The following is a 57,671-nucleotide window of genomic DNA, read 5'->3' on the forward strand; positions in this document are numbered from 1 at the left end:
GGGAAGGTCCCGCTACGCGCTAGCCTCACGTTCCTTCCTGGGTGCCAGCGTGGACCTGGAGGAAACTTACGCATGGGGCGTGGAAGAGCTGGACCGCCTGATCGCCGAGCAGGAACGGGTGGCCCACAGCATCAAAGCCGGCGCCACCATCGACGAAGCCAAGGAAATCCTCAACAACGATCCCGCCCGCCAGCTGAAGGGCAAGGAGGCCCTGCGGGAGTGGATGCAGGAACTCTCCGACAAGGCCGTGGCAGAGCTCGCCGGCGTCCACTTCGACATCCCGGACGTGATGAAGAAACTCGAGTGCCTCATCGCCCCCACCGATGAGGGCGGGATCTACTACACCGGCCCGTCGGACGACTTCAGCCGCCCCGGCCGGATGTGGTGGTCCGTCCCCGCAGGCGAGGATACCTTCACCACCTGGGCCGAAACCACCACCGTTTTCCACGAAGGCGTCCCCGGCCACCACCTCCAGGTGGCCACTGCAACCTACCGCCGGGAACTGCTGAACAAATGGCGCCGGAACGTCTGCTGGACCTCCGGCCATGGCGAAGGCTGGGCACTTTACGCCGAGAAACTGATGCAGGAGCTTGGCTACCTCAATGATCCCGGCGACCACATGGGCATGCTGGACATGCAGCGCATGCGGGCCGCCCGCGTGGTGTTCGACATCGGCGTCCACCTCGAACTTCCGGTCCCTGAACGCTGGGGCACCGGCACCTGGACACCCGAGAAGGGCTACGACTTCCTGAAGCAGAACCTGCCCATCAGCGAAGGCCAGCTCAACTTCGAGTTCACCCGCTACCTCGGCTGGCCAGGGCAGGCACCGTCCTACAAAGTGGGCCAGCGCCTCTGGGAACAGATCCGCGCCGAACTCGAAGCACGCCCGGGATTCGACCTCAAAGAGTTCCACACCCGCGCCCTCAACATCGGCTCTGTAGGACTGGACACGCTTCGGCGGGCCCTGCTCTGAGTTTCACTGATTGTGCCCACGCCGCCAAGGTTCCCTGGCCGTGGGCCCACGCCGGCGAGGGCCCCGGCTTAAGCCGGCCGGCCAACGATGTCTACATCTGTTGCGGCAGCTGGTTTACCTGCTCGCGGAGAAAGTCCGTGGCTGTCTTCGGGTGGATACCCCGCTGGCGCAGCGGGGTATCATCCCAGGTGGCTTCGTAAAGGTCCTGGTGCAGCCCGGCGCCAAAGGCGGAGGCCAGCGCGTCGTTCCGGCGCTTGAGCAAGCGCACCAGAATACGGGCTACGGGACGGGGCATCCGCTGCACCTTCATCCTGTGGTGAGTGAGGTCTTGAGCGATCGCGACGGCCTCGTTCTTTGTCAAAGGCTCCGGGCCGCCGAACTCAATCAGTGCAGGCGGGGCCGGCTCTAGTGCCACCGCGCAAAGCAGGGCGGCGACATCCTCCGTGGCCACCCAGCGCCTCTTTGAGTTGCCTTTGCCGATGATGGCCGCCTTTCCGCCGGCAATGTCAAAGCGTCCCATCGGGCCCAGGTGGACTTCCTGGAAGGCGTCTGATCGGACGATCACGGACTGCATGGAGGAGGTGCCGAGGCGTTTCTCGACTGCAAGCTTGGCGTGTTCCAGCGGTGTACCAATGGGAGCCTCAACACCGGTGAAGGAAAGATAGACGAAGCGATGCACGCCGGCCGTCTCGGCGCCCTCGACCAGTGAGAGCATGCCCTTCTCGTCTATCTCCCCGAGGGTTAAGGAGTTGGCCCCGGCCAGGCGCCGACCGATCGCCGTCGCGGTCGCGATCACGGTATCGATGCCCTCGCATGCGGCCCGGAGGCTGGCAGGTGCCGTAAGGTCGCCCCGTACGGCCTCCGCCCCGATCTGTCGCAACCAGGCGTCATTCGTGCCGGACCTCACCAGGCAGCGGACCGGCAGTCCCTGCACACGCAGCCGACCCGTCACACGACTGCCGAGGTCACCTGTGGCACCGACAACGAGAATCATGACCGCTCCAGTTTCAAATAGCGCCGGCAGGTTGGAGTTGATGTATTGACCGGAGCTTAGGACCGGACAACGCAGGCGTCAACGCTTCGACTCAAGTGACAGAAAGCCCCCATGGGCCTTTCGCCGCCGGCAGGAGATGTTAAGCACACCCGGGCCGGGAATAAGTAACATAGCGCCTCGACACGCTTGATTTCACGCGGTTCTTAAAGCGGCTATGCAATTCGGTGCGCGTAATATTTCTCAATGTTGGTTCGTCGTGATATGGAACCTGGCCTTAACGTGTTCGGGTGAGCACTCAAACCCGCCCCTCAGAATCCGCCAAGACCGGCTTCCAGCTCCCCAAGTGGGCTGGCTCGTTCGGCTTCCAGATCATTGCCGCCCTCATCGTCGGCCTTGGCCTCGGCCTGCTGGCCAAGTACACCGGCAGCACCAAAACCAATCCCAACGCCCTAGGCGCCACGCTGCAGACCATCGGCTCCAGCTACGTGTCGCTGCTGCAGACAGCCGTGGTTCCCCTCATTTTCACCGCCGTCGTCAGCTCCATCTCCAACCTCCGCCAGGTATCCAATGCGGCCAAGCTCGCCTGGAACACCCTGCTGTGGTTCGCCATCACCTCCCTGATTGCGGTGCTTATCGGCATCGGCCTGGGCGTGCTGCTGCAGCCCGGCGCCAACACCGGCATCACCGAGGAAGCCAAGTACTCCGGCAAGTCCGGTGACTGGTGGTCCTTCCTTGTCGGCCTGTTCCCCAAGAACTTCCTTGGCCTGGGCGCCAGCTCCACCGTTGCCGAATCCGGCGCCGTCACCACCTCCGTGAGCTTCAACGTGCTCCAGATCCTGGTGATCGCGATCGCCGTCGGCGTTGCCGCCCTCAAAGTGGGTAAGGCTGCCGAACCGTTCCTGAACCTGAACGCCTCCGCACTGGCTGTCATCCAGAAGGTCCTGTGGTGGATCATCCGCATCGCACCGCTGGGCACCGTTGGCCTCATCGGCAACGCAGTCGCAGTCTACGGCTGGGACACCATCGGCTCCCTGGGCAAGTTCACCTTCGCCATCTATGTGGGCCTGGCCCTGGTCATCTTCGCGGTCTACCCCATTCTGGTTCGCAGCCATGGCCTGTCCGTCAAGCAGTACTTCTCCGGCGTATGGCCGGCCGTCCAGCTGGCCTTTGTGTCCCGCTCCTCGGTGGGAACCCTGCCGCTGACCCAGCGTGTCACTGAGCGCAGCCTGGGCGTCCCCCGCGCATACGCCTCCTTCGCCGTGCCGCTGGGCGCCACCACTAAGATGGACGGCTGCGCTGCCATCTACCCCGCCATCTCGGCGATCTTCGTGGCCCAGTTCTTCGGCATCCAGCTGGACTTCAGCCAGTACCTGCTGATCGCCCTGGTGTCCGTCCTGGGCTCCGCGGCAACCGCCGGAACCACCGGCGCCGTGGTGATGCTGACGCTGACCCTCTCCACGCTGGGACTGCCGCTGGCCGGCGTCGGCCTCCTGCTGGCCATCGATCCCATCCTGGACATGGGCCGAACCGCGGTGAACGTCGCCGGCCAGGCGCTGGTGCCCACCATCGTGGCCAAGCGCCAGGGCATCCTGGACGAGCAGCTGTACAACGCACCCCGCAACGGCACGCCTTTTGTTGACGACTCTGTTGACACCGCAGCCGCCCCGTCCGACGGAACCTCCACCGACACCACGTCGCGGGAGCTGGCGGACGCGAAGGCCTAAAGGGGCCCCTGCTCACCACTGGCGGTAACAACTGGCAGTAAGAAGAAGTCCCCGGGAGATTTCCCGGGGACTTCTTCTGTATTTAACCGCCGGTCAGTGGCCGCCGCCGATGACACCGTTTTGCACGGCCTTCGTGACGGCGTCGGCTTCGGCCTGCGTCAGCTTTCCATCCGTGACGGCCTGGTCAAGCCTCGACTTCAGTGCCGCGGCCCGCTCCGCCTGCTTCTCCGTGCGGAGTTCCTCCAGCGCAGCGGTCACCTTGGATTCCTCGATGCCGAGGGACTCTGACAAGGCCTTGGCCAAGGCAGCATCACGGGTGGCCTGGTCAGGCCTCTCGCCATCGGCGGGCGGGGAGGAGGGCTTGTTGGCCTCACGGAAGGCCTGGAGCGCCTCCGTTACCTTGGCCTCCTCCACGCCGAGCTTCTCTGCGAGCGCCGACGCCTGGGCCATGCCCCGCTCCCCGCCGCGTCCGCCGTGCTTGCCCATGCCGCCGGGCGCCGTGCTGGTGGCTCCGTCGGCTGAGGCGCTGGAGCTGACGCTGGGAGTGGGGGTTGGCGTGGTGGTGGCGGAGGCCATGCCGGCAACGCCGATTCCGGCACCGAGGGCCAGCGCCGCGGCTGACAAGCCAAGGGTCATTTTCTTGGTGCGTGACATTCTTCGTCTCCTGGATCTGCCGTCAGTAACGGCTGCTGATAATTTCATCCCTCCCGGGACACTCCAAGCATCGCCAGGCCAGTTCTGGAACAGCTGTTCGGAACCTTTCATCTTCCTGTGAATCCGGTGCCGCAAAAACTTGCTCAGGGTGCAAAGTTGCACGTAGTGTAATCCGCATGGGAACCAGCACAGGCAGCATTTCGCCGGCAGCAGCCACCCCATCGCGGCGCGAGCTGAACAAGGCCGCCACCCGGCAGGCCATCATCGACGCCGCCCTGTCACTGCTGCGCAGCCGCGGGCCGGGAAGCTTCACGGTTGAGGACATCGCGGAAACCGCCGGCATTTCACGGCGCACCTTCTTCAACTACTTCAGCAGCACCGACGCCGCCCTCGCGGCCGTCACCCACGGTTTCCTGGACAACGCCATCCAGCAGTTCCGGCTGCGGCCGGCTGACGAACCGATCCTGGAGTCGGCACAAGCAGCCCTGATGGCACTGGCTGACCCCATGACCGTGGCACCGCTCGCGGAACTGTTTACGCTCACCCAGCAAAGCCAGCTGATGTCGCACTCGGAGCTCCAGGCCTGGGAGCACTGCACCGAACAAATCATCGCCGTTGCCCGCGAACGGGTAGTGGGGGCGGCAGAAGGCGTTGATGAACTCTATGTCCGCGCACTGGCCGGTGCGGTGATCTCCTGCGGCAAGGCCGCCCTGGAGGTATGGTTCACGGGCCGCGGCGCCGACCTCTCCGCCACTTCCCTGGCAGAGCTCCGGCAGCTGCTCATTGACGCGATGGCGCTGCTGGGGTCCGGTTTTACCGCAGGCAGCAGTCCTGCACCCCGTTCCACCCCTTCCGCATCCGTTTCTTCCTGATCAGATCGGTTTCCACTTATGGCACTGTTCCTATACCGCCTGGGCAAGTTCTCCTACCGCCGGCGCCGGCTGGTCATCTCACTGTGGCTGGCCGTTTTGGTTGCTGTTGGCGGTTCAGCTGCCGCCTTCCACGGCACACTGTCCAACAACTTCCAGATCCCCGGCACCGAAACGCAACGGATCGCGGACAAGCTGAAGCAAGAGCTTCCGGCCGCTTCCGGAGGCACGGCAACAATCGTTTTTGAAGCTCCCGACGGCGGTTTTACCGCCGAGAGCCGCGCCGCCGTCACCGATGCACTGAAAAAGCTTGAGTCCGTGCCCAGCGTCCGCGGGACCGTGGACCCCTTCGCCACGCAGGCGCAGGTGGACCAGGCGGGCCAGGCCATCACCGACGGCGGGCAGCAGCTGGCCGCCGGCCAGGCCCAGCTGGACGCCTCCCGCGCCCAGCTCGAGGCAGGGGCGGCACAGCTCGCGGAAGCAGAACAGCAACTTGCCGCCGCCGGCGCGCCCTCTGCACTCATTGAGGCACAGCTTGGCCAGCAGAAGGCGGCCCTGGCAGAGGGGCAGGCAAAGCTCGACACCGGAACCCGTGAACTGGAAGCCGGCAAGGCCAAGCTGGAACTGGGCAAGCGCCAGGCAGAAGCGTCCTCCGCCATCCGCTTTGTCTCCGAAGACGGACGCGCGGCCGTGGCACAGGTGCAGTTCAACACCTCCATCAACGGCCTTAGCCCGGAGGTCCGCCAGCAGGTCCAGGACATCGCGCACGAAACGTCCGCTGCCGGTGTCACCGCCTATGCCAGCAAGGAGATCACCGAGGACATCTCCGAACTCTTCGGCGCAGCCGAAATCATCGGCATCGCTGTGGCTGCCCTGGTCCTGATCATCATGCTGGGCACGCTGATTGCCGCCGGGCTGCCGCTGCTGATGGCCGTCATGGGTGTTGGCGTCGGCGTCGGCATCACCTTCGCGCTCTCCGGCCTGTTCGACATGAGCTCCATCTCCCCCATGCTGGCCCTCATGCTGGGCCTCGCCGTCGGGATCGATTACTCCCTGTTCATCGTCAACCGGCACCGCACGCAGCTCCTGGCCGGCATGGCCCAGGAGGAATCCGTGGCCCGCGCCACCGGAACCTCCGGCAACGCCGTGGTCTTCGCCGGCCTCACGGTCATCATCGCCCTCGCCGCCCTGGTGGTGCCGGGCCTGCCCTTCCTTGCCGTGATGGGCCTGGCCGCGGCCGGAACCGTGGCGGTAGCGGTGCTGGTGGCCATCACCCTGACCCCGGCCATGCTGTCCCTGATCGGCCGCCGTATCATCTCAAAGCGTGCTTGGGCCAAGGCCGAGGTGCACAACGCCGAACCCGGGCACGAGGCAGCCGACGAAGCCGAAGACCGCGAGCGCAGCACCCGCGGCTGGGGCGGCCTGGTCACCCGCCACCCGGTGCTGGCCCTCCTGGCCGGTGTGGTCCTGCTGGGCACGCTCGCGCTCCCTGCCACCCAGCTGCAGCTGGCACTGCCCGACGGCGGCTCCGAACCGGTGGAGTCGGAGGCCTACCAGGCGTACGACCTCACCGCCCGGAGCTTTGGCGAAGGCGTCACCGGCCCGATCGTTGCCGTGGGCGGGTTCCCGGCAAACCTGGACGAAGCCCAGGCGCAGGCCCTGCAGTACAACGTCGCGGACAAGCTCCGCGCCGTGGACAACGTGGTGGCCGCCGTACCCGTCGCCCTCAGCGAGGACCGGCGCACCGCCGTCTTCCAGGTCATCCCCAAAGAGGGTCCGGCCAGCGCCAGCACCGTCCAGGTGGTGGCCGAACTCCGCGGCCTGAACGGGGACATCCAGTCCGAGTACGGCGTGGCCATGGGCCTCACGGGGCAGACCGCCGGCAACGTGGACGTTTCCACGAAGCTCGGCGACGCCCTCCCGCCCTACCTGGCCATCGTCGTCGGACTCTCCCTGGTCCTGCTGCTGCTGGTCTTCCGATCCATCGTGGTGCCGCTGCTCGCCACCGGCGGCTTCCTGCTCTCCCTCGCCGCGGCGTTCGGCGCCGTGGTGGCGGTGTACCAGTGGGGCTGGCTGGGCAACGTGTTCGACGTCGCCAACCCCGGCGCGGTCCTGAGTTTCCTGCCGATCATCCTGATCGGCGTGCTGTTCGGGCTGGCCATGGACTACCAGGTGTTCATCGCCTCCGGAATGCGCGAAGCCTACATGCACGGCTCCACCGCCAAGCAGGCGGTCCGGGTGGGCTTCCGCCACGCTGCGGCCGTGGTGACGGCCGCAGCGATCATCATGGTCAGCGTCTTCGCCGGCTTCATCTTCAGCCATCTCACCATGGTGCGGCCGCTGGGCTTCGCGATGGCGTTCGGTGTGCTGCTTGATGCGTTTGTGGTCCGCATGACCATCGTTCCTGCCGTGATGTACCTGCTGGGTGAGAAGTCCTGGTGGCTGCCGCGCTGGCTGGACCGGGTCCTCCCGGACGTCGACGTGGAAGGCGCCCAGCTGAACCGGCCCGCAGCCGCCAAGGCGTCCGAAGAACTGGTCCACTAGGCTGAAATCGTGGTCCGCCTGATTCTTGCCTCCCAGTCCCCCGCCCGCACCAAGCTCCTCACCGAGGCCGGCATCCGGCATACGGTCCTCGTGTCGGACGTGGACGAGGACGCCGTCCAGGCCCGGTACGGCGTCACCGATCCGCATGACACGGCCCTGCTGCTGGCACGCGCCAAGGCCGAGGCTGTGGCGGCCCTCCCCGAAGCGGAGGGGGCGCTGGTGCTTGGTTGCGACTCCGTTTTTGAGTTCGACGGCGAGGCGCACGGCAAGCCGTACACCGCCGCAGTCGCCCGGGAACGCATGCTGCGCATGAGTGGCAACACCGGCGTGCTGCACACCGGGCATTGGCTCGTGGATTGCCGCGATACGGAGCCCGACGGCGGGTCGGCACCGGGTACCGGGGCCACCTTGGGGACGGTGGCCTCGGCAGAGGTTTCCTTCCTGGAGATGGACGCGGCGGAGATTGACGCGTACATCGCCACGGGCGAGCCGCTGCACTGCGCGGGCTCCTTCACCATCGACGGCTTGGGCGGCGCCTTCATCCGGAAGGTCGACGGCGATCCGCACACCGTCGTCGGACTTTCCGTCTCCACGCTCCGTGGCCTGCTGGCCAGTGCGCAGGTCCGGATCACGGACCTCTGGCCGGCGTCCTAAAGGAAGCGATTTCGGCGACTCTTGTAGCTTCCCTACAAAGGCTTGGCGCTTTACACGCGGAATCCGCAAGTAATATCGGCGGAACCCTCAAAACCGCGCTAGGCTCCCTGAAGGAAAGAAGGAGACGCCTTGTCAGCAAATTTGGAGCAGTCCGCATATCCCACGCAGTCGACCCTCACAAAGGTGCTGATCGCGAACCGCGGTGAAATTGCGGTGCGCATCATCCGCGCCGCCCGTGACGAAGGCATCGCCTCCGTTGCTGTGTATGCGGACGCGGACCGGGATGCCCTGCACGTCCGCCTTGCTGACGAGGCCTACGCGCTGGGCGGGAACACCGCCGCCGAGTCCTATCTGGTGATGGACAAAATCATCGACGCCGCCCTCCAGTCCGGAGCCGACGCCATCCACCCCGGTTACGGGTTCCTGGCCGAGAACGCCCAGTTCGCGGCCCGCGTCATTGAGGCCGGCATTACCTGGATCGGCCCGTCGCCTGAGGCTATCTCGGCCCTTGGCGACAAGGTCCAGGCCCGGCACATCGCCGAAAAAGTCGGCGCACCCCTCGTTCCCGGCACCGCCGATCCGGTGGAATCAGCCGAGGAAATCCTCGACTTCGTAGACCGGCACGGGCTGCCCGTGGCCATCAAGGCAGCTTTCGGCGGCGGCGGCCGCGGCATCAAGGTTGCCCGCACCCGGGACGAGATTCCCGAACTGTACGAATCCGCCGTCCGCGAAGCCACCGCCGCCTTTGGCCGCGGCGAATGCTTCATCGAACGGTTCCTGGACGCACCCCGCCACGTGGAGACCCAGTGCCTGGCGGACGCCCACGGCAACGTTGTGGTGGTCTCCACCCGCGACTGTTCCCTGCAGCGCCGCAACCAGAAACTGGTGGAAGAAGCCCCGGCACCCTTCCTCACCGAAGACCAGAACCGCCGCCTTTACGAATCCTCCAAGGCCATCCTGAAAGAGGCCGGCTACCTTGGCGCCGGAACCTGCGAATTCCTCGTGGGCCAGGATGGAACCATCTCCTTCCTCGAGGTCAACACCCGCCTCCAGGTGGAGCACTGCGTTTCCGAGGAAGTCACCGGTATAGACCTGGTGCGCGAACAGTTCCGGCTGGCCCGGGGCGAGGAACTCGGCTACGACGACCCCGAAGTACGCGGGCACTCCTTCGAATTCCGGATCACCGGCGAAGACCCGGGCCGGAACTTCCTGCCCGCCCCCGGCACCCTCCGGGTCCTGAAAAACCCCACAGGGCCCGGCGTCCGCGTCGACTCGGGCGTGGAGCAGGGCGATGTCATCAGCGGCAACTTCGACTCCATGCTCTCCAAGCTCATCGTCACAGGCGCCAGCCGTCCGCAGGCGCTGCAGCGCGCCCGCCGCGCCCTCGAGGAAATGGTGGTCGAGGGCATTCCCACAGTGATCCCGTTCGACCTCGCTGTGGTCTCCGACCCCGCATTCGCACCCGCCGAGGGCCCATTCCGGGTCCACACCCGCTGGATCGAGACCGAGTTCGTCAATAACCTGCCCGCCTGGACCCCCGATGGCGGCAGCACCGAAACCCCGGCCGAAGACCGGCAGCGCGTGGTGGTTGAGGTTGGCGGCAAACGGCTCGAGGTTGTACTCCCCGCCTCACTCGGTTCCGTGGCTGCCGGCACCGCCGGCGCCACTGCCAAGCCAGGCAAGTCGAAGAAGCGCCTGCGTTCCGGCGGCACCGCTGCTGCCACGGGCAACGCCCTGACTTCGCCCATGCAGGGCACCATCGTCAAGGTTGCCGTTGCCAACGGCGAAACTGTGGCTGAGGGTGACCTGGTGGTGGTCCTGGAAGCAATGAAGATGGAACAGCCGCTGACCGCGCACCGCTCCGGAACCATCACCGGCCTCACCGCAGCTGCCGGCGAAACGGTGTCAGCAGGCGCCGTCATCGCCACCATCGAAGACTAGCGCCGGAGGCCACTCGTGCTCGCACCCAGTTTTGAAGAAGAAGTGGACCGCTACCACCTCGCCGTCCCGGAAATCACCCGGGGCAACCCGGAACCGGTCAAGGAGCTGTACTCCCGGCTCGACGACGTGACCCTCGCCAACCCGTTCGGCGGCATTGCCCGCGGGTGGGCGCAGGTGGAAGCCCGGCTGGACCAGGCGGCGCGCCAGTTCCAGGACGGCGAGATGCTGGGGTTTGACACTGTCAGCTCCTACACCGCCCGGGACACCGCCTTCCTGGTGGAAACGGAACATTTCCGTGCCCGCCTGGACGGTGCCGGCGCCGCGGAGGAATTCGCGCTGCGCGTGACCAGCGTCTTCCGGCGCGAGGAAGGGTATTGGAAGCTGGTGCACCGGCACGCTGACCCGGCTGCCCGTCCCCAGTCCCGCCGGTCGCTGAGCCAGCCCGCCGTCAGCTGACTGGGCTGCCCGCTGAACACGCTGCACCGCTGACAGGCTGCCCAGCTGGACGGCGATGCAGGCCGTGAGGCTGACAGGCTGCGGCGTAGAAGGCACACTTAGCACATGTTGCCTTTCCTGCTCCTGGCATCACGTGCCGAGGATGCCGCAGCCGAGGACGAATATGCCGCCTATCTGCGGTACGGGGGCCTGGAGCCCTCCGGGCTGCGGCGCGTCAGGCTGGAGGCCGCTCCCCTGCCCAAAATCGACCTGTCCGCCTATTCAGGGGTGATTGTGGGCGGCAGCCCGTTCACCTCCAGCGATCCGCCGGAGCACAAAACTCCTACCCAGCAGCGGGTGGAACGTGAACTGGCCGGGCTCCTGGACGAGCTGGTGGCCAAGGACTTCCCGTTCCTGGGCGCCTGCTACGGGGTGGGGACGCTGGGCAGGCACCAGGGGGCCGTCATCGACAGGACCTACGGCGAGCCGCTCGGCGCGGCGGAGATCGAACTCACGGACGCCGGACTGGAGGACCCCGTGCTCAGCGGGATGCCGCGGCGGTTCACAGCCTTTACCGGCCACAAGGAAGCCTGCACCGTCCTGCCCCCGCACGCCGTGCTCCTGGCGAGGTCGGCGGCCTGCCCGGTGCAGATGTTCCGCCTCCGGCAGAACCTGTACGCCACCCAGTTCCACCCCGAGCTCGATGCCGAAGGCCTCTGTACCCGCATCGACATCTACCGGCACGCGGGTTACTTCCCGCCGGAATCCGCCGAAGACCTGATGGAGAGCGCCCGGCGGTTCACAGTTACGGAGCCGATGAACATCCTCAAGAACTTCGTGGCCCGCTACGCCCGCTGAACGCCACACACCCTGGCCGCGGCAGCCCGGTGTCGTGCGTTCCCGCCCGGTTACTCCTCCATAGGCAGAAAAGTGCCCGGCACAATCCCCGCAGTTACGGGAATTGTGCCGGGCACCTCAGCTGCCAACCGGGCTGGAAGGAACAGGCCTGGGACTTAGGCCACGTTGTTCTCGTAGTCCAGGTCCCGGGTTTCCTTGCTGACGAACAGCGCGATGAGGGTCAGCACGGCCATGGCGGTCAGGTACACACCCACCAGCACCGGGCTGCCGTCCGCCAGTTCCCACAGCGCCACGGCAATGAACGGTGCCACCGCGGCACCGAGAATGCTGGAGAAGTTGTAGCTCACGGCAGAGCCGGTGTAGCGGACGTTCGTGGGGAACAGCTCAGGCAACAGGGCGCCCATCGGACCGAAGGTGAGGCCCATGAGGGAGAATCCGATGATGAGCAGGGCCATGGTGCCGATGAATCCGCCGCTGAACAGCGGGACGAACAGCAGGCCGAAGACGAAGATGCCCGCCGTGACGGCGATGAGCATCTTGCGCCGGCCGTACTTCTCGGCCAGCGGTCCGGACACCAGTGTGAAGATGCCGAAGAAGACGACGCCGGCAATCAGCATCCAGAGGAAGTCGTTGCGGGTGAAGCCCAGGCCGGGGACGAACGCCGCGGCTGCCGCATCGGACATCGGCTTGCCGGCCTTCTCCGCCGCGGCCCTGGCGGCCTCGAGGCTTGAGGGACGGGTGCCGAACGTCAAGGTGAACGTGGTCATCAGGTAGAAGAGCACGTACGTGGCCAGCATGATGAACGTGCCCAGGATCAGCTGGCGCCAGCTGGTCTTGAATACCCGGCCCAGGGGCAGCTTGGCCACCTCGTTGGACTCGAGCACCTTCGTGAAAGCGGGGGTTTCAATCAGCTTGAGGCGGACGTAGAGGCCAATGATCACCATGACTGCGCTGAGCAGGAACGGCACCCGCCAACCCCAGGCCTGGAAATCAGCCGGGCTCAAGGCATAGCTGAAGACCAGGAAAATGACGTTGGCGATGATGAAGCCGATGGGTGCGCCCAACTGCGGGAAGGTGCCGTAAATTGCGCGCTTGTTGGCCGGTGCGTTTTCGGTGGCCAGCAGCGCGGCACCGCTCCATTCACCACCGAGGGCGAGCCCCTGGGCGAAGCGCATCACCACGAGCAGGGCCGGAGCCAGGAATTCCCAGCCGGGCACCAGCGCCGTGGGCAGGCAGCCGATCAGGAAGGTGGCGATGCCCATGGTCAGCAGCGAGGCCACGAGGGTGCCCTTGCGGCCGAACTTGTCGCCGAAGTGGCCGAAGATGATGGATCCCAGCGGGCGGGCCACGAAGGCCACACCGAAAACTGCAAACGAGCTCAGCAGCTGGGTTGTTTCGTTCTGGTTGGGGAAGAACAACTGGGGGAACACCAGCACCGCAGCGGTGGCATAAACGTAGAAGTCGTAGAACTCAACCGTGGTGCCGATCAGGCTGGCAACGATTACTCGGCCGCGTGAGTTCACCGGCTGCGAACCGGGCACCGTGGACGTATCGGTGGATGACATAAGGTAAACGCTTTCGCTTGAACCGGCCGGACGCTGGCATTGCCTCCGGCTCGAAATAGTTAGAGTTCAATATTAGTTCCGGTCGTCCAGTCAATGGACGAAAGGTCCACTATCCGGACTTGTGCGGTGCGTCTCATTTTTGACGGCTTCCGCAAGCCTAACGGCCCCCAAAAAGCTCCGATAGGCAAATGTCACAGCCCGTTAACACACCGCGTCGGTCTGTGAAACGCGCCTTACCTACCTTGGAGGAACAACATCCCCCCGAAGGAGGTACCCCGTGACTGTTGACCGCACCGCTGATGCCGGCCCCGGCAATTCCCTTGATCTTGACGAGACCGCAAGGCCCGAAGACGCATCCGCCAGCGCACAGCCCGGCTCTACCCGCACTACCGTTGCCCCCGCCCTTGAATTCCGCCCCGGCCGCTGGATCGCCAACTGGGATGCCGAGAACAAGGAACAGTGGGAATCCGGCGGCCGCACCATCGCCCGCCGCAACCTCAACTGGTCAATCTTCGCCGAATTCCTCGGTTTCGTTGTGTGGCAGCTCTGGTCCATCGTGGTGGTCCAGCTCCCCGCCGCAGGCTTCACCTTCTCCACTTCGGAAATCTTCTGGCTGATCTCCATGCCCAGCCTGGTGGGTGCCACCCTGCGCATCCCCTACACCTTTATGGTCCCCCGCTTCGGCGGCCGGAACTGGACCATCGTGTCCGCGCTGCTGCTCCTGATCCCCACTACGGGCCTGGCGCTGTGCGTCTCCAACCCGGAAACGCCGTTCGGCGTGATGCTCCTGGTGGCAGCCCTGGCCGGATTCGGCGGCGGCAACTTCGCCAGCTCCATGGCCAACATCACCTTCTTCTACCCCGCCCGTGAAAAGGGCTGGGCCCTGGGCCTGAACGCCGCCGGCGGAAACATGGGAGCCGCCGTCGCACAGCTCGCCGTGCCGATTGCCATCACCCTGCTCGCGGCGGGCACCGTCAACCTGCCGCTGGCCGGCTTGATGTGGGTGCCGTTCATCCTGGTGGCAGCCTTTGGCGCCTTCAAGTACATGGACAACCTCACCAGCGCCAAGGGTGACCTCGCCGGGTCCGTGGCAGCACTGAAGGAACCGCACCTGTGGATCATGGCCCTGCTGTACATCGGCACCTTCGGTTCGTTCATCGGCTTCGCCGGTGTGTTCCCGAAGCTGATCAAGGACTACTTCCCCGCGTTCTCCTCCATCGGAGTGGGCACCGTGGCACTGTCGCTGGCCTTCCTCGGCCCGCTGGTGGGCTCCCTGGCCCGGCCGTACGGCGGACGCATGGCCGACCGCATGGGCGGCGCCCGGATGACAGTGGCCGCTTTCGCTTCCATGGCAGTCATCACCCTCACCATGATCTGGACCCTGCCGCTGAAGAACTTCTGGCTCTTCCTGGTCCTCTTCCTGATGCTCTTCACCGCCAGCGGCTTCGGAAACGGCGCCACCTACCGGATGATCCCGGTCATCTTCGCCACCTCCAGCCGCGCAGCCCGCAAGGGGGCAAGCTCGGTGGCCACCCAGCGCCTCGCGTCCTCGGCGCTCGGCCTGATCTCGGCCATCGGCGCCTACGGCGGGTTCGTTATTCCGCAGGTACTGAACGCCTCCAACACCGCCAGCGGCTCCTACACCCCGGCCTTCTACGGCTTCGTCGGAGCGTACGTCCTGATGCTGGCCGTCTGCTGGTTCTGCTACATCCGCAACGCCAACCGAAATGCGATGGGACACGTCTAACATGACCAAAAGCGCCGACACGCACTGCCCTTACTGCGCCTTGCAGTGCGCCATGACGCTCACGTCTCCAGCGGAACTGACCCCGGCCGTCCAGCCGGGGTCAGTCCCCGTGTCCGCACCGGCCGCCGGGGAACGGCCCGCCCCCAAGGCACCCCTTGAGGTCAGCGGACGCGACTTCCCCACCAACCGCGGCGGCCTGTGCCGCAAGGGCTGGACTTCGGCCACGCTGTTGAACCACCCGGGCCGGATCACCGAGCCCCTGCTGAAGGGGCCCGACGGCGTCCACCGCCCCATCGGCTGGGACCAGGCCCTGGACCTCGCGGCCGGCGCAGTGAAAGACGCGCAGGCCCGCTACGGACGTGACGCCGTGGGCGTTTTCGGCGGCGGCGGCCTCACCAACGAAAAGGCCTACATGCTGGGCAAGTTCGCCCGGCTCGCCCTGCGAACCTCCCGCATCGACTACAACGGACGCTTCTGCATGTCCTCCGCCGCGGCAGCCGGAATGCGCGCCTTCGGCGTGGACCGCGGCCTGCCGTTCCCGCTCGAAGCCCTGGACACTGCCAGCACCATCCTCATGCTGGGCTCCAATGTTGCCGAAACCATGCCGCCCTTCGTCCAGCACCTGAAGGGAACGCGGGACGCCGGCGGGCTGATTGTGGTGGATCCGCGCCGTTCCGCCACGGCGGCTTTTACTGCCGACGGCGGCGGTCTCCACCTCCAGCCCCTGCCGGGTACCGACCTCGCCCTCCTCCTGGGCATCTCCCACGTGGTCATCCACGAGAACCTGGTGGACATTGCCTACATCGAAGAACGCACATCGGGCTACAGCGCCGTGGTCCGCAGCGTGAACTCCTTTTGGCCCGAACGCGTCCAGTCCATCACCGGCGTGCCTGCCGAGCTCATCCGCGAAACCGCCCGCCGTCTCGCCTCCGGGGCACGTGCCGGAGGCAGCTACATCCTCACCGGCCGCGGCGTAGAACAACACGTGGACGGCACCGATACCGCCACCGCTGCCATCAACCTCAGCCTCCTTCTGGGCCTGCCAGGTTCGGCCCGCAGCGGCTACGGCACCCTCACCGGCCAGGGCAACGGCCAGGGCAGCCGCGAGCACGGACAGAAAGCCGACCAGCTCCCCGGCTACCGCAAAATCACCGACCCCGCCGCCCGTGAGCACGTGGCCAAGGTGTGGGGTGTCCCGGAGCAGCAGATCCCCGGGCCGGGGCTACCGGCCGTCCAGCTGCTCAAGTCGTTGGGACAGCCCGACGGCGTCCGGTGCCTTTTCGTCCACGCCTCCAACATCGCCGTGGCCGCCCCCGACGCCAACGCCGTGATTCAAGGACTGCGCAGCCTGGACTTCCTGGTGGTCTGCGACTTCTTTATGTCCGAGACCGCCGCCGAGGCAGACCTCATTCTTCCCGTGCTCCAGTGGGCCGAGGAGGAGGGCACACTCACCAACCTTGAAGGCCGGGTCCTGCGCCGCCGCCGGGCCCTGACTCCGCCCGCAGGCGCCCGCAGTGAACTCTGGATCATGGCACGGCTGGCCGAGGCCCTCGATGCGCCGTCCACCTACAGCGAAGACCCGGAAACGGTGTTCGAGGAACTCCGGCTGGCCTCTGCCGGCGGGCTGGCCGACTACTCCGGCATTGACTACGCCATGCTGGACCGCGGCGAAGCCGCCTACTGGCCTTACCCGAAAGGCAGCACCGGAACTCCCCGGCTGTTCCGGGACACCTTCGCGCACGCCGACGGCAAAGCCGTAATGGTCCCGGTGACGCCCCGCCGCCGTCGTACGCCCGCCGCAAATCCTGACCCCGGCGCCACAACCATGACGCTCATCACCGGCCGCCTCCTGGAGCACTATCAGTCCGGCGCCCAGACCCGCCGGGTGGCCGAGCTGCTGGAAACCCGGCCGGAGGCGAAGCTGCAGGTCCACCCGGCAGCCGCGGCGTCGATGGGCATCACCGAAGGTGCACTCGTCTCTGTGGCGAACGAGCGCGGCGAGGTGCTGTGCCGGGCCGAGCTGAGCACGGCGATCCGCACGGACACAGTGTTCCTGCCCTTCCATTTTCCTGAGCTCGAGAGCGCCAACCGCCTCACGGAGGCGGCCACGGACCCCACGTCCGGAATGCCCGAGTTCAAGTTCAACAAGGTGTGGGTGCGGCCTGCCGCCACCCCCCTCTCAACCAACGTGCTGCAAACGACGGAGGCCTCATGAGCGAGCAGATTGTCATTGTGGGATTCGGCCCGGTGGCCGCCCGGCTGGTTGATGAGCTCCTGCCCGCCGTCCGGGACGGCCATGTGAGCCTGACGGTAGTCGGGGCCGAAGCGGAAGCAGCCTACAACCGGGTGCTGGTGGCCGATCTGGGCGTGGGCAGGACCACTCCTGAAGCTTTGGCGCTTTCCGACGCCGATGCCCTGGCCGCCGACGGTGTGGATGTCCGGCTGGGCATCCGCGTCCGCCGCGTGGACCGCGCCCGGAAGCAGGTCCTGCTGACCGACGGCTCCGTGGCGCACTACGACCGGCTGGTATTCGCCACGGGATCGCGTCCGGTGATTCCCAACCTGACCGGCATCAACCCGGATCCCACCTCGCCGGTCCTGCCGGCCGGCGTGACAGCCCTTCGCGACCTGCGCGACGCAGAGGTGCTGCGCCAGGCTGTGGACGGCGGCAAGCGCGTGGTGGTCCTCGGCGGCGGTGTCCTGGGCCTGGAGACGGCGCTGGCCGCGGCTGAAGAAGGCGCTACCGTCACCGTGGTCCACAATGGACCGCATCCGCTGGGCCGCAACATCGACCGCGGCGGCGGCGCCGTCCTTGCCGCCAGCCTGCGCCGCTGCGGCGTCCGGATGGCCGGCAACGCGCGCTCCACGGGCGTGGAGCACAACGCGGCCGACGGCGGGTTCTCAGCATTGCTGCTCGACGACGGGTCAGCGATTGATGGCGACCTCCTGGTCATCTCGTGCGGTGTCCGCCCCCGCACCGAACTGGCCGAAGGCTGCGGGCTTTCCACTTCCAGCGGGATCCTGGTGGACCACCGGCTGCGGGCACACCACGAACCGCACATCTTTGCCATCGGCGACTGCGCCGAGGTGCGCTGCCCTGAACCGGACTGCGCCCGGTGCCGCAACGCCAAGGGCCCGTCCGGCCTGGTGGGGCCGGGCTGGCGGCAGGCCGAATGGCTGGCCGAATACCTGACCCTGCTGGCGTCAGGGGCTTCCGAAGAAGCCAGACTGCTTCCGGAGCTGCCGGCCGAGCAGGCAGGCGTTGTTGTCCTCAAGGCCCGGGGCATGAACATGGCCGTGGCCGGGGACAACGCAGCCGAGCCGTGGGATGAGGAAGTCCTCACCGCCGGCGCAGGGAACGGCCGCGCCCGGCTGCAGATTGCCCAGTGGGCGGACCCGGAGCACGGCCGTTACGTCAAGATGACCACCCGCGGCGGAGTCCTGGAGGGACTGGTGGCCGTTGGTATGCCACGCACGGCAGCCGAACTGGTGGGACTCTTCGAACGCGGCGCCGAGCTGCCCGCGGACAGGTCGCTGCTGCTGCGCCTGGACGGGCCGGACCAGCTGCCCGGTGCGGCCGCCGATCCGGAAGGCACCGTGTGCCGCTGCGCCGGCGTCAGCGGGGCAACCATCCAGGGCGCCGTGGAAGAAGGCTGCTCCACCGTGGCCGAAGTTTCCAAAACCACCCGGGCGGGTACAGGCTGCGGCGGCTGCCACGAGGACATCAAGGGGCTCATCGAAAAACACTTCTCCCCAGCCGTCCCCTAACCTCGCAAGCTCGGTCAGGGAACCCGGCGGCCGTGGCCCCAGGGGCAAGCATTCAGTGGTTGAGCCTGTCGAAACCCGGGCTCTTACGCGGGCGCCTTCGGGATGATGATCCACAGCGCGATGTAAACCAGCTCGCCGATCCCCACCAGGCCAAAGACCACGAAGCCCAGCCGAACCAGGAACGTCGGAAGCCCGAACCGTGCCGCCAGGGCCGCGCAGACGCCGCCGATCATTTTGCCGCGCCGGGGGCGCTCGAGTGCCATTGACATGTCCGACCTCCAGTTCCTTCGATGAGTCTATGCGGATGGTACCGGGAGGGTCCAGAGTTGCCTGCCGCCTCCTCCATGCCGACGTACGTACGCCGGAAGGCTTCGGCGTGTAGGGACACCTGACCTTCGAACGTCGATGAACAACTGCAGCCTCAAAGGCTGAAGAGTCCTTTTGCCAGCCCGTATATCCCATAGAGTCCAAGCGCGAGCAGGATCCCCAAATAGGCCAGCACGAGCCTCGTGTCACGCAGGAAGCACTGCGATCTCCTCAGTCCTTGCCGCCGGGCCTTCCAGTAGCCAACGACTCCGACAGCTGCAAACACGCTCAAGGCCAGCGGACCTGCCACCCAACCCAATAGGGCAATAGTGGCGAAGATGCACAGGCGCAGAGGATCGAACGGTACCTTCGCCTGGCCCTCTGGACCGGACCCGCCACCGGACTGGTTTCCGGCATGCGTGCCAAGCACGAATTCCGACGGCAGTGATCCGGCTGCGATGCGTCGCGCATCCGAAGCAGAACTCATCATTCCTCCCTGTCGCTGAGTCAAACCTGCCGGACTGGGAGGAGCTCCCGGCCCGTGGCTGTGCTTATTCGTTGCCGGGCCAAGGCCGGCCATGCCTGGACAGCACAGAACGGAGCGCACTGGTGATCACCGGCGTCGCTCTTTGTGCCCACGTGGACGCAGCATTGCGTGAGCCGTTCTTCAATCATGGTGGAAATGTCCATGAAGGGCTTGACCATGATGCGGGTAATTCGTTGAGCGAGGAGCCGGCGCAGCCGTTGTTGCTGGCCTGGAAGTTTGCCGGCCGCCAGTGTGGTGAGGGTGCCGATGCCGAGGTCGCATTGGGTGCAGATGTTTTTCCAAAGGTCCATTGTCCGCGGGTGGGACAGCGAGGACTGCTCGCTTAGCAGGTCCAGCAGGGAGGACTTCATGAGGTTGCGCAACTCGAGCGGGATCGCGCTGTCGGCGATGCGGTTGGCGATGCTGTCCGGGTTGAGTTCCAGCCAGGCGAGCAGCTGATCGTGCCCGATGAGGGCTGTCAGCGAACGCCAGACTCCTGCATCGTCCTTCAGCAGGTAGCCCACGGACGCGCAATGCGGATGTGAACACGGCAGTGCTGTCAGGTCGTGCCATGAGACCACCCCTCCGGTTTGCTCCGCGAGCCGTTCCAGCACGCCGGTGTGGGTGAGCCTGTCTGTGGGATCGATGCCGTGGCCGCGCCCTGAACCGAACACTGGCTGAAGCGCAACGCCACCCACGAACGGGGTTTCCAATGCCCTCATTACGACGGCGCCGACCTCGCCGTCGTTGATGCCGAGTGCCGCCGTCATCGTCAGGGTGGTGAAAATACCTGCCTCTGACAGGCGCGCGATGGCCATGTCCTTGAAGCGGGTCAGGTCTCCCCCGCGGTGGTGGATGGATGCTGCTTTGGACGGGCCGTCGTATTGGAGGTAAACCTCCACGCGGTCCCGGTGCCTGGCCAGCAGTGCGAGGAGTTCGTCGTCGGTGGCTATGAGCATGCCGTTGCTGTTCACCATGATCCGGACGATCGGCCGGGCGACGAGCTCATCAAGAAGTTCGGCCAGATGAGGGTAAAGCGTGGGCTCGCCGCCGGAGAGCATCAGCACGTCCAGCCGCCCGTTTTCGCGGGCAAGCCGGGTGTCGATATTGGTGAGCACCTCGGTGAGCGGCGCCACTCCCTGCAGTTGGGGGCCGGAGGCGGTGAAGCAGGTGGGGCAGCGCAGGTTGCAGTGCTCGATGATGTCCTGAAGGAGGATGCACGTGTGCTGAGTCTGCATGGCGGGCAGTCCGTAGGCATAGGCCTCCGGTACCTGGCGGTAATTATCGGCCTGGTCCGGGATGTGCTGTTTGGTGGGCGCCTGCCACTTCTCCAGGTATCGTAGAATTTCCGGGGATTCGTCGTACAAGGTGCTGACGAGGCCATGGTCCGGGCAGCCGCGTTCGAGCCAGACCCGGTCGTCCCGGACCAGCAGCGCGCCGGAGAGGCGCCGGACCTGCGCGAGCGGGGGGTTTGTCTCGTGGCAGTGGGGACAAAAGGCTGTGACGTACCGATGGATGCGGTCCCCGCGAAGCGGCTGGCCGGGGCCGGGCAACGCCTGCCGGGAAGTAAACGGTGACGGATTCATATCCGGCTACTCATCTGGGAGAGGGCCATGACGCAGATCCCGCCGCCGAGCAGGATGAAGATCCCCAGGCCAAACAACATCCCCGCACCCCAGCGGGAGGTGCGCGGCCAAATTGCCAGGGCACCGGCGATCGCAAGATAAGCGCCGATGGGAATTAACGCTGCCGGCCCGGCGAGGTCGGTCTTGTAGCCTTCATCCGGAGCAATACCAGCTGTTGTCCCGAAATAGAGGGCATAAAGGGCAGTAGCTCCGAGCAGGATTCCGAGCACCATGGAGCCACGTCGTGGTTCAGGGGATGGCTCCTCGTGATGGGGCGGTGGCAGTGGGCTCCTTGCTTCTTCAGGGTTGTCCTCGCTCATGCTGCTCTTTCCTCCAATTTTGGGCGGAGTGGTGAAGGATTCATCTCAAGCTCTCATCTGCGCGGCGAGGGTTCCAACGCAGATCCCGCCGCCAAGCAGGGTGAAGATTCCCAGGCCAATCAGCAAGCCCGCACCCCACCGGGACGTACGTGGCCGGACCGCCAGCACGACGGCTGCCGCAAGGTAGACGGCAATGGGAATGAAGGCGGACGGCCCGGTCAGGAAACGCATGGAAGCGGGTCCACCGAAAGCAATCGGTACCCCGACATAGACGGCATAAAGGGCAGTAGTCCCCAACAGGATTCCGAAGCCCATGGGGCCGAGCGCTGGTTCAGGGGGTTCCTCGTCTTCTTGGGGCGACTTGTCCTTGCTCATGCCGCCGTTCCTTCCAACTCCGGGCGGAGAGGTTCCCCGAAGACCCGCAGCATCCGCCAGAACAGCAGCGGGAGAACCACCAGGAGGAACCATTGGGGACGGCTCATCCCGAGCCACAGCACATCGTTGCCACGGACGAATTCGACTCCGAACCGGAACAACGCGTAGGAAGTCACGTAGCAGATGAAGAGGTCGCCGGGACGAGGCAGGCGGTCCCGATAACGCCACATGAGCGCGAACGCGGCCACATGGAACACGATTTCATAAGCAAAGGACGGATGGAGCCCTACCCCTGCGGGTCCACTCAGCACTGCCGCCTGCCCGGGCGTGAGCGATATGCCCCACGCTCCCCCGGTCGGGGTGCCGGGCAGTTCCGTAAGGAGGCAGCCCACGCGTCCGATGACCAGCGCCAAGGCGACCGCGGGCGCAAGTAAGTCCCCCGTGGATTCACGGTAACCAGTCAGCCGTTTACCCAAATGGACGCCGAGCCACGCGCCCACAAGGCCCGCGAGGATGCTGCGGTCGCCGTTGCCCCACCAGTCCGCCAAGGAGACCTGCCGCGAAACATCCCAGGTGAGGACCCTTGAGCCGATGGCCCCGAAGGCGAGAGCAAAACCGGCAATGGGCCACAACCGTGGGTCTGACAGGCCGCGCCGGCGCTTCTCATACGCGTAGAACAGCAAGGCTGCGAGGATTCCCAGCCCTAACAGGCTGGCGTGCACCAACCCGTCTCCCGCGAAGGGAAGCCCGATCATGAGCAGAGTGTAGCAGTGCCCCTGCAGGCCCTCCCGGCCGGCGCCCCGGGGTTACATGTGCACGTGCAGTCGGCGCGCAGCCTCTGAGATCGAGCCCGTGAGTGACGGGTACACGGTGAAGGTGCTGGCGACGTCGTCCACGTGCAGCTTCTGTTTGACGGCGATGGAGATGGGGAAGATCAGCTCGGAGGCGTTGGGCCCCACCACCACGCCGCCGATGACCGTTCCGGAGCCCTTCCGGGCGAAAATTTTTACAAAACCGTCTTTGTTGTTGCGCATCTTGGCCCGCGCATTGCTGCGGAGCGAGAGCTTAACCACGTCGCCCTGGTACTTGCCGGAGTCGATTTCGGCCTCGGACACACCCACGTTGGCGATCTCGGGTGAGGTGAAGATGTTGGACGCCACCTGGTGCAGCTTGAGCGGGGTGACGGCATCACCCATGAAGTGCGCAACGGCAATCCGGCCCTGCATGGCCGCGACGGAGGCCAGCGGCAGGACCCCGGTGCAGTCGCCGGCGGCGTAAATATTGGGAGCGGTGGTGCGGGAGACGCCGTCCACTTTGATGTGGCCGCTCTCGCTCACCGCTACCCCGGCTTCTTCCAGTCCGATACCGGCGGTGTTCGGGATGGAGCCGAGGCAGAGCAGGCAGTGGCTGCCGGTGACCTTGGACCCGTCGCTGAGGGTGACCACCACGCCGTCGTCCGTGCGCTCCACCTGCTCGGCGCGGGACCGCGACAGAACCCGCACGCCGCGGCGTTCAAACACTTCCTCAAGGACAACAGCGGCGTCAACGTCAGAACCCGGAAGCACCCGGTCGCGGCTGGAAATCAGTGTGACCTTCGAGCCCAGGCCGTTGTAGGCGGACGCGAACTCGGCTCCGGTCACACCGGAGCCCACCACGATCAGGTCTTCGGGAAGTTCGTCCAGGTTGTAGATCTGCGTCCAGTTCAGGATCCGCTCACCGTCAGGCCTGGCCGTGGGCAGCTCACGGGGATGGGCGCCGAGCGCCAGCAGGATGGTGTCCGCCTCCACGGTCTCGGTGCCCTCCGCCGTGAGGACCTCGATGGTGTGGTCATCCAGGAGCCGCCCGGATCCGGCCAGGATGCGAACGCCCTGCTGCGCCAAACCGTCGGAGATGTCCTTGGACTGGCTGCGCGCCAGATTCAGGAGGCGGTCGTTGATGTGTTTAAGGTCTGCGCGCATCACCGGCACAAAGTCGCCACCGTCGACGTCGAACTTCACTCCCAGCTCCCCCGCCTCGGCGACGCGGGTCATCAGGTCCGCGGTGGCGATCAGAGTCTTGGACGGGACGACGTCGGTCAGCACGGCGGACCCGCCGAGCCCGGCACGCTCGATGATGGTGACCTGCGCTCCAAGCGAGGCGGCCACCATGGCGGCCTCGTAACCGCCCGGACCACCTCCCAGGATTGCGATCCGGGGTGAACTGAAATCTGGATGCGTAGTCACAAACAATCATTCTCCTGCATCCCCGGCCGGACCGCCAAAGAAACCGTTCTCTCGGGAAAACCGCCAAAGGCTGGGCCCAACAGGAGCGGCAGGATAACTTGTACCAGTGAGTACAACAGACTTCCTGAACACGGATCCCTTCGCTGCCGCCCGCGCCGCCGCCGACTACATTGCCGAGGAAACCGGGGTGGACCGCCACGATGTGGCCCTGGTGCTCGGCTCCGGCTGGGCAGACGCCGCCGACCTCATCGGGGAAACCACAGCCACCCTGTCCGCGGAGGAAGTCCCCGGTTTCCACGCTCCGGCAGTGGAAGGGCACGTGGGCACCATCCGCTCTGTCCTGACCAAAGAGGGCAAACGGGCCCTGGTGCTCGGCGCCCGCACCCACTATTACGAAGGCAAGGGCGTCCGCGCCGTAGTCCACGGAATCCGAGCGGCGGCGGCTGCCGGCTGCAACACGCTGGTCCTCACCAACGGCTGCGGCGGCCTGAACGAAAACTGGGCGCCAGGCACCCCGGTGCTGATCAGCGATCACATAAACCTCACCGCCGCCTCGCCGCTGGAGGGCGCCACATTCGTTGACCTGACAGATCTCTACTCTGCCCGGATCCGCAAAATCGCCCGCGACGTGGACGCAACCCTGGACGAAGGCGTCTACGCCCAGTTCCCCGGCCCGCACTACGAAACCCCCGCCGAGGTGCAGTACGCCAAACGCATCGGCGCCGACCTGGTGGGCATGTCCACTGCCCTGGAAGCGATTGCGGGGCGGCACGCAGGCATGGAGGTGTTCGGCATCTCCCTGGTCACCAACCTTGCCGCGGGCATCAGCCCGCAGCCACTCAGCCACCAGGAAGTCATCGAGTCAGGGCAGGCAGCGGGCCCGCGGATCTCCAAACTGCTCGCAGAAATCATCGCCAAACTCTAAAGCAATGCGGGGTCACTTTTGGCCCCATTCGTCGCGTTCTTTGGGCCGCATCTGACCCCGCGTTGCAAGAAGTGAAGGAGCAATGACGATAGGTTTGTGCCCATGACGTCTTCCGATGCCGATTTCCGCCTGCTCACCGAGGCCCGCGAATGGGCTGCCCAAGACCCGGATCCGGAGACATCGGCGTCCCTGCTTGAGCTGGTCCGGCTGGTGGAAGACGGCTCCCCGGCAGCCCGCCAGGAACTCGAGGACAGCTTCCGCGGAACGCTGCAGTTCGGCACCGCTGGACTCCGCGCCGCACTGGGACCCGGGCCGAACCGGATGAACCGTGCGGTGGTGAGGCGCGCCGCTGCCGGACTGGCGGACTTCCTGGCTCGCGCGGTGGCCGAGGCGTCGCCGGGAACCCGGCCGCGCGCCGTCGTTGGTTATGACGCCCGGTACAACTCGGACATCTTTGCGGCGGAAACCGCGGCAATCTTTACGGCCGCCGGCATCGAGACGTTCCTGATGCCGGCCGCGCTGCCCACTCCCCTGCTGGCATACGCCGTCCGGGCGCTGCAATGCGACTGCGGCGTGATGGTCACGGCAAGCCACAACCCGCCGCAGGACAACGGCTACAAGGTCTACCTCGGCCGCCATGCCGTGAGAGACAGCGGCAACGGTGCCCAGATCGTGGCGCCTTACGACAGCGAAATCGCGGCGAGGATCAACGCCGTAGGCCCGCTCGAAACCATTGCCCTTGCCCCCGGTGGCTGGACAGTCCTGGACGGCTCCGTGACCGCCGGCTACCAGCAGGCTACTGCCGCGTTGGCCCTGCCAGAATATTTCCCTGCCCGGGACCTGCGCATCGTCCTCACCCCGATGCATGGCGTCGGCGGCGAGACTGCGCTGGCCGTCCTGAACGCCGCCGGTTTCACCGACGTCACGCTGGTGGCCGAACAGGCCCAGCCGGACCCGGACTTTCCCACCGTCAGTTTCCCGAACCCGGAGGAGCCAGGGGCGCTGGACCTGGCCCTGGAGACAGCTGAGCGGCTGGACGCGGACATTGTTATCGCCAATGATCCCGACGCCGACCGGGCTGCAGTTGCTGCCAAGGACCCGGACACCGGTGCCTGGCGCATGCTCCGGGGCGACGAAGTGGGTGCGCTGCTGGGCGCCCATGTGGCGGCCCGGCTGGCCGCGGCCGGCGGAGATGCAGGGAGCGGGAGTGCCCTCGGCGGCAGCAGCCACGGCGCCTTCGCGAACTCGATTGTGTCCTCGCGGCTTCTCTCCCGGATCGCGGCGGCTGCCGGTTACGCACATGAGGAAACGCTGACCGGGTTCAAATGGATTTCCCGGGTGCCGGGGCTGCTGTACGGCTACGAGGAGGCGCTGGGCTACTGCGTCGCGCCGGAGCTGGTGAAGGATAAGGACGGCATCTCCGCTGCGGTGCTGATTGCGGAACTCGCGGCCGCGGCGAAGGCTGACGGGAAGACCGTCTTTGACACCCTGGACGAGCTGTACCTCCAGCACGGCCTGCACGCCAGCGACCAGCTCAGCATCAGGGTGGCCGACCTGGGCCTGCTGGACGCGATGATGAACCGGCTCCGGGTCAGCCCGCCGGAATCCTTCGGGTCATCAGCCGTCGAGGTTTTCACGGACCTGGCGGAAGGGACTGACAAGCTTCCGCCCACGGACGGGCTCCTGTACCTGACCCGCGACCTCACCCGGGTGATCATCAGGCCCAGCGGCACCGAGCCCAAGCTCAAGTGCTATCTCGAGGTGATCCACCACGTTGGGTCCGCGGCCGAACTGCCGGAGGCCCGGCAGGCCGTCCGCGCCGCACTGGATGAAGTACTCCGGGACGTCAGCGAGGCGCTGGGTCTGTAGCAGGATCCAGGAACCGCGAAAAGGGCGCCCTGCCGGGCGCCCTTTTTCCTGAATGTAATTTCCGGCTGTGTTTCTACAGCTCGATTTCGACGAAGCCGTCCACCACGCGGGTGCTGAACGCTGCGATGCTCAGGCCCGGGGTGCTGAAGCATTCGCCGGTTTCCAGGTCGTATACCTCTTTGTGCAGCGGCGAAGCGATGGTGGGACGCGCCCCGCGTGACCCCAGGATTCCCCGTGCCATAACGTGTGCTCCGGTGGCCGGGTCCTCATGGGCCACCGCGAAAATCTCAGCCGGTCCGGTGCGGAAAAGGGCAATCTGGCGTCCGGCCACGAGGGCGGCTTCGCCCCAGGCGGGCTCCAGGTCGTCCACCAGGCAGACGCGGTGCCAACCGGCGGTGATGCCCGGTGCGGCCTCGTCGGTGGCTGCTGCGAGTGCCCCAAGTTCCAGTGTTGCCGTCATGTCGGCTCCTCTTCCTGTGCGTTTTTCCTTGCCTTTGGCTGCCTCTGCGGCCGTGTTCCACGCTAGGCCGCGGGTGTTTCAGAGGGGTGCAGTGAATGTGTCCAGTGCGTAAAAGACACCTCACGCGGCCGGAAATGCGTTCGTGATGCAGAAGTTAAGTTGACGAAACAATTGGGAAACTGAAGCGAAACTGCGTCTCCCTAGTCTGGATGGACACTCGTCACCAGAAGGCTGCAGGAAACACTGCGGCCCATGCGAAAGGCCCACAGTGACCGAACAGACTTCAAGCACAGAGACTCCGCGCCGCATCGTCGTCGCCGGCGGCGGCCCAGCGGCCCACCGTTTTGCGGACGCCATGCATGCCCGCGGCCTCGCTGGCTGGCATGTCACGGTCCTCACCGAAGAAGCCCACCTCCCTTACGACCGTGTGGCGCTGTCCAAGGCCCTCACCGAAAAAGACGTGGACCTCACCTTGGGCACCGCTTCGATGTGGGACCACCCTTCCCTGGAGCTGAAGACCGGTGAGCGCGTAGTCAAGATCAACGCCGAAGCCAAGACGGTAGAAACCGCTGCCGGCAACGTTTTCAAATACGACGAGCTGGTGGTGGCCACCGGCTCGAACGCGGCGCGCCTGCCCATCCCCGGTGCCGAGCACACCCACGTCTACCGCACCCTCGAGGACGTGTGGGCCATCAACGAGGCCATTACCGGCCTCACGGAGAAGCTGGGCCGCAAGGTCAACGCGGTGACCATCGGTGGCGGCCTCCTCGGGCTCGAATCCGCGGCCGGCACCGAACAGCTTGGCGCCAACCCCATTGTTATTGACGGTTCACAGTGGCTGATGGCCACACAGCTGGATGAAGGCGCGGGCCAGGCCATGGGCCGGCTCATCAAGTCCAAGGGCTTTGAGGTCCACGGCGGCGTCTTCCCGTCGGAAGTATTGTCCGACGACGACGGCCAGGTCACCGGTGTCCTGATGGCCGACGGCCGGGTCATCGACGCGGACATCGTGATTGTCGCCATTGGCGTGCGGCCACGCGATGAACTGTTCCGCGCCGCCGAGGGCGAGGAGCAGGTGTTCAGCCTGGGCCAGCGCGGCGGCGTGGTCATCAACGACTACTGTGCCACCGAGGTGGACGGCATCTGGGCCATCGGCGAAGTGGCCAACTATGGCGGCATGTGCCTGGGCCTGGTGGCCCCGGCCAACACCATGGCCGAAATCGTCGCGGACCGCCTCCACGGCGGAGATGCCACCTTCCCCGGTTTCGACACCGCCACCAAGCTCAAGCTGTCCGGAGTGGATGTTGCCAGCTTCGGCGACGCTTTTGCCAAGACCGAACACGCCCTGGAAATCGTCTACGCGGACCCCGCACGCGGCGTCTACCAGAAGATTGTCACCACCGATGATGCCAAGACCCTGCTCGGCGGCATCTTCGTCGGTGACGCCTCACCCTACATGAGCCTGCGTCCGCTCCTGGGCCGCGAACTTCCGGCCGAGCCCGGCGCATTCCTCAGCGCCGCCGGCGGCGGCGAAGCCCCCGAGACGGAACTGCCGGACGATGCCACCCTTTGCTCCTGCAACAACGTCACCGCCGGAACCATCCGCGACGCCATCAACGGCTGCGGTGCCTGCGACGGCAACGCACCGGTTCAGGAGCTCGGTGAGCTGAAGGGCTGCACCCGCGCCGGCACCCAGTGCGGTTCCTGCGTACCCATGCTGAAGAAGCTGCTCGAGACCGAACTGACCAAGTCCGGCGTCGAGGTTTCCAAGGCCCTCTGCGAGCACATCGAACTGTCCCGCCAGGAACTGTTCGACGCCATCCGTGTCCTGGAACTGACCTCCTTCGAAGAGATCATGGCCAAGTACGGCACGGGCGCCGGCTGCGACATCTGCAAGCCCACCATCGCCAACATCCTGGCCAGCCAGAACAGCGCCTACGTCCTGGACGCCGGCCGCGGCACACTGCAGGACACCAACGACCGCGCCCTGGCCAACATGCAGAAGGACGGCACCTACTCGGTGGTCCCCCGCATTGCCGGCGGCGAAATCACCCCCAAGAAGCTCGGCGTCATCGCGGCAGTGGCCGAAAAGTACAACCTGTACACCAAGATCACCGGCGGCCAGCGGATCGACATGTTCGGTGCCCGCCTGGAACAGCTCCCGGAGATCTGGAAGGAACTGGTGGACGCCGGCTTCGAGTCCGGCCAGGCGTACGGCAAGAGCCTGCGCACCGTGAAGTCCTGCGTCGGGTCCACCTGGTGCCGCTTCGGCGTCCAGGACTCGGTGGCCATGGCCATCCAGCTCGAACTCCGCTACCGCGGCCTGCGCAGCCCCCACAAACTCAAGATGGGTGTCTCCGGCTGCGCCCGTGAATGCGCCGAGGCCCGCGGCAAGGACGTGGGCGTGATCGCCACCGCCGACGGCTGGAACCTGTACGTCGGAGGCAACGGCGGCGCCACCCCGGCCCACGCCCAGCTCCTGGCCAAAGACCTCGACGACGAAACGCTGATCAAGTACATCGACCGCTACTTCATGTACTACATCCGCACCGCGGACCGCCTGCAGCGCACCGCGCGCTGGCAGGAAGAGCTCGACGGCGGCATCAAACACGTCGAGGACGTGGTGGTCAAGGACACCCTGGGCATCGCCGCGGACCTTGAAGCGGCCATGGCCAAGCACGTTGACACCTACATCGACGAATGGGCAGACACCCTCAAGGACCCCGAGCGCCTGCGCCGGTTCCGCTCCTTCGTCAACGCCCCCGACCAGAAGGACGACTCCATCACCTTCGTCCCGGACGAGCGCGGCCAGATGCGCCCCGCCACCCCGGAGGAGAAGGGGAAAGTCCTGATCGGGGCCTCCATCCCGGTCCGTCCCGGCACACCGGAACCCATCAGGAACGAGGCATAACCATGCAGCTCACCATCGACCTCACCGGCCGCGACGTCCTGGTGGCCGGCTCGGACCACGCCGCCCGGCAGGCGGTGCGCCGCTACGAGGCCGCCGGCGCCCTGGTGTACCGCCTCAGCACCCCGCAGGGCGCCGGCCATGACGGCCCCCTGCCCGAGCGCCCCTTCCTGGTGGCAGCGGTCGACGACGGGCAGCCCGGCTGGGAGCCGCTGCTGGACCGGTGCCGCGCAGCCGGTATCCCCGTGGCAGTGGAACCTGCTGCCGGACCGGTAGGCCACGTCACCCTGGTAGGCGGCGGACCCGGAACCACCGAGCTGCTCACTGTCGGCGCCGTCAAGGCGCTGCGCGATGCCGACGTCGTCTTTTATGACCGGCTGGCCCCCTGCCAGGACTTGCCGCAGCTGACCTCGGCAGAACTCGTGGATGTGGGCAAGAAGCCCGGGCACCACAAAGTCAGCCAGGCCGACATCGAAAAGCTGATGGTGGAAAGCGCCCTCGCGGGCAACAACGTGGTCCGGCTCAAAGGCGGCGATCCGTACGTCTTTGGCCGCGGCGGCGAGGAAGTTGCCTCCTGCGTGGCAGCCGGCCTCCCGGTCCGCGTCATCTCCGGCGTCACCAGCGCCATCTCCGTCCCCGCGGCGGCCGGAATCCCCGTGACGCACCGCGAAGTGAGCCACATGTTCACCGTGGTCTCCGGGCACGCCCCTTTGACCGAAAAGGAGCACCAGCACCTGGCCGGCCTGGGCGGCACCATCGTTGTGTTAATGGGCATCGGCACCCTGCACCAGCTTGCCGCAGGCCTCCGCCGGGCAGGAATGCGCACGGACATGCCCATGGCGATTGTTGAACGTGGCTACCGGCCCGGACAACGCACCACCATTGCGGACCTGGGCACCATCACCACGGCGGCCGCCGGCTGCAGCAACCCGGCTGTGCTGGTCATCGGTGAGGTGGTGCGGGTGGCGGAAGCCAACCGCGGGCATGCTGAGGCCGCCGCCGACCTGGACAGGCTGGCGGCCTCGCTGCTGGGCTCGTGAAAGGATTGACCTCCATGAATGCACTCGCACCGGCCGAAACACCACAGGTCGACGAAACGCCCGAGGCGGCAGAAGCGCCGCTGGAGGGTTTCCGCATCGGTGTGACCTCGGACCGGCGGTCCCAGGACCTGATCGAGGCCCTCGAACGCCGCGGCGCCGAGGTGCTGCACGCCCCCGCCCTGAAGATCGCCCCGGTCCAGGAGGACATGCGCCTCATCGACGACACCCGGGCCATCATCGCCGCCAAGCCGGACCTGTGCATCGCCACCACCGCCTACGGCATGCGCCGCTGGTGTGAGGCAGCGGATTCCTTCGGCATCGGCGACGAGCTGCTGGAAACCCTCGGTGCCTGCCGGATGTTCGTCCGGGGACCCAAGGCCCGCGGCGCGGTGCGCGCGGCCGGCCTGGCCGACGTCGGAATCAGCAGCGACGAAACCACCGCCACCCTGGTGGATATGTTGCTGACCGAAGGCGTCCGCGGCAAGACCGTGGCCGTGCAGCTGCACGGCTACACGGATGTCCGGCAGTTGGAGCGCCTGCGCATGTCCGGTGCCACCGTCCTGACTGTCACCCCATACCGCTGGGTGAAGCCCGACGGCGAGGACAAGCTTCCCCGCCTCATCGAGGCGGTATGCAGCGGAAACCTGGACGTCCTCACCTTCACCAGCGCGCCCGCCGTCGACGCCCTGTGGAGCACTGCCCACGAAATGGGCGTCTACAAGCAGCTGATCGACAGCCTGAAGACGAACGTAACCACGGCCGTGGTGGGTCCGGTGACCGCGCAGCCGCTGCTGGACGCCGGTATCACCCCCCTGATTCCGGAACGCTTCCGGATGGGGGCGCTCATCCGGCTGGTGTGCGAGCACCTCGCACTGAACCATGTCCGGCGCCTGGATACGAGGTCCGGCAACATCGAGCTGCGCGGCAGGAGCCTGCGGATCGACGGCCAGCCGGTGGAACTGGCACCGGCCCCGCTGCTGCTGCTCCGTGCGCTGCTGGGGGCAGGCGGCGCGGTCCTGTCCCGCGAATCCCTGTCCGACCTGCTGGAACTGCGCGGTTCGGTCCACGCGCTGGACATGACCGTGAGCCGGCTCCGTTCCTCGCTCCCGGACGGCCGTCTCGTGGAGACAGTGGTGAAGCGCGGCTACCGGATCCGCGTCTAGTGCCTCCAAAGCGCCACTCGAAGTGCCCGGGTTTTGGACCCGGGCACTTTGCATATGGCGGGATGCACTCCGAATGTGTCCGTCCGCAGACGGATGAGAGGCACGTCACGGGTTCTGTTACCGGCCGGTAAAAACTGGCGAACGCGGGCCGGTTAAACGGCAACTGAGGGGAAACACCCCGGAAAAAGCAGGGTTCTACGCTGGGTTCCATCACGAAGTTCCGGCCGTTCACCGGCCGCCAGCGAAAGGGCCAGCACATGTCCGCTCCGGCACCCTCCACCTCCACCGTTCCCGCCACCCGCATCGTCATTGCGGGAGCGGGACCTGCTGCCCAGGCACTGGTCAGCCAGCTCAACCGTGCACGGTTCACGGGCACCATCACCGTGCTGAGCAACCGGGACGACACTCCCGAGGAGCTGCTGGAGCTGGCGCTGCTCCCCCAGGTTTCGGTCCGGTTCGGCCAGCCCGCGAGCCACATCGACCCGGAGACGCGGACGGTGGCAACGGCGGACGGCATGGAATTCAGCTACGACCAGCTGGTCATCGCCACCGGATCAGCAGCGGTGGCCAACCCGGTGGAGGGCGCCAACCGCTGCCTGAGCTACTCCACCATCGACGACGCCGCCCGGATTGGCGAGGCCGTCAGCGAAGTCACGCGGGAACTGGGCCGTCGGCCGCTGGGGATCCTGGTGGGCACGGGTGCCGCAGCCGGGCAGGCTGAGGCCGTGCTCCGTGCCAGGGGTGTGCGGCCCATCCGCACTACGGCCCGGCCGGCCGCGGTGGTTCCCGGCACCTCAGCCGGGCTCGCAGCCTCCAGCGTTGTTTTCGAGGATGGCAGCAGCATGATCGGCGACCTGGTGGTCCTGGCCGAAGAACGGGTGTCCCGGGACGGCCTTGCCGCCAGCGCGGGCCTGCAGACCGCCGCTACCGGCGGGATTGTCATCAGCAAGGACTTCCGCACCTCCGTCCCCGGAATCTGGGCCATCGGTGACGCGGCAGCGTTCGACGGCGTCCGCCTGGGCCTGCTGGTCGCGGCGGCTTCCGCGGCGGGCGCTTGCGCCACGGAGCTCCTGAGCGCTTCGTCCGCTTCGTCCGCTCCCTCCGCGCTGCCGGCCGCCGCCTGACCAGCAACGCGAGGTCACTTACGGCCCGTTCCACGGGGAAAGATGGGCCGGAAATGACCACGCGTTGCTCTGTGGCAAGATGGTTCCGAAACGAGCCAGGGCGTCACAACGCCTCGGCCCACCGGCCCCTTGGAGAGGACCATCATGAGCAACGAAGCCACCCCTTCCGTTCAAACAGCCGCAACCGGCGCCCCGTCTTCCGGCAGCATCGCGTCATTCATCGACCACACGCTGCTGAAGCCCGAAGCGGGTGAGGCCGATGTCCTCAAAGTGTGTGCCGAAGCGGCTGAGTACCACTTCAAGTCCGTCTGCGTGAACCCCGTCTGGGTCAAGACCGTGAAGAAGGCCCTTCGGGGTTCCGGCGTCCTCACCTGCTCGGTGGTAGGTTTCCCGCTGGGCGCCACGCCCACGGACGTCAAGACGTTCGAGGCCCGCGGGGCTGTGCTGGACGGCGCCGACGAAGTGGACATGGTCATCAACATCGCCGCTGCCCGTGCCGGGGACAAGGGCGCGCTGGTTGAGGACATCACGTCGGTGGCGGAGGCTGTCCACGCCAGTGATGCCACCCTGAAGGTCATCATCGAAACGGCGCTGCTCACGGACAGCCAGAAGGTCCTTGCCTGTGAAGCCGCCGTGGAGGCCGGCGCTGATTTCGTCAAAACCTCAACCGGCTTCAACGGCGGAGGCGCCACCGCCGAGGACATCGCCCTGATGCGCCGCACGGTAGGTCCCGGCCTTGGCGTCAAGGCCTCCGGCGGCGTGCGTTCCCTCGAGGACGCGCAGGCTATGATTGCTGCAGGTGCAACACGTATTGGTGCCAGCTCCGGCATCGCCATCGTCAAGGGTGAACAGGGTTCGTCCTCCTACTGACGGCAACCGGAGCCGCCACAGATTGAGGCCCCCGCGGCCAAGGAGGAATGAATGTCCAGCAAGATCACGGCTTCCAGCCACGGCCCGGCGTCTCACGAAGGGGCACTCCAGACCCCCCAGAACGAGAACAAGCTCGGCACAAGCATCATCCTCTTTGTGGTCTGCATGGCCCTGTTCCTCGGCGCCATCTATTCCCTGTCTTTCCTGACGCTCGGCAACCCGTGGCCCATGGCCGCGTGCCTGGCGCTGTTCGCCCTGGCGTACTGGATCCCGCAAACCATCCTGGGCCGCTCGGACTCCGCCGGCGAGCACTAATCCCAAGTAAGTAGCAGTAACTGTCGTTTTGAACGCTCGTAGCGACACTTAGTGCTACCCAGTTGGGTAACAAGCCAACGAAACCCCCGGGACCGCTGTCCCGGGGGTTTCTGCATACTTAGAACCAGATGCGGGTCCAGGCTTCGGCTGCCGCCGTCACGCTGGTCCAGTGGGTCCGGGCTATCGCCCAGCCGGCCACACACAACCCCACCATCGCGTAAGCGCTCACGGGGATCAGCAGCAGCCACTCGCGCTTGGACCCCGCACGGCCGAGCAACGGTACGGACAGCGCGCCGTTGGGCCGCCACACCTGGCGCAGCAGCGGCAGCCGGCGCAGCACCTTGGGCGGCCGGATCACCAGCGGCCACAGCAGGGGCACTCCGTTTGTGGTGATGAGGTCCCCCACAATATGCACCACCACGCCTGTCAGCATCGAAACGGGCAGCCAGGTCCACTGGTCCGGCGCGAACCAGGTGACAAGCCCGGCCATGGTCAGCGCGAAGATCCAGTTGCTGATGAACCCCGCCTTCGGGAACAGCTTCAACGCCTTGGCCGCGATGTTGATCATAAACATGCACAGCAGGCCGGCACCCACGGAGAGCAGGCCCCACTGGGTCTGCAGCTGGAACTGACCGGCCAACGTGGCCAGCAGCACAAAGAAGGCAGCTCCAAGGAGGGAGTGTGTCCCCTGCCGGTGCCCGCCGCTGGCATTTTCAATTCCGACGGCGATCAGATTCGACAGCGGCGGCAGGGCATTCGCTACCGTGCTGTGCCGGTGGTCCCAGTCGCACACCAGCGCGGTGCCCGCCGTCGCCATCCCGCCGATCAGGATCCCGGTGGCGTCCAGCGGATACCAGCCAAGGGTGTACGGCCCCGTTGAGGCAATAGCTACCCACGCCGCGGCTCCCGACGCGGCGTGATGTCCTCCCATCAAGTCCTAACCCACCGCCAGTGGCTGGTCCGAGAAGATGTTGCGAATGACGCCGTTGGCCCATTCCAGGATCTCCGCGTCCTGCAGGTCCCGGCCGCCGATCTTCGCCGTTTTCGGCTTGGGGATCAGCACGGCGTCGAGGGCGGGCTTGGACTGGGATCCCGGGTACATCCGGTTCAGCCGCATCACCTTGGACTCGGGGAGGGCGGCCGGCGAGAACTTGATGAAGTTGCCCTGCAGCGCGACGTCGGACAGGCCCGCTTCCCGCGCCCCCACCCGGAAGCGGGCCACCGCCACCAGGTTCTGGGCGGGCAGCGGCGGCTCACCATACCTGTCCACCAGCTCAGCCAGGACTTCGTCGATGGCCTCGTTGGTGAGGGCTGCTGCCAGCTTGCGGTAGGCCTCCAGCCGGAGCCGCTCCCCCGGCACGTAGTCGTGCGGAAGGTGGGCGTTGACCGGCAGTTCGATCTTCATCTCGGCGGCCTTCTCCTCGGCCTCGCCGCGGAAGTCGGCCACGGCCTCGCCCACCAGGCGGATATAGAGGTCGAAGCCCACACCCTGGATGTGCCCGGACTGTTCGCCGCCCAGCAGGTTGCCCGCGCCGCGGATTTCGAGGTCCTTCATGGCCAGCTGCATACCTGCGCCCAGTTCGTTGTGCGTGGCCACCGCTTTGAGCCGTTCCAGTGCAACTTCGCCCAGCGGTTTCTCCGACGGGTAGAGGAAGTAGGCGTACGCACGCTCGCGGCCGCGGCCCACGCGTCCGCGGAGCTGGTGAAGCTGGGACAGGCCGTACTTGTCCGCCCCGTCCACAATCAGGGTGTTGGCGTTGGAGATGTCGAGGCCGGTTTCGATGATGGTGGTGCACACCAGCACGTCGAACCGCTTCTCCCAGAAGTCCACGATGATCTGCTCCAGCCGGCTCTCGGACATCTGCCCGTGGGCCACCTCCACCCGGGCTTCCGGGACCAGTTCGCGGATCTTGGCGGCGGTGCGCTCAATGGTGGACACCCGGTTATGGACCAGGAACACCTGGCCTTCGCGCATCAGCTCACGCCGGATGGCGGCGGAGGTCTGCTTGTCCGTGTAGGGTCCCACGTAGGTCAGGACAGGGTGCCGTTCCTCCGGCGGGGTGGCCAGGGTGGACGTCTCGCGGATCCCGGTGAGGGACATTTCCAGAGTGCGCGGGATGGGGGTGGCACTCATGGCCAGCACGTCCACGTTGGTGCGCATTTTCTTCAGCGCTTCCTTGTGCTCCACGCCGAAGCGCTGTTCCTCGTCCACGATTACCAGGCCCAGGTCCTTGAACTCGAAGTCCTTGGACAGCAGACGGTGCGTGCCGATCACCACGTCCACCGATCCGCTCTTGACGCCTTCCACCGTTTCCTTGGTTTCCTTGGTTCCCTGGAACCGGGACAGGGCCTTCACCCGCAGCGGGAACCCGGAGAAGCGCTCGGTGAATGTCTCGTAGTGCTGCTGCGCCAGCAGGGTGGTGGGAACCAGCACAGCCACCTGCTTGCCGTCCTGGACCGCCTTGAACGCTGCACGCACGGCGATCTCCGTCTTGCCGTAGCCCACGTCGCCGGACACCAGCCGGTCCATGGGGATCTCGCGCTCCATGTCCGCCTTGACCTCGTTGATGGTGGTCAGCTGATCGGGGGTCTCCACGTACGGGAAGGCTTCCTCGAGCTCGCGCTGCCAGGGAGTGTCCGGGGCGAAGGCGTGCCCGCGGGAGGCCATCCGGGCCGAATACAGCCGGATCAGCTCGCCCGCGATCTCCTTGACGGCCTTCCGGGCCTTGGACTTGGTGCTGGCCCAGTCCGCGCCGCCCATCTTGCTCAGTACCGGCGTATCGCCACCGACATAGCGCGTCACCTGGTCCAGCTGGTCCGTGGGGACAAACAGCCGGTCCCCCGGGGCGCCGCGCTTGGACGGCGCGTACTCCAGGACCAGGTACTCACGAACTCCATCACCACCGCCGGCAACCTTGCGCTGGATCAGCTCCACGAACCGGCCGATGCCGTGCTGTTCGTGCACCACATGGTCGCCTGCGACCAGCTGGAGCGGGTCCACCGCGTTGCGCCGCTTCGAGGGCATGCGGCGCATGTCCTTTGTGGACCCGGCGGAGGTCCGGCCCAGCAGGTCCGCTTCGGTGAGCAGGCCGAGCTTCAGCCCGTCCAGGACAAAACCGCGTCCGACGGCGGCAGTGGTCACCTCTATGATGCCCGCCTGGGGTTCGTGGTCCAGGCTGTCCACCCGGGCACAGGGGATGTCCGCGTCGTGGAACAGTTCGGCCAGCCGCTGGGCGGGCCCAGGGCCCTCGGTGGCCACCACGATCCGCCACTGGTCCCGCACGTGGGACCCGATGAAGTCCATCATTTCCGCGACCTCGCCCTGGTAGCCGCGCGGTTCGCGGGCGTGCAGGTTCAGGACGTCGATCTCGGGCAGCAGTTCCTCATCCTGGGCCAGCGACGTGATGGACCACCACGAAACCCCATGCTCCAGGGAAGAGGTGCGGGTCTCCGTCAGCGACCGGAAGCTGGCGGAATGGAGGGGCAGCGCTCGCCTGCGAGGTGAGGTCCAGCGGCGCGGTCCCGCCGTCGGACGCCATGGACCAGGCCGCTTCCAGGAATTCCTCATTCGTGGCGGCGAGATCGTGGGCGCGGGTTCGGACCTTCTCCGGTTCGATGACAACGGAGATGGAACCGGCGGGCAGCTGCTCCACAAACGGGACCATGGCGTCCACCAGCACCGGAGCGAGGGATTCCATGCCTTCCACGGCGATGCCGCCGGCAATCTTTTCCAACATGTCCGCTGCAGCCGGAAGCTGGGTTTTGAGGGTTGCCGCGCGGGACATCACGGACGGGGTGATGAGGATTTCGCGGCACGGCGGTGCGTGCAGTTCGGTGGGGTGGTGCAGACCGGGGGAAGACAGCGAGCGCTGGTCGGCCACGGCGAACCAGCGCATCTGGTCCACTTCGTCGCCGAAGAATTCGACCCGGATGGGGTGGTCCTCAGTGGGCGGGAAAACGTCGATGATGCCGCCGCGGACGGCGAATTCGCCACGGTGGGTCACCATGTCCACCCGGGCGTAGGCGGCGTCGGCCAGGCTGCGCACCACATCGGTGAACGGCTTCTCCTGGCCCACTTTGAGTGTGACGGGAACCAGCTCACCCAGGCCAGCCACAACGGGCTGGACCACGGCGCGGACGGGCGCCACCACCACCCGGAGCGGCCCCGCCGTCGACGTTTCGGGGTGCGCGAGGCGGCGCAGCACGGACAGCCGCCGCCCTACCGTGTCCGAGCGCGGTGAAAGCCGTTCGTGCGGGAGGGTCTCCCAGCTGGGGAACTCGGCCACGGCATCGGCAGGAAGGTACGCGCGCAGGGCGGCGGTAAGGTCCTCGGCCTCCCGGCCGGTGGCGGTGACGGCCAGGACCACGCCCGGCCCCGCACCGTCCGCTCCCCCGGCGGCGGCAGCCACACCGTCGGCCATCTCGGCAAGCAGCACAGGCCGCAGCCCCGCCGGGGCACTGATCTGGTAATCCTGGCCGCGGACAGCGAAGCCGCGGGCAGCCTCGGCGCGTACCCGGGCGAACGTCTGGTCCGCGGCGAGGGCGCGGCGCAGTCCCTCCAACGAAGGGCCTACGCTGGGCTTACCGGTGCTGGATTTGCCGGTGCCGGACTTTCCAGCGATGGATGTGCCGGCGGTGGACGGGCCGGGAAGGCTCATGGCAGAAGCTCCTGTGGTGTTACGAAAAAGCAGGCAGCGCGAAAGCCCGAAATTCGCTGCGAATCCCGGGTAGTTCCAGCCTACCCCCAGCCAGTGACATGGCAGCCGTCCAGGGCCGCCGCGGCTCCGAACCCCTACACAGGGACAGGTAAAGGAAAAGGACGAGAGGGCACAGCATGAGCGGAACCAGTAAGCATCCAGCCAAAACTGTGCTGGTGACCGGCGCCACCGGCTACATCGGCGGCCGGCTGGTGCCCAGGCTCCTGGACGAGGGGCACACGGTCAAAGTCCTGGTGCGCTCCCCCGGCAAGATCGCCGGCGTCCCGTGGCGGGACCAGGTGGAGGTGGTGGAAAGCAGCCTGGACGACGCCGGGGCGCTGCGGGCGGCGCTGGCCGGCGTCGACGTCTTCTACTACCTGGTGCACTCCATGGCAGCCGGTGCCGGTTTTGAAGCCAAGGAACAGGAGATGGCACGGACTGCTGCCGGGGCCGCGGCCGCCGCCGGAGTGGACAGGATTGTCTACTTGGGCGGGCTCCATCCCAAGGGCGTGGAGCTTTCCACCCACATGCGTTCCCGGGAGGCCGTGGGCCAGGTATTCCTGGACAGCCCGGTGGATGCGGTGGTCTTCCAGGCCGGGGTGGTCATCGGCTCGGGTTCGGCATCCTTCGAGATGATCCGCCACCTCGCCGAAACGCTGCCGCTGATGCCGGCGCCAAGCTGGGTCCGGAACCGGATCGAGGCCATCGCTGTGCGCGATGTCCTGTACTACCTCGTCGCCGCGGCGTCCCTGGACGGCCCGCTTAACCGCACCTTCGACGTCGGCTGCCGCCAGGTCCTCACGTACGCCGGCATGATGCAGGAATACGCTGCGGAAGCCGGCCTGCCCTACCGGCCGGTGCTGGCCCTGCCGGTTCCGGCACCCAAGTTGGCTGGCATGTGGGTGGCCCTGACCACCCCCATCCCGCTGTCCATGGCCGTGCCCCTTGTGCAGTCGCTGCAGCACGATGCCGTCGCCGATGAGCACGACATCGATCACTTCATTCCGCAGCCGGACGGCGGCCTGACCGCCTACCGCACTGCCGTCGCCCTGGCCCTGGGCAAGGAACGCGACGGCCAGGTGGAGACCACGTGGGCCAACGCCGGCGTCGATGCCGATCCGTTGCCCAGCGACCCCGGCTGGGCCGGGCACAAGGTGTACATCGACGAACGGACCTTCCATGGCGACGTCGATCCTGCCCATGTGTGGACGGTCATCGAAGGCATCGGCGGACGGAACGGCTGGTACTCCCTGCCGCTGGCCTGGCAGGTGCGGGGATGGCTGGACAAACTGACAGGCGGAGCCGGGCTGCTGCGGGGACGCAGGCACCCGCACACGCTGGCGACCGGAGAGGTGGTGGACTGGTGGCGGGTGGAACGGATCGATCGCGGGAAACTGCTGCGGCTCCGGGCCGAAATGCGGGCCCCGGGGCGTGCCTGGCTGGAGCTGTCGGTGGAGCCGGACGGGAACGGCAGCCGCTACCGTCAGCGGGCTATCTTCTTCCCCAAGGGGCTCAGCGGGCGGCTGTACTGGCTCGCTGTCCTGCCGTTCCACAGCCTGATCTTCCCGGCCATGGCCAGGAACATCACCGGCGCGGCACGGAAGCTGGTGGATGCGGAGCCGGGCGGCCGGACCCCGTAGGATGTTTGGAGCCTAATCCGACCCCCACGTCCCAGGAGGACCCATGGCCTTGAGCGCAACCACCACCCTTCCGCACTCCGTCCCCAGCGTTGCAGCTGTCCTGGTGAACGAGGATTTCCAGCGCCACGTCAGCCAGCTGGTGGGCGGCAGCCTGGAATCCTTCACCGTAGACGGCGACGTTGCCGGCGCGTTCAGCGCCACGTCCGTGCGGACCCTGCCCACCACCCGGCTGCCCGAGTTCGCCCGCAAGTTCGTGGGTGAGCACCTGAAGGTGACCCAGGTGGAGAACTGGGACGCTCCCGCCGCCGACGGCTCCCGGCAGAGCAACATCTCGCTGAAGATCGCCGGCGCCCCGGTGGACGTTACGGCCGTCCAGCGGCTGGTAGCGGCCGACGGCGGCACCCGCGTGGAGCTCGAAGGTGCTGTAAAGTCCTCGGTGCCGTTCCTGGGCGGCAAGATCGCCGACGCTGCCGAGCCGATGGTTGCCAAGGCACTGAACCTGCAGGCCCAGCAGGCACAGGCCTGGCTGGAAAGCCACTAGCCGCGTGGAGTTGCCCGTCTTTGCCGCGCTGGTCCTGATCGTTGCCGGCATCTGGTCGCTGGTGGTCTGGCCGCAGTTCCTGCGCCGGGTCATGAAGGATCCGCGCGCCCGCGACGCCGCCGGCAAGGCCACGAGATTCCTCACCGTCCACGTGGTGCTGGTAGCCATCTCGATGGTGCTGGGTGCGGCCACGGCCCTGATTGGAATTCTGGGGCTGTTCAGCTAGGCCCCGTCAGGAATCGAACCAGGCCCCGCCAGAAATCGAACCAGGCCCGCCAGACATCAAACCGGGCCCGCCAGGCAACAAAAATCGTCCGGCCCTCATCCCGTTGGGAGGAGGGCCGGACGTTTTGCTGTCTTGGTTCTTGCCTTCTCAGGCAGCCTGGTTGAGCGCGTCCTCGGCGGCAACCCAGGAAATCATGGCGCACTTGACCCGTGCCGCGTACCGGGCCACTCCCTCAAACGCTGCCGCGTCGCCCAGCAAGTCCGGATCCGCATGGATCTTTCCCCGGGATCGCAGGACCTCGCGGAAGCTGTCGATCACCTCGTGAAGTTCCGCCACGGTCATGCCCTCTGCCAGGTCGGTCAGCACAGAGGCCGAGGCCATGGAGATGGAGCAGCCCGCGCCGTCCCAGGCAACCTGTGCCACTTTCCCGTCGCTGACGGCCAGGCGCAGTGTTACTTCGTCGCCGCAGACCGGGTTGAGCTGGTGGGATTGGCCCGTGGTGGCGCCGTTGGGCGCATCGGTGCCGGCCAGTCCGCTGCCATGCCGGGCTTTGGAATGGTCCAGGATGATCTGCTGGTACAGCTGGTCGAGGCTCATGGTTTTACCTTCAGGGTGTGTGGGGTCTTAGGCGCGGAAGTAGGCACGCACGCCCGCGACGGCATCCAGGAACTGGTCGACGTCGTCCGTGGTGTTGTAGAGGTAGGCGCTCGCCCTGGTGGTGGCGGTCAGACCCAGCCGGCGGTGCAGCGGTTGCGCGCAGTGGTGGCCCACCCGCACCGCGATGCCCCGCGAGTCCAGGAACTGGCCCACGTCATGGGCGTGCACACCGTCGACGTCGAAGGCGGCGAGCCCGATGCGGTCCTGCCCGGCTGCAGGCCCGAGGACGCGGATGCCCGGGATGGATTCGAGGCCGGTGACCATCCGCTGGCCGAGCTCGGCCTCCCACCGGTGGATCCGGTCCAGCCCTGTTTCGGTCAGGTAGTTCACGGCCGCGGCCAGCGCCACCGCCTGCGAGATGCGCTGGGTCCCGGCTTCGAAGCGCTGGGGCGCCGGCAGGTACTCGGCCCGCTCCATGGTGACCGTGGTGATCATGGAGCCGCCGGTCAGGAACGGCGGCAGCACGTCCAGGAGGTCCTGCTTCCCGTAGAACACGCCGATTCCCGTGGGTGCGAGCATTTTGTGCCCGGAGAACACCGCAAAGTCCACATCCAGCTCTTTGGCGTCCAGCGGCATGTGCGGGGCGGACTGGCAGGCGTCCAGTACCACCAGGGCTCCGGCCTCCCGGCCCAGGGCTGCGAGTTCACTGACGGGGTTGATGGTGCCCAGGACGTTGGAGGCATGGGTGAAGGCCAGGAGCTTTGTCCGGCCGTTCACGATGTCCCGGGCCACGTCCATACGGAGGCTGCCGTCGTCGTCCACGGGGATGTACCGCAGGGTAGCCCCGGTGCGGAAGGCGAGTTCCTGCCAGGGAATGAGGTTGGCGTGGTGCTCCATCTCGGTGACCACGATTTCGTCGCCAGGGTTCAGGGCAAGCTCCTTGAGCCGGGCGTCGCCCCTGCCCTGGGCTGCCCACAAACCCGCATTGGAAAGGGCGTAGCTGAGGAGATTCAGGCCCTCGGTGGCATTGGACGTCCAGATGACCTCGGAGTAGTCGGCGCCCACAAAGTCGGCCACCTTCTGCCGGGCGTCCTCGAACGCCTCGGTGGCTTCGACCGCGAGGTGGTGGGCGCCCCGGTGCACGGCGGCGTTGCGCTGCTCGTAGAATTCCTGCTCGGCTTCGATGACGCTGAGCGGATTCTGGGACGTGGCTCCGGAGTCCAGGTAGATCAGCGGGCGACCGTTGACCAGTTGGTCCAGGACTGGAAAGTCGTTGCGGATGCGCTGCACTTCGGCGTTGTCCATCACCGGTAGGGCACGTTCCAGTGTGGCTGGCGTTGAAACTACGGCCAAAACAAACTCCTTGAAATGCCAACGGATGACACTCAATTGTCCCACACACGGCTGTGGCGGCCGCCCGGTGGGGGCAGCCGCCACAGTCGCTCCGGGCTTCAGCCCGCGGAGTGGAGGGCCGGCGACGGCTGGGGGGAGAGTCTCGGTCTCAGAAGACTCTGACGTCGCCGGCCCCGTCCAGCCCGGTCCCAGTGGACCGGAAGTTTGTTGGATACAAGGCCTGGTTGTGTTCCCGCCGCTGCGGCTTCTTTCGTGCCGCTTGCTTTGGTTCCATAAGTAAATACTCCGCGGCCACCCGGCACACGAGTAGGATGTACTCGAATTCCGCCACGTGGGACTACCTAGGGCGGCAGATACCCGCAGGCCCGGAAACCACTCGGGAGCGCCCCGGCCAATTGCGGACGGAGGGCATGGAGATGCCACGGCGGTGCCTCAGGGAAGCACAACCGGGGGCTCGGGCGGGTGAAGGCCTACTTGGGCAGTGCGGACTCCAGCTCATCCCGGCTCCGCACGCCAAGCTTGACGTACGTGCGGTACAGGTGGCCCTCCACGGTGCGCACCGATACCATCAGCCGCTGGGCGATCTCACGGTCCGTGAGGCCCTGGACAGCCAGTCCCACAATGTCCTGTTCACGCCGGGTAAGGTGGACGGCCGGCGCCGCGGCGATAAAGCGGCCTTCCCGGAATCTTTCGCCGAGCTCGTGGTCGCATTTCTCGCGCAGGGCCACAGCCTGCCTGGAGCGCCGGCGTTCCCCCGCCTGCTCCAGCAGGGTGCTGGCACGGGCGTAGGCTTCCCGTGCCAGGTTCACGAAGCCCGCTTCCTCCAGTGCGGAGGCCGTCTCCATTAGCGCATCCCCGTCGGCTTCTTCCCACCGGGCGGCCAGGGCAATCATCGCCTGCGCCCACCGGCCCTCCACTCCCTGGGCAACCGTCTGCACCATCGGGATAACCGAGGGGTCGCCCAGATCCCAGCAGATGGCAAGGAGCTCAAGCAGGGTTCCGGCCCTCGCGGTGGCATCCGGCGTGGTGGCCAGCGTGTGCAGCGCGGCAAGGCCCTTGCCGTCCCGGGACAGGTACTCGGCGGCAGCGGCGCTGTACGCGGCGGCCAGGAGCTCGTGGGCCGCCCCGCCCGCCCCCGCATCGCTGTAGTCCTGTTCCAGGCGCTGCGCCTGGGCCGAATCCCCCAGTCTTGCGGCAACATAAAAACCCAACGCTGAAGCAAAGCGGAACAGCTGCAGCGGATCGTTTAGCCGGAGTGCCTCCACGGCCGGCAGCAGCACCTGGTATGCACGCTCCATCCGGCCCTGCCGCAGCAGGGAGTACCCCCGCAGCACCTGGAGGCTGCCGTTGAACGTGGCAGACCCCGGCGAATGGCTTGCGGCGTAATTGTCGAGTTCACGCTCGGCCGATTCCCACTCCCCCATGGCAAGGTAGTCGGTCACCAGCCGGCCCAGCACAAACTCGGTATAGAAGAACAGGCTGTCTTCCAGCGGAGGCAGCTCGGAAGTGGCCAGAAGCGCCGAATCCAGGCCCTCGGAGGCGCGGCCGGTGGCAGCCAGGGCGTGCGCCAGGAGTGCCTCTCCCAACGCCCTGAGCGGTTCGCCCCCGGCATCCGCGGAGGTGCTGTTCCTGATGTCCCTGACCTCCACGGCCAGCGCTTCGGCGTCAACGTCCGCGCCCAGTTCCAGGAGGCGCACGACGCGCAGGAGGTGATCCGGTGCGGTGCGGTCGCCGTCGTCGCGCTGTAGGACGTGCTCGCGCAGGTCCTCTGCGAGGGCGTTGAGCGGGGCGCCATTCGCCTGGTGGGCGGCGGCCCGGAGCAGTACGACGGCGGGGCCTTCCGCCGTACCGGATAACTGCAGCCAGCAGGCGTCCAGGAGATCGGCAGCAGGCCCGTACATGCCCTCGTTATAGAGCGCCCGGGCCTGGATGGCTTTAGCCAGGGGCACCAGTCCGGGATCCCGGATTTTGGCAGCTATGGTGCGGGCACTGTCGTTGCGGAACCGCCGCAGGGCTTCGCGGGCGGCCTGAAGCATCTCGGGATCAGGAATCCGCAGGCCAACCTCGAATGCCCACTCGACGGAGCGGAGCATGCCCTCGCCGCGCAGGGCGGTGCCGTCCTGATGGGCCCGGATCCTTTCCAGCAGTTGCAGGCTCCGGGACACTGACAAGGTGTTCCTGATCGCTTTGGCAAACAGGGCGTTCCACATGGAGAGTTCGGCCGGAACCCCGGAGCTCTCGGAAACCATCTGCTGGTCAATGAGGGACCGGACCACCGCGGCCCCGCTGATGTCCTCGATCACTTTCCGGCCTACCGGTCCGGCGAGGGCTATGAGCTTCAGGGCCTCCTGTTCCTCCGGCGCCCGCCGGAGGTGGTCCTTCGTCACCACAGCCATGAGCTGGGGGCCGTCAGAAGGCAGGGCCCCCAACAGTATCCAGATGCCGTTCCGCTTGGCCAGGACGCCCGTTTCGGCGGCATCGTGCAGCAGTGCGTCCAGGATGCGCGGGTTGCCGCCGGAGCCGTGCCAGACAGCATCAACCGTTGCCGGCGGCACGGTTCCGTCGAGGACGTGGGCCAATACCTCTTCGATCTGTTCCCGGTTCAGGGGCCGCAGGTCCACCCGCTCGGCAAGGCCGTCGTACCAGAGCTGGTCCAACGGCTGCGGGAGGCCGGGCCGGGGCCTGGCAGCAGCCACCACCGTAGCCCAGCCGGCAGAGATAAGGTCTGCCAGTACGCCGGCCGAGGCGTCGTCCAGGTGGTGGGCATCATCCACCACCAGCAGGACCGGGGCTCCGCGGCCTGCCTTGAGTTTTTCGAAGTAGGTCCACATTGACCGCAGAACCGCTACCGGCGAGACGGACTCTTCAGCGCTCAGGTCTCCCGTATAGGGGGTGAGGACGCCGAAGGGCACGGCCGCGAGGGCGGAGCTGCCGTGGATCTGCAGGATGTTCAGCTGCCCCGCGAAACGCTCGGCAATCGCCTCCGTTAGGGACGTTTTGCCGATGCCCGGCCCGGCCATGAGGAAAACAGCATGGCTGCTGCCGTTCCGGACAATATTGCAGATCCGTTCCAGCGGCTCCCGGCGCCCGGTAAGGGCGCGGTGGGCTGTTTGCGGTTTGTGGCCGTTAGACGAGTCCAGTCAGATCACCCCTGGAAGTTACGCCGAGCTTAGTGAAGACCTGGTACAAATGGCCTTCAACTGTTCGGACTGACACACCCATTTCCAGGGCGATGTCACGGTTTGAGGCTCCCCGGCCGGCGAGCCGCGCGATCTGGCGCTCCCGCGCGGTGAGCAGCGGGCTGCCGCTGCTGGGCATGATGGGAAGATTTGCCACCGTGGCCGCCAGGATGTCCAGCCTGGCCTGGGCGGTGCGGGCGGAGACGGCATCCCCGTCCTGCCGGGCGAAGTCCACGGCCAGCGCCATGCAGCGGGCCTCCACCGCGTCCAGTTCCAGCGTGGCCGCCAGTTCACCGGCTGCGAGGAGGGTTTTGGCATCCTTGGTCCGGCTGCCCAGCGCAATGAGCCGGGAGACTTCTGCCAAAGGACCCTGCCGATGCCCGGCGATGTCCTCCAGGAGGCGGAAGTCGGCGTCGCTGCCGTTGACCGTCGCAGCGAGCAGGCTGATTCCTGCCATGGTGTAGATCCCTGCCCTCATGTTCCGCTCGGCCGACTGCTTCAGTCCGGCAACCGCTTCGGAGTCGCCCAGCCAGCGCCCGGCAACCAGGGCGCAGAACTCAATAATGTTCTCGGCGGAAAAACTGGCTTTGCCCGGAGTCCTTTGGAGTTTGCCCAGATACTTCCGCGCCTGGGTGGCGTTGCCGGTCTGGGCATACGCCAGGGCCGTTGCGGCGTATGCCGAGCGCAGGGCGCTCTGGGCAGGCTGCAGCTCCAGCTGGGCCACCGCCGAAATCAACGGGTCAAGGGCAGCGCCGCCACGCCCCGAAAAAACATAGGCCAGGCCGGCCGCAAGTTCAGATGCGGCACTCCGGTAAGGCATACGGTCCGGTTCGCCGTCGACCCGCTGTCCGACAAGGTCGATGCAGCGGCGCCACTGCCCGGCCGTCAGCAGCACCATGAAGGCCTCCCTGGTGTACTGCTCGCGCAGACCCACCACGTGCGATGCATCCGAGATCTGCCCGCCAATCCTCCGCATCAGGCTCAACGCGTCCATTTCCCGCCCCGTCAGGGACAGTGCGCTCATCAGGATGACGGAAGCCTGCATCCGGTAGGAGGTGTCCGGGTTGAGGGCCGGGTCCGCTGCTGCCTCAAGCTCCGGAATCATGGCAGCGTACTCACCGGCGAATGCGCGGTACTCGAACCCGCTTAATGCCACCCGGTGTGCGGCGGCAACTGCCGGATTCGGCCATGCAGCCTGGCCTGTGGCGGCCTCCAGCCTTTCCCCGGCCGCGGCAAGGAGGGCCGGAATCTTACCTGCCTGCTCTGGAAGCCACAGCATCACCCGGGCCTTGGAAGCCACAACGTGTGCGTACTCTTCGACTCCCACGCTGTCCAGCTCGGGCTGCGAGATATCATCCAAGGCTGCCAGGGCCTGGACGGGCAGGTTCAGCTGAAGGTAAGCGGCGGCCTTATGCCGCTGGGCCGGCACCCACTCCCGGTCCGTCCTCTTGAGCATGTCCGCGTAGGCCAGGGCGAAATGGGGATCAAAGAGTTGAACGGCGGCTTCAGCGGCGGCGAGGGCCAGTGCCGGGCTGAGTTCGGCTTCGCATTCATGGGTCCAGGCGGCGAAGGCCATCAGCTCATCGACTGCCATCTCCGCCGGATCGGGTTCCGTCCCGCCGAGGAGCCCGCCCCGTAACTCCCGCCGCCGGGCAATGCTCAACCAGGAGCGCACTACTTCGCCGATGTACTTCTCACGCAACGAGACCCAGCGGTGGTCGGAGTCGTCGATCTCCAGCAGGCCCGCGTCCTCCATGTCCGCCACGACGTCGGCACTGTAGATGGCAGTGAGCCTGGCGAGCTCCACCCGCCGGGCGCAGGAAAGCATTTCGATGACTTCCCGGGTTTCCGGCGTCTCCCTGGACCAGCGGGAGCGGACGATGTCATCAAGGCTGGCGGCGCCGTCGAGCACCACTTTGTCGCGAAGGGTCCAGACGGAGTCGGAAAGGACCAGGTTCCCGGAAAGTTTTTGTTCGGTGACCAGGGCCTTCAGCAGCAGCGGGTTGCCGCCCACCGTGTGGTGGTAGGTCGCCACCAACGAAGCGGAGACCCGGTGGCCCAGCAGGGACAACAGCACCTGGCGGGTTTGCAGTTCGTTCAGGTTGCTGAGCCGGACCTCAGTCAGGCGCCGGTCCGCGAGCAGCCAGTGGAAGTCGGGGGGAAGATCGCTGATCTTCGGTGCGACGGCGATGATCTTTGCGGTGCCGGTCAGGAGCACGTTCAGGAGCACCCCGGCGCTCATGTCGTCAATGCTTCCGGACGTATCAAGGGTGATAACGCAGGGCCGCCCGGCGGCATCGCTCCGTATCAATGACGTGATGCCGCGCAGGATGGCGGTGGGCGAACCCATGTAGGCCTGGGGCAGGCGGGCCAGCAGGAAGGAAAGGCAGCCATAGGGGGTCTTGGCGCCGGAAGGGCCGCTGCGGAGTTGAAGCGACCAGATATCAGGGCCAAGATCGGCCACCGCGGCCCGGGCAAGTGATGACTTTCCCACGCCTCTGCCGCCGGTGATGACAACGCCGAGGGAATCTTCAGTGGTCAACGCTGCCCGGATGGATTCAAGGTTTGCGCTGCGGGCAGGAGCAGACCACTGTTGCCCCCCTGGTGTTCCGGAGGTTTCGGTCTGCAGCCCAGCGCCCTGAGGTGTTGACCCACGTCCCCAGCTGAGTGGCTCGATTGACATGAACTTATCCCCTACGTCCCCTGGTGGCGGGATGTAGCCCCATTGCTCCCCCGCCTTGGAGTTAGAGTACATCGTCGCGCAGACAAGGAAACAGGTTCATGCGACTTTAAGTTTTTATGTCGCTATCGCTCAGACTTCGCAGGATGGAACTTCTGCTGGGCTGCCAGCAGTCCGTCACGCACCAGCAACTCCGCTGCATCAGCCGCCTCGTCCAGCAGGAAGGGCAGCTCTTTGAGCTCGGCAGTGCCGAAATCCCGCAGCACGAAGTCGGCGGTGTCCATCCGGCCGGGCGGCCGGCCCACTCCTACGCGGACACGGTAGTAGTCCTTGGTGCCGAGCGCTTTGGAGATGTCCCGCAGCCCGTTGTGGCCGCCTTCTCCCCCGCCAATCTTGAGCTTGACCGTGTTGAAGGGGATGTCGATTTCGTCGTGAACTGCTGCCACGTGATCCGGTTCGATGCCGTAGAAATTGGCCAGGGCCGAGACCGGGCCGCCTGAAACGTTCATGTAGCTCATCGGTTTGGCCAGCACCACGCGGGGGCCGCCGATTCCAAGCCGCCCCTCCACCACCTGTGCCCGCGCCTTGTGGGTCTTGAAACCCGCGCCCATCCGGCCTGCGAGTTCGTCCAGCACCATCTGGCCGACGTTATGCCTGTTGCCTTGATACTGGGCTCCGGGGTTTCCGAGGCCGACGATCAGCCAGGTGTCAGTCATGGGTCAATCCTAAAGTGGAGTACGGGGACGCGCGGCAGGTGGGCAGAGACGACAGTGGCCGGACCCTTGGGGTCCGGCCACTGCACACCAGCGGAATTACTCGGCTGCTGCCGCGGAAGCGCCTTCAGCAGATTCCTCGGCGCCTTCCTCGGCGGACTCGGTGGCCTCGGAGATGTTCACAACGAGTGCGTCGGCGTCGGCCAGCAGGACAGCGCCCTTGGGCAGGACCAGGTCGGAAGCGTGGATGTGCTGTCCGGCGGTGCGGCCTTCGATGTTAACCTCTACGGCGGTGGGCAGGTGGGTTGCCTCAGCCTCGAGCGAGATGACGGTCAGTTCCTGGTTGTAGGCGTTGCCGGGGGCAACTTCGCCAACAACGTGGACGGGGATGTCAACGGTAACCTTTTCGCCCTGGCGGACGGTCAGCAGGTCGATGTGCTCGATGATCTGCTTGATCGGGTCGCGCTGGACATCCTTCACCAGGGCCAGGTGGCCTTCGCCGTTGATGTCCAGGGACAGCAGGGCGTTGGCCGTGCGGACAGCCAGGGTGGTTGCCTTGGCCGGCAGGGTGATGTGGATGGGCTCTGCGCCGTGGCCGTAGATGACGGCGGGGATCTGGTTGTTCATCCGGGCGCGGCGGGCGTAGCCCTTGCCGAATTCGGTACGTACTTCTGCTGCGAGCTTCTGCTCAGACATGGAGATCTCCTTGAAAACTAAACGGTGTTCAGCAAGGGCGGAGGTCTGTTGCGACCTTCAACGCCAGGCGGCCCGGAGGCGGCCCACTTCGAAGGGAGATTCAGACCCAGTCGATAACGGAGACTGCAGTCCGGTTCCCGCAGCTGCGGTAACCGGCGTTCTCCCTCGCCAAGGTATCGCTGAAGAGTCTACCAGCGCCGGACCGGATGGCCGAATCGGGTCCGGGCCGGCGCCGGTGGTTGAGCTCCTTGAAACCAGGGTTTCGATAAGCTCAACCACCGGCAATGCGGTCAGGCTTTGCCGTCGAACAGGCTGGTGACGGAGCCGTCGTCGAACACTTCACGGACCGCGCGGGCGATCAGCGGCGCAATCGAGAGCACCGTCAGCTGCGGGAAGCGCTGCGCCGCGGAAAGCGGCAGGGTGTTGGTGACCACTACCTCACGGGCACCGGACTCCGAGAGGCGCTGCGCGGCCGGCTCGGAGAAGACTGCGTGCGTGGCCGCGATGATAACGTCCTTGGCCCCGGCGTTCTTCAGCACGTTGACCGCGCCGGAGATGGTGCCGCCGGTGTCGATCATGTCGTCGATCAGCACACAGGTGCGGCCTTCGATCTGGCCCACCACGGTCTTTGAAACGGCCTGGTTGGGAACGGTCAGGTCCCGGCTCTTGTGCACGAAGGCCAGCGGGGCGCCGCCCAGGCGTTCGGCCCACTGCTCCGCGACGCGCACACGCCCGGTGTCCGGCGAGACCACCGTGATGTTTTCCGCGTTCACCCGGGTCCGGATGTAATCGGCAAGCAGCGGGATGGCCATCAGGTGGTCCACCGGGCCGTCGAAGAATCCCTGGATCTGCGAGGTGTGCAGGTCAACGCTCATGATGCGGTCCGCGCCGGCGGTCTTGTAAAGGTCTGCCACCAGGCGTGCCGAGATGGGCTCGCGGCCGCGGCCCTTTTTGTCCTGCCGCGCATACGGGTAGAAGGGTGAAACCACCGTGATGCGCTTGGCGGAGGCCCGCTTCAGCGAGTCGATCATGATCAGCTGTTCCATCAGCCAGTTGTTCAGCGGGGCGGGGTGCGCCTGGATGACGAAGGCGTCGGTGCCGCGGACGCTTTCGCCTGCGCGCACGTAGATCTCACCGTTGGCAAAGTCGTAGGCGTCCACCGGCAGCAGTTCCGTACCCAGTTCCTTGGCGATCTCCCGGGCCAGCTCGGGGTGGGCACGGCCGGTGGCCAGCACCAGCTTCTTTTCGCCGCGCGCCGTGATTTCGCTCATTATGACTTGCCCTCTTCTGTAGATGCCGGGGTACTTGAGGAATGTGAGGTGGCTGCCTGGGCCAGTTCGGCGGAGCGGGTCCCGGGCCGGTTAGCCTGCACCCAGCCCTCGGTGTTGCGCTGTGCAGCAACCGTCAGGGCCAGCGCGCCCGCCGGAACGTCCTTGCGGATCACCGCGCCGGCGCCGCTGTAGGCACCGTCCCCCACGGTGACCGGGGCAACAAAGACAGTATTGGAGCCGGTCCGGACGCCTGAGCCGATGACCGTGCGGTGCTTCTTCTCGCCGTCGTAATTGGCAGTGATGTTGCCGCAGCCGATGTTGGTGTCCTCGCCGATCTCGGCGTCGCCGGCGTACCCAAGGTGTGACAGCTTGGAACCGCGGCCGATGGTGACGTTCTTGGTCTCGTAGAACGCGCCGATCTTGCCGCTTTCGCCCAGGACCGTGCCGGGACGCAGGTAGGTAAAGGGACCGACGGCGGCGTCCGGGCCGATGACCGCGCCGGAGCCATGGGTGCGGACCACTTTCGCGCCTTCGCCGACAGTGACGTCGGTCAGGGTGGTGTCGGGGCCGACGACGGCGTCCCTTGCCACGCGGGTGGCGCCGTGCAGCTGGGTGTTGGGCAGGAGCCGGACGTCCTCGTCGAGGGTCACGGAGGAATCGATCCAGGTGGTGGACGGGTCCACCACGGTGACGCCCGCCCGCATCCAGGCTTCCACGACGCGGCGGTTCAGTTCAGCGCCGAGGGCAGCGAGCTGGACGCGGTCGTTCGCGCCTTCCACCTGCCACCGGTCTGCGGTGACGACGGCGGCCACGCGGCCGCCTGCCTGACGGGCCAGTGCGAGCACGTCGGTGAGGTACTTTTCACCCTGCGAGTTGTCGGTGGTGACGTGGGCCAGCGCGTTGCGGAGGACGGCGGCGTCGAAGGCGTAGATGCCGGAGTTGACTTCGCGGATGAGGCGCTCGGCGTCGGAGGCATCCTTGTGTTCGCGGATGCCGGTGACGGTGCCGTCTTCGCCGCGCAGGATCCGGCCATATCCCGTGGCGTCGTCCAGGACAGCGGTCAAGACCGTAACCGCGTTGGCCTCGCGTTCGTGAGTTTCCACCAGCTCGGCCAGCAGCGCGCCCGACAGAAGCGGCACATCGCCGTAGGTCACCACGACCGTTCCCGTGAGGTTCTGCTCCGCGTCAAGGGCCTGCAGGGCGACCTCCACAGCACGGCCGGTTCCGGGGACGTCGTCCTGGTCCACGATCAGCGCGGCCGGATCAACGTCGGAGAGGTGGCGTGCCACGAGGTCGCGCTCGTGGCGGACCACCACGGCCAGCTGGCGGGGGTGGATGCTCCGTGCCGCCAGGAGCGCATGCCCCACCATGGACCTGCCGCCAATTTCATGCAGGATCTTGGGGGTACGCGATTTCATCCGGGTACCGGCGCCTGCCGCCAGGACGATCACTGCGGCCGGGCCGGTTTTCTCGGGGATCACGTACGGGCTCTCCTTGCTTGGTTACGCTGGCGCTTGCGGCGCCCGCCCGGCTTCCAGCCGGCGGGGCAACCGATTTGTCGTGCTGACTGAACGCTTCTGGCACAGCAGTTCCGCCCATAGGATTCGAACCTATACTCCACGGCTCCAAAGGCCGGGGTGCTGCCATTACACCAGAGCGGACCGTGCCCAAGGCGCAAGCGCCGGGCACAAGTCCCTATTTTGCCATGGGTTCGGGGCGCCGCGCGACACGGGGCCGCCCGGCACGGACCAAGGAGGCGCAACAGTCGCCAGGCGGCGTCGAATGGCGGCCTCCGGAGTGGACCGTGATGCCGGGAAAGCAGCCTATTGCCCCAGGACTTCGGAGGCTTCAAGCCATTCGAGCTCGAGGGCGTCTTTTTCGTCGGCGAGCTCCTTGAGCTCCTTGTTTTGTTCGGCCAGGGCATCGAAATCGGACTGCTCCGTGCTCTTCACCATCTGGTCGTGGAGCTTCTTTTCCTGCTGTTCCAGCTTCTTGAGCTGGCGCTCGATTCTGTTCAACGCTTTCCGGGCGTCTCGTTTTTCTGCTTCGGAAGGCCCGGCGGGGGCTGCAGCCGCCGCACCGGAGCTCCCGCCCGTGACGGGGTTGCCGCCGCCGGTGATGGTGGAACCGGCCAGGGTGGCTTCCCGGAGTTCGAGGTACTGGTCCACGCCGCGCGGCAGGGCGCGGATCTTGCCGTCGCCGAGCAGGGCCATCTGGTGGTCGGTGACGCGCTCCAGGAGGTACCGGTCGTGGCTGACCACCACCAAGGTGCCCGGCCAGCCGTCGAGCACGTCCTCCACTGCAGCGAGGGTATCGGTGTCGAGGTCGTTGGTGGGCTCGTCGAGCATCAGCACGTTGGGCTCCCCCACCAACAGCCGCAGCAGCTGGAGGCGTCGCCGCTCGCCGCCGGAGAGGTCCTTGACCGGGGTCCACTGCTTCTCGTTGGTGAAGCCAAGCTGCTCCACGAGCTGGCCCGCCGAAAACTCCTTGCCGCCCACATTGAAGGATCGCTTCTCCCGCTCGATCACCTCGATCACGCGCAGATCGGAAACGTCGTCGAGCTCCTTGACCTCCTGGGTCAGCACGGCGGTGACCACGGTCTTGCCGCGCTTGAGTTTGCCGGACGTCGGCTCGATCTGGCCGTTGAGCAGTCTCAGCAGTGTGGTCTTGCCGGCACCATTGACACCCACCAGCCCCAGCCGCTCGCCAGGTGCGAGGCGCAGGGTGATGTTGTCAAAGAGTTTTTGCCCTTCGCTGCCGCCGAGGAAGTCCAGCGAGACGTTCTCCAGGTCCAGCACGTCCTTGCCGAGGCGGGCAGTGGCCATCTTGCTCAGTGCGGTGGAGTCCCTGGGCTCGGGGACATCGGCGATGAGGGCATTCGCCGCTTCAATCCGGAACTTCGGCTTGGCGGTCCGTGCCGGGGCACCCCGCCGCAGCCACGCGAGTTCCTTCTTGACCAGCTGCTGGCGCTTGCTTTCCATAACCGAAGCGGCGCGGTCCCGCTCGGCGCGGGCCAGGACGTACGCCGCGTAGCCGCCCTCGAAGGGATCCACGATGCCGTCGTGGACTTCCCAGGTTTTGTTGCAGACCTCGTCCAGGAACCAGCGGTCGTGGGTGACCACCAGGAAAGCCCCTTGGTTCGCCCGCCAGCGTGTCTTCAGGTGCCGGGACAGCCAGGCAACGCCTTCCACGTCCAGGTGGTTGGTGGGCTCGTCCAGCATGATGACGTCGTGGTCCTCAATCAGGAGCTTGGCCAGTGCCACGCGGCGCTTCTGACCGCCGGACAGGGCGTGGACGTTGGCATGCCAGTCGACATCGGACACCAGCCCGCCCATGATCTCGCGGATCTGCGGGTTCCGCGCCCATTCGTAATCCGCCTGGTCCCCCACGATCGCGGCACCGACTGTCAGGTCGCCGTCGAGCACGTCGCTTTGGTCCAGGTACCCCACGTTGACGTCCCCGCGTTTGGTAACCCGGCCGGAGTCAGGGGTGGACCGCAGCGCCAGCAGGCGCATCAGGGTGGACTTTCCGTCGCCGTTCCGTCCCACCATGCCAATGCGGTCACCCTCTTCAAGCCCGAGGGTGATGCCGTCCAGGACGGTGCGGGTGGCGTAGGAGACGGTGAGGTTCTCGCCGCCAAGAAGGTGTGCCAAGGGAACTGCTTTCTGCTGCTGGAAACTGTAGGTCTTACAGGATGGTGTCGGAGATGATTCGCGCGCCGGGAACGGGGCCGTGGACGGCGAGGGCCGTGAGGCCGTAGCGCCGCAGGTTCTCCGCCAGGCCCTCTGCGGCAACGGGGTCATCGGCCAACAGCGCCACGGTGGGGCCCGAGCCGGAGACGATCCCTGCAACGGCACCGTGTGATTCGCCGATTCCCAGCGTATCGCGCAATGAGGGCGCCAACTTGATGGCGGCCCGCTGGAGGTCGTTGACCAGGACGCGGCTCAGCGCTTCTGCGTCCCCGCTGCGAAGGGCGGTGAGGATCTGCGGGTCCACGCCGGTGGGCTCGGCACCTTCGATGCCTTCCGCCGCCCGCAGCCGGTCCAGCGTCCTGTAGACCTCGGGTGTGGGGAGCCCGTAGTCCGCCGTGACCAGGACCCAGTCCGTCTGCGCCTTGGCCAGCGCCGGTGAAAGTTCGTCGCCCACCCCAAGGCCGACGGCGGTTCCGCCCAGCAGCGAGAAGGGGACGTCGGCGCCGAGCTCGGCCGCCAGATGGGCGAGCTCCTCCCGCGAGAGGCCGCTGTTCCAGAGTGCGTCGCAGGCCAGCAGGGTTGCGGCGGCGTCGGCTGAGCCGCCGCCCATGCCGCCTGCCACGGGCACGCGCTTGGTGATCTCGAGGTGGACACCCGTTGGGCGTTCGGAAACGTCCGCCATGATGGCCGCCGCCTTATAGGCCAGGTTGTTCCCGTCCAGGGGGATGTCGACGGCGTCCAGGTCCAGTGTGCTGTCCGGGCTCAGGCTGACGGTAATCCCAGGCGTTTCGGTGCTGGTGGCCGCGACTTCCTCATACAGGGACACGGCGAGGTAAACGCTGGCTACCGAATGGTAGCCGTCCGGCCGCAGCGGGCCGACGTCCAGGGACACGTTCACCTTGCCCGGCGCCTTGGCCCTGACGGTCCTGGCGGCGAAGCGCCCCGGAAGGGCGTTCACGGGCGGGCCTCGCGGGCTTCGGCGATCCTTGCGAAGGCGGAAATGTCGATGACTTCACCACGGGCCGTGGGGTCGACGCCGGCGGCAACCAGGCAGCGCTCGGCCTCCGGAGCACTGCCGGCCCAACCGGCAAGTGCGGCGCGCAGGGTCTTGCGGCGCTGGGCGAAGGCAGCGTCAATCACGGCAAAAACCTGTTCCCGGGTGGCGGTGGTGGCCGGAGGTTCGTGCCGGGTGAAGGACACCAGTCCGGAATGGATCTTGGGGGCCGGCCAGAACACGTTCATTCCAATCACTCCGGCCTTGCGCATGTGGCTGTACCAGGCAGCCTTCACGGACGGGACGCCGTAGATTTTGGATCCCGGCACGGCAGCCAGCCGGTCAGCCACCTCGTCCTGCACCATCACCAGGCCGTGCTGGAGGCTGGGGAAATGCTGCAGCAGGTGCAGCACAACGGGCACGGCCACGTTGTAAGGGAGGTTGGCCACCAGCGCGGTGGGCTGGACGGGGAGTTCTGTCACCTTCATGGCGTCAGCCTGGACCAGATGGAAGTTTCCGACGGCGGCAGGGCGCCATTCCTTGACGGTTTCGGGGAGCCTTGCAGCCAGTACGGGGTCGATTTCCACGGCCACCACGGCGGCGGCCGCGTCGAGCAGG

General features: G+C 66.5%; 45 protein-coding genes, 1 tRNA gene and 1 pseudogene (2 of these 47 only partly in view). 22 read left to right on the forward strand and 25 right to left on the reverse strand.

Annotated features, from left to right (window positions below):
- Nucleotides 1–973, forward strand: the 3' portion of a protein-coding gene (locus QF038_RS13930) for a DUF885 domain-containing protein (RefSeq protein ID WP_307610661.1). Its footprint begins 710 nt before the window's first position; the window shows 973 of its 1,683 coding nt (coding positions 711–1,683); the start codon falls outside the window, past its left edge; its stop codon occupies nucleotides 971–973.
- Between the two features lie 91 nt (nucleotides 974–1,064).
- Here QF038_RS13930 and QF038_RS13935 read toward each other — a convergent pair whose 3' ends face one another.
- Nucleotides 1,065–1,967, reverse strand: a complete 903-nt coding sequence (locus QF038_RS13935) for an SDR family oxidoreductase (RefSeq protein WP_307610662.1) — start codon at nucleotides 1,965–1,967, stop codon at nucleotides 1,065–1,067.
- Nucleotides 1,968–2,254: 287 nt separating this feature from the next.
- Between QF038_RS13935 and QF038_RS13940 the strand changes: the two genes are divergently transcribed.
- Nucleotides 2,255–3,691 (forward strand): dicarboxylate/amino acid:cation symporter, encoded by a 1,437-nt coding sequence (locus tag QF038_RS13940; RefSeq protein ID WP_307610663.1) that lies wholly within the window; start codon nucleotides 2,255–2,257, stop codon nucleotides 3,689–3,691.
- Nucleotides 3,692–3,784: 93 nt separating this feature from the next.
- Here QF038_RS13940 and QF038_RS13945 read toward each other — a convergent pair whose 3' ends face one another.
- Nucleotides 3,785–4,345: a hypothetical protein gene (locus QF038_RS13945; protein WP_307610664.1), complete on the reverse strand. Its 561-nt coding sequence runs from the start codon at nucleotides 4,343–4,345 to the stop codon at nucleotides 3,785–3,787.
- A gap of 176 nt (nucleotides 4,346–4,521) precedes the next feature.
- Between QF038_RS13945 and QF038_RS13950 the strand changes: the two genes are divergently transcribed.
- From QF038_RS13950 to QF038_RS13975, 6 genes are all read left to right on the forward strand, one after another.
- On the forward strand, nucleotides 4,522–5,217 hold the full coding sequence (locus QF038_RS13950) for a TetR/AcrR family transcriptional regulator (RefSeq protein WP_307610665.1): 696 nt from the start codon (nucleotides 4,522–4,524) through the stop codon (nucleotides 5,215–5,217).
- Nucleotides 5,218–5,235: 18 nt separating this feature from the next.
- Nucleotides 5,236–7,758 carry an MMPL family transporter gene (locus QF038_RS13955; protein WP_307610666.1) on the forward strand — a complete coding sequence of 841 codons (2,523 nt, stop codon included), beginning with the start codon at nucleotides 5,236–5,238 and terminating at the stop codon, nucleotides 7,756–7,758.
- A 9-nt stretch (nucleotides 7,759–7,767) separates the two neighbouring features.
- Nucleotides 7,768–8,412 carry a nucleoside triphosphate pyrophosphatase gene (locus QF038_RS13960; protein WP_307610667.1) on the forward strand — a complete coding sequence of 215 codons (645 nt, stop codon included), beginning with the start codon at nucleotides 7,768–7,770 and terminating at the stop codon, nucleotides 8,410–8,412.
- Between the two features lie 129 nt (nucleotides 8,413–8,541).
- A complete protein-coding gene (locus tag QF038_RS13965) occupies nucleotides 8,542–10,353 on the forward strand; it encodes a biotin carboxylase N-terminal domain-containing protein (RefSeq protein ID WP_307610668.1) in 1,812 nt (603 codons plus the stop codon).
- Nucleotides 10,354–10,368: 15 nt separating this feature from the next.
- Nucleotides 10,369–10,809, forward strand: a complete 441-nt coding sequence (locus QF038_RS13970; protein WP_307610669.1) for a nuclear transport factor 2 family protein — start codon at nucleotides 10,369–10,371, stop codon at nucleotides 10,807–10,809.
- A 105-nt stretch (nucleotides 10,810–10,914) separates the two neighbouring features.
- Nucleotides 10,915–11,646, forward strand: a complete 732-nt coding sequence (locus QF038_RS13975; RefSeq protein ID WP_307610670.1) for a glutamine amidotransferase — start codon at nucleotides 10,915–10,917, stop codon at nucleotides 11,644–11,646.
- Nucleotides 11,647–11,801: 155 nt separating this feature from the next.
- Here QF038_RS13975 and QF038_RS13980 read toward each other — a convergent pair whose 3' ends face one another.
- Entirely contained in the window at nucleotides 11,802–13,211 is a 1,410-nt protein-coding gene (locus tag QF038_RS13980; protein WP_307610671.1) for an MFS transporter, read from the reverse strand.
- Nucleotides 13,212–13,488: 277 nt separating this feature from the next.
- Here QF038_RS13980 and QF038_RS13985 point away from each other — a divergent pair, with 277 nt between their 5' ends.
- The 3 genes from QF038_RS13985 to QF038_RS13995 are packed head-to-tail and all read left to right on the forward strand — an operon-like array spanning nucleotide 13,489 to nucleotide 18,726.
- Nucleotides 13,489–14,958, forward strand: coding sequence for an MFS transporter (locus QF038_RS13985; RefSeq protein WP_307610672.1), 1,470 nt, complete (start codon nucleotides 13,489–13,491; stop codon nucleotides 14,956–14,958).
- A gap of 1 nt (nucleotide 14,959) precedes the next feature.
- Entirely contained in the window at nucleotides 14,960–17,173 is a 2,214-nt protein-coding gene (locus QF038_RS13990; protein ID WP_307610673.1) for a molybdopterin oxidoreductase family protein, read from the forward strand.
- Nucleotides 17,170–18,726, forward strand: a complete 1,557-nt coding sequence (locus QF038_RS13995) for an FAD-dependent oxidoreductase (RefSeq protein ID WP_307610674.1) — start codon at nucleotides 17,170–17,172, stop codon at nucleotides 18,724–18,726. Before QF038_RS13990 ends, QF038_RS13995 begins: the two co-directional genes overlap by 4 nt.
- Nucleotides 18,727–18,809: 83 nt before the next feature.
- On the opposite strand, the gene QF038_RS14000 is transcribed toward QF038_RS13995, so the two are convergent.
- From QF038_RS14000 to QF038_RS14030, 7 genes are all read right to left on the reverse strand, one after another.
- Nucleotides 18,810–18,995: a PspC domain-containing protein gene (locus QF038_RS14000; protein WP_373461572.1), complete on the reverse strand. Its 186-nt coding sequence runs from the start codon at nucleotides 18,993–18,995 to the stop codon at nucleotides 18,810–18,812.
- 152 nt (nucleotides 18,996–19,147) lie between these two features.
- The gene (locus tag QF038_RS14005) at nucleotides 19,148–19,519 is read right to left on the reverse strand and encodes a hypothetical protein (RefSeq protein ID WP_307610675.1); all 372 of its coding nucleotides are present in this window, start codon (nucleotides 19,517–19,519) and stop codon (nucleotides 19,148–19,150) included.
- Between the two features lie 20 nt (nucleotides 19,520–19,539).
- Nucleotides 19,540–21,144 (reverse strand): radical SAM protein, encoded by a 1,605-nt coding sequence (locus QF038_RS14010; RefSeq protein WP_307610676.1) that lies wholly within the window; start codon nucleotides 21,142–21,144, stop codon nucleotides 19,540–19,542.
- Nucleotides 21,141–21,503: a hypothetical protein gene (locus QF038_RS14015; RefSeq protein WP_307610677.1), complete on the reverse strand. Its 363-nt coding sequence runs from the start codon at nucleotides 21,501–21,503 to the stop codon at nucleotides 21,141–21,143. Before QF038_RS14015 ends, QF038_RS14010 begins: the two co-directional genes overlap by 4 nt.
- Nucleotides 21,504–21,548: 45 nt before the next feature.
- Nucleotides 21,549–21,878: a hypothetical protein gene (locus QF038_RS14020; protein ID WP_307610678.1), complete on the reverse strand. Its 330-nt coding sequence runs from the start codon at nucleotides 21,876–21,878 to the stop codon at nucleotides 21,549–21,551.
- A complete protein-coding gene (locus tag QF038_RS14025; protein ID WP_307610679.1) occupies nucleotides 21,875–22,633 on the reverse strand; it encodes a prolipoprotein diacylglyceryl transferase in 759 nt (252 codons plus the stop codon). The genes QF038_RS14020 and QF038_RS14025 overlap by 4 nt, the downstream gene beginning before the upstream one ends.
- Nucleotides 22,634–22,684: 51 nt before the next feature.
- Entirely contained in the window at nucleotides 22,685–24,100 is a 1,416-nt protein-coding gene (locus tag QF038_RS14030) for an NAD(P)H-quinone dehydrogenase (protein ID WP_307610680.1), read from the reverse strand.
- 106 nt (nucleotides 24,101–24,206) lie between these two features.
- Here QF038_RS14030 and QF038_RS14035 point away from each other — a divergent pair, with 106 nt between their 5' ends.
- Entirely contained in the window at nucleotides 24,207–25,025 is an 819-nt protein-coding gene (locus QF038_RS14035) for a purine-nucleoside phosphorylase (RefSeq protein WP_307610681.1), read from the forward strand.
- A 102-nt stretch (nucleotides 25,026–25,127) separates the two neighbouring features.
- A complete protein-coding gene (locus QF038_RS14040; RefSeq protein ID WP_307610682.1) occupies nucleotides 25,128–26,894 on the forward strand; it encodes a phospho-sugar mutase in 1,767 nt (588 codons plus the stop codon).
- A gap of 73 nt (nucleotides 26,895–26,967) precedes the next feature.
- On the opposite strand, the gene nirD is transcribed toward QF038_RS14040, so the two are convergent.
- A complete protein-coding gene (nirD, locus tag QF038_RS14045) occupies nucleotides 26,968–27,354 on the reverse strand; it encodes a nitrite reductase small subunit NirD (RefSeq protein WP_307610683.1) in 387 nt (128 codons plus the stop codon).
- 268 nt (nucleotides 27,355–27,622) lie between these two features.
- On the opposite strand from nirD, the gene nirB reads away from it, so the two are divergent.
- From nirB to QF038_RS14075, 6 genes are all read left to right on the forward strand, one after another.
- Complete coding sequence (nirB, locus tag QF038_RS14050; RefSeq protein ID WP_307610684.1) at nucleotides 27,623–30,265, forward strand: nitrite reductase large subunit NirB; 2,643 nt, start codon at nucleotides 27,623–27,625, stop codon at nucleotides 30,263–30,265.
- A 2-nt stretch (nucleotides 30,266–30,267) separates the two neighbouring features.
- On the forward strand, nucleotides 30,268–31,302 hold the full coding sequence (gene cobA, locus QF038_RS14055) for a uroporphyrinogen-III C-methyltransferase (RefSeq protein ID WP_307610685.1): 1,035 nt from the start codon (nucleotides 30,268–30,270) through the stop codon (nucleotides 31,300–31,302).
- Between the two features lie 14 nt (nucleotides 31,303–31,316).
- The gene (locus QF038_RS14060) at nucleotides 31,317–32,465 is read left to right on the forward strand and encodes a uroporphyrinogen-III synthase (protein WP_307610686.1); all 1,149 of its coding nucleotides are present in this window, start codon (nucleotides 31,317–31,319) and stop codon (nucleotides 32,463–32,465) included.
- Nucleotides 32,466–32,722: 257 nt separating this feature from the next.
- Nucleotides 32,723–33,589, forward strand: a complete 867-nt coding sequence (locus QF038_RS14065; protein ID WP_307610687.1) for an FAD-dependent oxidoreductase — start codon at nucleotides 32,723–32,725, stop codon at nucleotides 33,587–33,589.
- Between the two features lie 144 nt (nucleotides 33,590–33,733).
- Nucleotides 33,734–34,459: a deoxyribose-phosphate aldolase gene (gene deoC, locus QF038_RS14070; protein WP_307610688.1), complete on the forward strand. Its 726-nt coding sequence runs from the start codon at nucleotides 33,734–33,736 to the stop codon at nucleotides 34,457–34,459.
- A 51-nt stretch (nucleotides 34,460–34,510) separates the two neighbouring features.
- Nucleotides 34,511–34,774 carry a hypothetical protein gene (locus tag QF038_RS14075; protein ID WP_307610689.1) on the forward strand — a complete coding sequence of 88 codons (264 nt, stop codon included), beginning with the start codon at nucleotides 34,511–34,513 and terminating at the stop codon, nucleotides 34,772–34,774.
- Between the two features lie 118 nt (nucleotides 34,775–34,892).
- Here QF038_RS14075 and QF038_RS14080 read toward each other — a convergent pair whose 3' ends face one another.
- On the reverse strand, nucleotides 34,893–35,705 hold the full coding sequence (locus QF038_RS14080; RefSeq protein WP_307610690.1) for a metal-dependent hydrolase: 813 nt from the start codon (nucleotides 35,703–35,705) through the stop codon (nucleotides 34,893–34,895).
- A gap of 6 nt (nucleotides 35,706–35,711) precedes the next feature.
- Nucleotides 35,712–39,432 (reverse strand): annotated as a pseudogene (mfd, locus tag QF038_RS14085) (transcription-repair coupling factor).
- A gap of 176 nt (nucleotides 39,433–39,608) precedes the next feature.
- Here mfd and QF038_RS14090 point away from each other — a divergent pair.
- Genes QF038_RS14090 through QF038_RS14100 form a run of 3 tightly spaced genes read left to right on the forward strand, consistent with a single transcriptional unit; the run spans nucleotide 39,609 to nucleotide 41,878 of the window.
- A complete protein-coding gene (locus QF038_RS14090; RefSeq protein ID WP_307610691.1) occupies nucleotides 39,609–41,111 on the forward strand; it encodes an SDR family oxidoreductase in 1,503 nt (500 codons plus the stop codon).
- A 43-nt stretch (nucleotides 41,112–41,154) separates the two neighbouring features.
- Nucleotides 41,155–41,652 carry a DUF2505 domain-containing protein gene (locus QF038_RS14095; protein ID WP_307610692.1) on the forward strand — a complete coding sequence of 166 codons (498 nt, stop codon included), beginning with the start codon at nucleotides 41,155–41,157 and terminating at the stop codon, nucleotides 41,650–41,652.
- A gap of 4 nt (nucleotides 41,653–41,656) precedes the next feature.
- Nucleotides 41,657–41,878 carry an SCO4848 family membrane protein gene (locus tag QF038_RS14100; protein ID WP_307610693.1) on the forward strand — a complete coding sequence of 74 codons (222 nt, stop codon included), beginning with the start codon at nucleotides 41,657–41,659 and terminating at the stop codon, nucleotides 41,876–41,878.
- 147 nt (nucleotides 41,879–42,025) lie between these two features.
- On the opposite strand, the gene sufU is transcribed toward QF038_RS14100, so the two are convergent.
- The 12 genes from sufU to rsmA all read right to left on the reverse strand — a co-directional run.
- On the reverse strand, nucleotides 42,026–42,475 hold the full coding sequence (sufU, locus tag QF038_RS14105; protein ID WP_307610694.1) for a Fe-S cluster assembly sulfur transfer protein SufU: 450 nt from the start codon (nucleotides 42,473–42,475) through the stop codon (nucleotides 42,026–42,028).
- A gap of 27 nt (nucleotides 42,476–42,502) precedes the next feature.
- On the reverse strand, nucleotides 42,503–43,828 hold the full coding sequence (locus tag QF038_RS14110; RefSeq protein ID WP_307610695.1) for a cysteine desulfurase: 1,326 nt from the start codon (nucleotides 43,826–43,828) through the stop codon (nucleotides 42,503–42,505).
- 470 nt (nucleotides 43,829–44,298) lie between these two features.
- Entirely contained in the window at nucleotides 44,299–46,902 is a 2,604-nt protein-coding gene (locus QF038_RS14115; RefSeq protein ID WP_373461646.1) for a LuxR C-terminal-related transcriptional regulator, read from the reverse strand.
- Nucleotides 46,903–46,954: 52 nt separating this feature from the next.
- The gene (locus QF038_RS14120; protein ID WP_307610697.1) at nucleotides 46,955–49,690 is read right to left on the reverse strand and encodes a LuxR family transcriptional regulator; all 2,736 of its coding nucleotides are present in this window, start codon (nucleotides 49,688–49,690) and stop codon (nucleotides 46,955–46,957) included.
- 122 nt (nucleotides 49,691–49,812) lie between these two features.
- A complete protein-coding gene (gene pth, locus QF038_RS14125) occupies nucleotides 49,813–50,403 on the reverse strand; it encodes an aminoacyl-tRNA hydrolase (protein ID WP_307610698.1) in 591 nt (196 codons plus the stop codon).
- A gap of 96 nt (nucleotides 50,404–50,499) precedes the next feature.
- The gene (locus QF038_RS14130) at nucleotides 50,500–51,096 is read right to left on the reverse strand and encodes a 50S ribosomal protein L25/general stress protein Ctc (RefSeq protein WP_091418405.1); all 597 of its coding nucleotides are present in this window, start codon (nucleotides 51,094–51,096) and stop codon (nucleotides 50,500–50,502) included.
- A gap of 290 nt (nucleotides 51,097–51,386) precedes the next feature.
- Entirely contained in the window at nucleotides 51,387–52,367 is a 981-nt protein-coding gene (locus tag QF038_RS14135; RefSeq protein WP_307610699.1) for a ribose-phosphate diphosphokinase, read from the reverse strand.
- Nucleotides 52,367–53,848, reverse strand: coding sequence for a bifunctional UDP-N-acetylglucosamine diphosphorylase/glucosamine-1-phosphate N-acetyltransferase GlmU (glmU, locus tag QF038_RS14140; RefSeq protein WP_307610700.1), 1,482 nt, complete (start codon nucleotides 53,846–53,848; stop codon nucleotides 52,367–52,369). Before glmU ends, QF038_RS14135 begins: the two co-directional genes overlap by 1 nt.
- Nucleotides 53,849–53,956: 108 nt before the next feature.
- Nucleotides 53,957–54,028 (reverse strand) — tRNA-Gln (locus QF038_RS14145).
- A 162-nt stretch (nucleotides 54,029–54,190) separates the two neighbouring features.
- Nucleotides 54,191–56,020 carry an ABC-F family ATP-binding cassette domain-containing protein gene (locus tag QF038_RS14150; protein ID WP_307610701.1) on the reverse strand — a complete coding sequence of 610 codons (1,830 nt, stop codon included), beginning with the start codon at nucleotides 56,018–56,020 and terminating at the stop codon, nucleotides 54,191–54,193.
- A 34-nt stretch (nucleotides 56,021–56,054) separates the two neighbouring features.
- Nucleotides 56,055–57,017 (reverse strand): 4-(cytidine 5'-diphospho)-2-C-methyl-D-erythritol kinase, encoded by a 963-nt coding sequence (locus tag QF038_RS14155; RefSeq protein ID WP_307610702.1) that lies wholly within the window; start codon nucleotides 57,015–57,017, stop codon nucleotides 56,055–56,057.
- Nucleotides 57,014–57,671, reverse strand: the 3' portion of a protein-coding gene (gene rsmA / locus QF038_RS14160; RefSeq protein WP_307610703.1) for a 16S rRNA (adenine(1518)-N(6)/adenine(1519)-N(6))-dimethyltransferase RsmA. 215 nt of this gene lie beyond the right edge of the window; the window shows 658 of its 873 coding nt (coding positions 216–873); its start codon lies off the right edge, out of view; the stop codon is at nucleotides 57,014–57,016. Before rsmA ends, QF038_RS14155 begins: the two co-directional genes overlap by 4 nt.

It is taken from the genome of Pseudarthrobacter sp. W1I19 (assembly GCF_030817835.1).
Lineage (GTDB): Bacteria > Actinomycetota > Actinomycetes > Actinomycetales > Micrococcaceae > Arthrobacter.

Coding starts and splice junctions, on each gene's coding strand:
- QF038_RS13935 (WP_307610662.1), bottom strand. CDS start 1,967: ATGATTCTCGTTGTCGGTGCCACAGGTGACCTCGGCAGTCGTGTGACG.
- QF038_RS13945 (WP_307610664.1), bottom strand. CDS start 4,345: ATGTCACGCACCAAGAAAATGACCCTTGGCTTGTCAGCCGCGGCGCTG.
- QF038_RS13950 (WP_307610665.1), top strand. CDS start 4,522: ATGGGAACCAGCACAGGCAGCATTTCGCCGGCAGCAGCCACCCCATCG.
- QF038_RS13955 (WP_307610666.1), top strand. CDS start 5,236: ATGGCACTGTTCCTATACCGCCTGGGCAAGTTCTCCTACCGCCGGCGC.
- QF038_RS13975 (WP_307610670.1), top strand. CDS start 10,915: ATGTTGCCTTTCCTGCTCCTGGCATCACGTGCCGAGGATGCCGCAGCC.
- QF038_RS13980 (WP_307610671.1), bottom strand. CDS start 13,211: ATGTCATCCACCGATACGTCCACGGTGCCCGGTTCGCAGCCGGTGAAC.
- QF038_RS13990 (WP_307610673.1), top strand. CDS start 14,960: ATGACCAAAAGCGCCGACACGCACTGCCCTTACTGCGCCTTGCAGTGC.
- QF038_RS13995 (WP_307610674.1), top strand. CDS start 17,170: ATGAGCGAGCAGATTGTCATTGTGGGATTCGGCCCGGTGGCCGCCCGG.
- QF038_RS14000 (WP_373461572.1), bottom strand. CDS start 18,995: ATGTCAATGGCACTCGAGCGCCCCCGGCGCGGCAAAATGATCGGCGGC.
- QF038_RS14005 (WP_307610675.1), bottom strand. CDS start 19,519: ATGAGTTCTGCTTCGGATGCGCGACGCATCGCAGCCGGATCACTGCCG.
- QF038_RS14010 (WP_307610676.1), bottom strand. CDS start 21,144: ATGAATCCGTCACCGTTTACTTCCCGGCAGGCGTTGCCCGGCCCCGGC.
- QF038_RS14015 (WP_307610677.1), bottom strand. CDS start 21,503: ATGAGCGAGGACAACCCTGAAGAAGCAAGGAGCCCACTGCCACCGCCC.
- QF038_RS14020 (WP_307610678.1), bottom strand. CDS start 21,878: ATGAGCAAGGACAAGTCGCCCCAAGAAGACGAGGAACCCCCTGAACCA.
- QF038_RS14025 (WP_307610679.1), bottom strand. CDS start 22,633: ATGATCGGGCTTCCCTTCGCGGGAGACGGGTTGGTGCACGCCAGCCTG.
- QF038_RS14040 (WP_307610682.1), top strand. CDS start 25,128: ATGACGTCTTCCGATGCCGATTTCCGCCTGCTCACCGAGGCCCGCGAA.
- nirD (WP_307610683.1), bottom strand. CDS start 27,354: ATGACGGCAACACTGGAACTTGGGGCACTCGCAGCAGCCACCGACGAG.
- cobA (WP_307610685.1), top strand. CDS start 30,268: ATGCAGCTCACCATCGACCTCACCGGCCGCGACGTCCTGGTGGCCGGC.
- QF038_RS14060 (WP_307610686.1), top strand. CDS start 31,317: ATGAATGCACTCGCACCGGCCGAAACACCACAGGTCGACGAAACGCCC.
- QF038_RS14065 (WP_307610687.1), top strand. CDS start 32,723: ATGTCCGCTCCGGCACCCTCCACCTCCACCGTTCCCGCCACCCGCATC.
- deoC (WP_307610688.1), top strand. CDS start 33,734: ATGAGCAACGAAGCCACCCCTTCCGTTCAAACAGCCGCAACCGGCGCC.
- QF038_RS14075 (WP_307610689.1), top strand. CDS start 34,511: ATGTCCAGCAAGATCACGGCTTCCAGCCACGGCCCGGCGTCTCACGAA.
- QF038_RS14080 (WP_307610690.1), bottom strand. CDS start 35,705: ATGGGAGGACATCACGCCGCGTCGGGAGCCGCGGCGTGGGTAGCTATT.
- QF038_RS14090 (WP_307610691.1), top strand. CDS start 39,609: ATGAGCGGAACCAGTAAGCATCCAGCCAAAACTGTGCTGGTGACCGGC.
- QF038_RS14095 (WP_307610692.1), top strand. CDS start 41,155: ATGGCCTTGAGCGCAACCACCACCCTTCCGCACTCCGTCCCCAGCGTT.
- sufU (WP_307610694.1), bottom strand. CDS start 42,475: ATGAGCCTCGACCAGCTGTACCAGCAGATCATCCTGGACCATTCCAAA.
- QF038_RS14120 (WP_307610697.1), bottom strand. CDS start 49,690: ATGTCAATCGAGCCACTCAGCTGGGGACGTGGGTCAACACCTCAGGGC.
- pth (WP_307610698.1), bottom strand. CDS start 50,403: ATGACTGACACCTGGCTGATCGTCGGCCTCGGAAACCCCGGAGCCCAG.
- QF038_RS14130 (WP_091418405.1), bottom strand. CDS start 51,096: ATGTCTGAGCAGAAGCTCGCAGCAGAAGTACGTACCGAATTCGGCAAG.
- QF038_RS14135 (WP_307610699.1), bottom strand. CDS start 52,367: ATGAGCGAAATCACGGCGCGCGGCGAAAAGAAGCTGGTGCTGGCCACC.